A 57,671-nucleotide genomic window follows, 5' to 3' on the forward strand; every position below is an offset into this window, starting at 1 on the left:
CATCACGGTGGCGCTCCGGTCCACGCTCGTCCTGATGGCCGTGGTGGCGTGCGTCGCCTTCCAGTTCAAGCCGATGCACCTCGGCGACGAAGTGGCCGCCGGCCTCGGCGTCCGGTACACGGTGGTCCGTGCGGTCCTGCTCCTGTGTGCGGTGCTGTTGGCCGGGGTGGCGGTCGGTGCGGCGGGTCCGGTCCCGTTCGTCGCCCTCGTGGCGCCGCAGGTGGCCATGCGGCTGACCAGGTCCCCCACGCCGCCGATGATCGCCTCCGGCGTCGTCGGAGCCCTCCTGCTGATCGGTGCGGACCTCGTCGCGCGCACGGCCCTGCCGATCACGTTGCCGGTCGGTGTGGTGACCGCGGCGGTCGGTGGCCCCTTCCTCGTCTATCTGCTGGTGCGGGCCAACGTCCGCTGACCGGTGCACACGTTCGAGAAAGTCCGGATCAGGGGGGGGATCGTGTCCGTTCAACACATCGCCGGGGCCGGCCCGGGAGGTGACGGCGCCGCCACCGGGGTGAACGGCGCCTCCCGACTGGCGGCCCGGGGCGTCACGGTCGGGTACGGCACCCGCACCGTCATCGACGGCCTCGACGTGGCGGTACCACCACGGGTGATCACCACGATCATCGGCGCCAACGGATGTGGGAAGTCGACCCTGTTGCGGACCCTGTCACGGTTGCTCAAACCGACGAGCGGGACGGTCGTGCTGGACGGCGAGGACATCGCCACCCTCCGGACCAGGGACGTGGCGAAGAAGCTCGGGCTGTTGCCGCAGGCTCCGGTGGCGCCCGAGGGCCTCACGGTGGCCGACCTGGTCGCCAGGGGCCGCCATCCGCACCAGAGTTGGCTTCGGCAGTGGTCGTCCGACGACGCGGCCGTCGTCGAGCGGGCGTTGGCGATGACCGGCGTGGCCGACCTGGCGGACCGTCCGGTCGACGCGCTGTCCGGAGGCCAGCGCCAACGCGTGTGGATCTCGATGACGCTGGCCCAGGGCACCGACCTGCTGCTGCTGGACGAGCCGACCACCTACCTGGACCTCGCCCACGCGATCGACGTGCTCGACCTCGTGGACGACCTCCACGAGTCGGGGTGCACCGTGGTCATGGTGCTCCACGACCTCAACCTGGCCACCCGCTACAGCGACAACCTCATCGTCATGAAGGAGGGTTCGATCCTGGCGCAGGGCCATCCCGGCGAGGTCATCGACGCCGATCTGTTGTACGAGGCGTTCGGCCTGCGCGCCAAGGTGATCAACGATCCGGTCGGCGACCGGCCGCTCATCGTGCCGATCGGCCGCGCCCACGTACGGGTCGACGGGTCGGACAAAGATACGGAGCAAGTAAGGCTAGGCTAGCCTCACTTGCGCACGGTAGGGTTTGCCTGCCCTCGGGCGGGACGAACGGGAAACGGGAACGGCGACGCGGACGGCGACACGGGCCGCAACGGGACCCGCGGGACGAACCGCGACACGGACTGCAACGGACAGTACGACAGCAAGGGACTGCGGATGCTTCTCCAGCGAACGACGCGTACGAACTCCTGGCGAAGGGCGGCGGCGTTACTGTCCGCGGCCACCCTCGGGCTCGGCCTCCTCGCCGGGTGCGGTTCGGACTCCAAGGACGAGAGGGACGGGAAGAGCGACGGCGCACCGGCCGCCGCGACCGGTGCCTTCCCGCTCAGCGTGGAGCACGCGTTCGGATCGACGAAGGTGGCCAAGGCACCCCAGCGGGTGGTCTCCGTCGGCTACACCGACGACCAGGCGATCCTCGCCCTCGGCATCAAGCCCGTCGGGATGGTCGACCAGTACCCGAACCCGCCGGGCACGGCCCCCGACATCAACACCCAATGGCCTTGGGTGAAGGAGAAGTGGGGCACCACCCGCCCCGAGGTCGTCATGAACAACGGTGACACCGGCCCGAACTACGAGAAGATCGCCGCACTGCGCCCCGACCTGATCATCGCGGTGTACTCCGAGATCGACCAGGCCGCCTACGACAAGCTCTCCAGGATCGCACCGACGGTGGGCCGTACCAAGGCCGAGAAGGAGCCGTTCAGCGCTCCCTGGCAGGACAACGCCCTCCACATCTCCAAGGCCCTGGGCAAGGCCGATGAGGGCGCCGCGCTGGTCAAGGGCATCCAGGACAAGCTGGACGCGGCCCGCGCCGCCCACCCCGAGTTCGCCTCCCAGACCGCCGTCGCACTGTCCTGGTACAAGGACTCGGCAGCCCCGTTCACCACCACCGACGTACGCGGCCGACTCGTCACGGGCATCGGCTTCAAGGGCCGGACCGAGATCGACGAGATCGCGGACGGCAAGTTCTTCACCACGTTGTCCCCGGAACGCATGGACCTGATCGACGTCGACCGGCTCTTCGTCATCAACGACAAGGCGGACACGGAAGCCCTCAAGAAGTTCGAGCTCTTCGCCAACCTGTCCGCCGTCAAGAACGGCAAGGTGTCCTACCTGCTCGACAGCGAGGGCCCGGCGGTCGGTGCGGCCATGTCCCAGGGCACCCTGCTGTCCCTGCCCTACGCCATCGACGAACTCGTCAAGTCGGTCGGCAAGGTGTGAGCACCACCGACACGCGCCCGACGGCCCCGTCCACCCTGCACACGACGACCGGACGCGAGGCCGCCCGCTGGGTGGCCGCGCACTGCCGCGAAAGGCCCTGGCTGACCTCGGCCACCGTGCTCACCACGGTGGCCGGGGCGGCCCTCCAGGTACTCCCGCTCCTACTGCTCGGCCGGGTCGTCGACGCCGTCGTCGCGGGCGGGCCGCGGTCGATCCTGGTCACGACCGGGGCGGTGATGGTGACCGCCGCGTTGCTCGGCGCGGCGGCCACCGCCGTGTCGACGTACCTCGTGGGGCGCCTCGGCGCCGACCTGCTCGCCCGCCTGCGCGAGGGCGCCGTCCGGGCCGTGCTGGGGATGCCGAGCGCCCGGATCGAGCAGGTCGGCCGTGGTGACGTCCTGTCCCGGGTCGGCGACGACGTGGCCGTGCTGTCCAAGGGCATCCGCACGGCCGTCCCCACGGTGTTCTCGGCGGGCGTGCTGGTCGTCATCGCCACGGTCGGCATGTTCGGCCTGGACTGGCGGCTCGGCCTCGCCGGCGCCGGCGCGCTGCCCGCGTACGCGCTGGCCCTGCGCTGGTACCTGCCGGTGTCCGCCCCGCTCTACCAACAGCAGCGCGCCGCCCAGGCCGACCGGGCCCAGGCCCTGATCAGCGGACTGAACGGGATCGACACCGTACGGGCGTACCGCCTGGAAGGGGCCGTCCGCGACAAGGTCACCAGCGAGTCGTGGCGGGTGCGCAACCTCGGTGTCGAGGTGTTCCGGCTCTTCGGGCGCTTCGTCGGCAGGGAGAACCGCGCCGAGTTCATCGGGCTGGTCCTGATCATCGTGGTCGGGTACGCCCTGCTGGAGGCCGACGCCGCCACCCTGGGCGAGGTGTCGGCCGCCCCACTGCTGTTCCACCGACTGTTCACACCGCTGGGCTCCATCATGTTCACCTTCGACGAGGCACAGAAGTCGGGCGCGAGCCTGACCCGGCTGGTCGGAGTGCTGGGGGAGGACGCGGAGGACCGCCTCGTCGGCGCCCTGACCTCCGCGTCGGCCCCGGACGTGCGCCTCCCGGTGACGGTACGGGGCCTGACGTTCGGCTACCCCGACTCCGAGGAACCGGTCCTGCGGGACGTCGACCTGACGATCCCGGCCGGCGGCTCGCTCGCCCTGGTGGGGGCGACCGGCGCGGGCAAGTCGACGCTGGCCGCCCTGATCGCGGGCATCGGGACCCCGCAGGCCGGGTCGGTGCGCATCGGCCCGACGGACCTCGCCGGAGTGGACGAGGCCGGGGCCCGGGCACTGGTGAGCATCCTGACGCAGGAGACCCACGTGTTCTCCGGACCCCTCGCCGAGGACCTCCGGCTGGCAGCTCCGGACGCGACCGACGACGAGGTGATGGCGGCCCTGACCACGGTCGGCGCCGACAGCTGGGTCCGGGCCCTGCCCGCCGGACCGGACACGCCGGTCGGTGAGGGCGGCGAGCGGCTCGACGTCACCAAGGTCGCACAGATCGCCCTGGCCCGACTCGTCCTGGGCCGGACGCCGGTGGTCGTGCTCGACGAGTCGACCGCGGAGGCGGGCAGCGAGGGCGCGGCCGAGCTGGAACGCGCCGTGCTCGCCGCCTGTAGGGGACGCACCACCCTGTTCGTGGCGCACCGGCTGACCCAGGCCATGGCGGCGGACCGGATCGCCGTGCTGGACGCGGGTCGCGTCGTGGAACAGGGGAGCCACGAGGAACTGGTGGCCCTGGACGGCCGCTACGCCAGGCTGTGGCAGGCGTGGCGGGAAGGCAGCTGAGTGACCCCTGCCCCGTACGGGGCAGGACGGTGAAACAGAAAGGACGCGTCTTCGATGACGGAACCGACAGCTCGTCACGTACTGCTTTCTGCGACACGCCTGGCCGACGTGCGCCGGAGAACCGGTGACCACTCCGACCGGACCATCGCCGAAGCGTGCGCGATCGGGCTGTCGTACTGGGCCACGGGCCGCGACCCCGAAGGCCTGGAGCTGACTCCCGGAACCCTGTTCGTCGACGTCCTCGCCTGGGTGGACAACGGGGGGGCCGGACCGGCCGGCTGGGAGGTCGCCGCGGACGGCCGCAGCATCACCGTCCCGGACGGCGTCGAGTGCGCCGACGCGCAACTCGCCCTCGACGACCTCGCCGACTTCCCGGACCGGCCCGTCGCCACCATCGGCCCCTCCGGTGTGGCGGAACGGATCGAGGCCCTGGCCGGGTGGAACGACACCGGCGCGGAGCGGCTCCGGCCGACCATCGTCGAGATGTTCCTGGAACAGGCCCGGACCAGGCCGGACGCCGTCGCGATCGTCGACGAACACCGTTCCCTGACGTATCGGCAAGCTGCCGAGTTATCGGGCGGGTTGGCGGACCACCTGGTCGAGCGGGGCGTCGTGGCCGAACAGGTCGTCGGCATCTCGCTGGGGCGATCCGCCGACATGGTCGTCGCCCTGCTCGGTGTGCTCCGGGCCGGCGCGGCGTTCGTGCCCCTCGATCCGCAGTGGCCGGCCGCGCGCCGGGCCGTCGTCATCGCCGATGCCCGCATCGGCCTGCAGATCAACACCTCCGGCGAGCACGCCCCCGACGAACCGGAAGCCGTCCCCGTCGACCTCGGTCACTGGCGGTTCGGTTCCCGTCCCGATCCGGCGGCCGTGACCGCCGTCCCCGGCGACTCCCTCGCCTACGTGATCTTCACATCCGGGTCGACCGGCCGCCCCAAGGGCGCGATGATCCGCCACGAGGCGATCAGCGAGCGCCTGCTGTGGCAGGTCGACGAGATCCTCCGCTTCGGACCCGACGACGCCTCGCTGTTCAAGGCACCCCTGTCCTTCGACATCTCCATCAACGAGATCTTCCTGCCCCTGGTGTCCGGCGGCAGGCTCGTGGTGCTGCGCCCCGGCGGCGAACGCGATCCGCACCACCTGCTGGAGGTGATCGCCGAACAGCGCGTCACCTTCACCTACCTGGTCTCGTCCATGCTCGACGTCCTGCTGGAGATCGCCGGCGATTCCGGCCGGCTGGACAGCCTGCGGCACGTGTGGTGCGGCGGCGAGGTGCTGACCCCGGAGCTGTACGAGCGCTTCCGCACCCGGCTCGACATACCCATGTACCACGGATACGGCCCGGCCGAGACGACCATCGGCGTCTCCCACGTCATCTACCGGGGCGCGGCCGAACGCCTCTCGACATCGATCGGCAAGGCCAACCCCAACACCCAGCTCTACGTCCTCGACGACGAACTCCGTCCCGTCCCCGTCGGCGTCGGCGGCGAACTCTACGCCGGCGGCCTCCTCCTGGGCCGCGGCTACGTCAACTCGCCCGGCCTGACCGCGTCGCGGTTCGTCGCGAACCCCTTCGCCACCGACGGATCCCGGCTGTACCGCACCGGCGACCTCGCGCGCTTCGCCCCCGACGGGTCCCTCGACTTCCTCGGCCGATCCGACAACCAGATCAAGATCCGCGGCATGCGCCTGGAGATCGAGGACGTCGAGGTCGGCCTCGCGGAACACCCCGCGGTACGGCACACCTGCGTCGTCGCGAAGAAGAACACGGCGGGCGGAACCTACTTGGTGGGCTACGTCATCCCGACCGCCGGGAACGGGGCGCTACGGGCGGACGAGGTCAAGGCGTGGGCCGCCGGGCACATGGTCGAGTACATGGTCCCCGCCCACCTCGTCGTGCTGGAGGAGTTCCCACTCACGGCGAACGGCAAGATCGACCGGGCCGCGCTGCCCGAGCCCGCGTCCCCCACCGGCGCGGCCACCCCTCCCACCACGGAGAACGAACGCCTCGTGTGCGCGGCGGTCGCCACCGTACTGCGCCTCGACGAGGTCGGCGTGGACCAGGACTTCTTCCAGCTCGGCGGGGACAGCATCCTGGCGATCTCCCTGCTGAGCGCGCTGCGCGCAGCCGGCCTCCACGTCACCGCACGTCAGATCTTCACGCACAGCGCCGTGGGGGCGCTCGCGGCCGTCGCGGACCGCGGCGCCGCCGCCGGCGTGGACCACGCCGACGTGGCGACGGGCGCCGTCGTCGGATCCCCCGTCGTCCAGTGGCTCGGCGAGACGACGGACGCGATCGACGGCTTCGTGCAATCGGTCGTGCTCAACACCCCGCAGGACCTGACCGCCGACGGACTCGACGCGGTCCTCGCCGCCCTGCTCGACCGCCACGACATGCTCCGGGCCAGGCTGGTGCGCGCGGACCGCTGGAGCTTCGAGATCCCGGAGCCGGACCGCTCCACCACCCGGATCTGGCAGGAGAGCGACCGACCGGTCGACGCCTGCGTCGCGCTCGCCACCGACGCACTGGACCCCGACGACGGCGTCATGCTGCGGGCCGTCTGGCGCCCCACGGCACGCCAACTCGTACTGGTCGCCCACCACGTCGTGATCGACGGAGTGTCCTGGCGGATCCTGATGGAGGACCTCGCCACGACGTGGCGCCGGTTCACCGCGGGCGAGCCCCTCGCACTGCCCCGCACGGGCACCTCGTTCCGACGCTGGACCCAACTGCTGGAGCGCACCGCGTTCGACCCTGACCGGGCCCACTACCAACGCCCCCTCCCGGGACCGGACGCCCCGCTGGGCAGGCGCGCCCTGTCCGATGCCGACACCGTCGCCCGGGAACGGACGACGACCGTGCGCGTCGACCCCGACACCACGGCCGCACTGCTGGGCGAAGTGCCCGCGAAGTTCCACGCCGGCGCCAACGACGTGCTCCTGACCGCGCTGGCCGTCACCCTCGCCCGGTGGCGCCGCGACCTCGGCCAGGACCAGACGTTCGCGCACATCGAACTGGAGGGCCACGGACGCGAGGCCCGGTTCGTCGCCGGCGACGCCGGCTTCGAGCCGGAACTGTCCCGCACCGTGGGGTGGTTCACCACCCTCTTCCCCGTGACCGTCGACCCCGGCCCCGCCGCCGACCGCACCGACCCCGGCCACCTGGCCACCGCCCTCAAGGCCGTCAAGGACGATCTCGCCCGAACCCCGCGGGGCGGCCTGTCCTACGGAGTGCTGCGCCACCTGACCCGGGCCGAGTTCGACACCCCCGCCCCGCAGGTCCTGTTCAACTACCTAGGCCGCTTCGACGCGGGATCCGCCGAGGACTGGGAACTCGCTAACGCCACCGGTCAGTTGGGGGAGCGGCGTGACCCTCGGATGCGCCTCCCGCGCGCCCTGGAGTTCAACGCCATCGCCGAGCCCGACGCGACCGGCGGCTACGAACTGGTCACCACCCTCTCCTGGCCCGACGGGCTGCTCACCGACGAGGACGCGTCCGTCATCGGCGGGTACTTCCGCGAGGCCCTCACCGGGCTGGCCGCCCTGGCCGCCCTGCCCGTGGGCGGCCACTCTCCAAGCGACTTCGCCCCGGTGGCGCTCACCCAGAGCGACGTCGACGACCTGGACGGCCCGACGCTGCGGGACGTCCTGCCGCTGACCCCGCTGCAGGAAGGCCTGTACTTCCACTCGGTCTTCGACGACGACACCGGCGGCAGCTACGTCGAGCAGCAACTGCTCACGTTGGAGGGCGAGGTGGACGAGGTCCGGCTCGCCGCGGCGGCCACCCGACTGCTCACCCTCCACCCCAACCTCGCCGCCCGGTTCGTCGCCCTCGCCGACGGCCGGGTGGTCTCCGTCCTGGAGAGCGGAACACGGGCCCCGTTCACCACCCTGGACCGACCCGGCATCACCGACGAGGAGATCCGCGACCACGCCGAACGGGACCGCCGCCTCGGCTTCGACCTGGCCGCCGGCCCGCTGATGCGCTACACCCTCATCCGCGCCGGCTCGGGCCGGCAGGTCCTCGTGCAGACCGTGCACCACATCATCGCCGACGGCTGGTCCGTACCGCCGATGCTCCGCGCCCTGCTCTCCGAGTACCACGCCCCGGGCACCGGCCACCCGCGCGTCGGGTTCGGCGACCACGTACGGCGGCTCGTCTCGCTCGACGAGGACGAGAGCGACCGGGTGTGGCACGAACAGCTCGCCGACCTGCCCGGCCCGTGCCTGGTCGCCGGGGGGACCCCGCCCTCCGACCGGTTCGCCGACGCGGTTCAGGAACCGGACGACGACATCGACGAGGCCGCCCGCTCGGCGGCTGTCCCGCTCAGCGTGGCCGTGCACAGTGCCTGGGCCCTCGCACTGGGCGGCGTCCTGCACACCCGGGACGTCGTGTTCGGCTCCACCGTCTCCGGGCGCGACGCGGACGTCCCCGGCATCGAGGACATGGTGGGACTCCTCATCAACACCATCCCCGTGCGCGCCCGGTGGACCCCGACCACCACGGCACGCGAATTCCTCACCTCGGTGCGCGAGCACCAGGACGCGGTACGACCCCACCAACACGTCTCCCTGGCACGGATCAGCCGCCGGAGCGGCACGGGCCCCCTCTTCGACACCCTGGTGGTGTTCGACGTGGCGACCGACCTCGCGGGGCTGCGCAGCCCCGACGACACCCTCGTCATCACCGACGTCGTCAACGAGGGCGCCCCCCACTACCCCCTCACGCTCGTGGTGGAGCGCACCCCCGACGGCCGCCCGCGCTTCAACCTCATCCACGATGCCGCGCTGGTGAGGGAGGCCACAGCCCGCGCCCTGCTCGGCACGTTCACCCGCACCCTCACGGACCTGCTCGGCCACCCGGACACCCCGCTGGGCGACGTGGTCACCGAGGACGCCCGGCGCCCCGCACGCGTCACACCGACCACGCTGGGCGCCCTGTTCGAGGCCGCCGTCCACCGGGACCCGGACGCACCCGCGGTCACCCAGTGCTCGATCGACGGTGCCACCCGGACCCTGAGCTACGGTGAACTCGCACACGCGCGCGACGCGTTGGTGTCCACCCTGCGCGCGGCCGGAGTGGGGCCCGGCCGGCGGGTCGCCGTCGCCGTACCGCGTTCCGTGGAGCAGATCACGGCGCTGATCGCCGTCGTCACCGCGGGCGGCGCGTACGTACCGTTGGAGCCCGCCTATCCGGACGAGCGGCTGGAGTACATCCTGGCCGACTCCGCCCCGCAGGTCGTCCTCGTGGACCGTGACCAGCGGGACCGGTTCACGCGGCTGCTGGCCCGGGCCGAGGTGCCGGCCCGCGTGCTCGTCCAGGGGGACGCCTCCACGCCGGACCACCCCGTGCCCGCCACCGCCGGCGTGCCGGCGGCCGGGGCCGGCGGGCAGGATCCGGCGTACGTGATCTACACGTCGGGGTCCACCGGCCGGCCCAAGGGCGTCGTCGTCCCGCACTCCGCCGTGGTCGCGCTGCTCGCGAACACCTGGCACGACATGGACTTCGGCCCCGAGGACGTCTGGGTCCAGTTCCACTCCTACTCCTTCGACTTCGCGGTGTGGGAGCTGTGGGGCGCGCTGGCGCACGGAAGTGAACTCCTCGTACCGGAGCACGCGTTGACCCGATCGCCGGTCGATTTCCATCGCCTGGTGCGCGAACGCGGGGTGACGGTGCTCAACCAGACGCCGTCGGCCTTCCACCAGTTCATCGAGGCCGACCGGCACGCCGGATCCCCGCCCACCAGCCTCCGACGGATCGTCTTCGGAGGGGAGGCGCTGGACCTCGGGCGGCTGCGCGGCTGGGTCGATCGGCACGGCACCACCACCCCCCGGCTGGTCAACATGTACGGCATCACCGAGACCACCGTGCACGTCACCCACCGCGTCCTGACCGACGAGGACTTCGACCGCGGCGACGACATCAGCCCGATCGGGGCGCCCATCCCCGGGCTCGTCACGCACCTCCTCGACGACCGGCTCCGGCCGGTGCCCCCGGGCCGGGAGGGCGCCGTCTACGTCGCGGGTGACCAGGTGTCGCTCGGCTACCTCGGCCGGCCGGCGCTCACCGCCGGCCGGTTCGTGGCCGACCCGTTCGCCGGTGACGGCTCCCGCATGTACCACACGGGCGACCTCGCCCGCCGGACCCTCGACGGGGAACTGGAGTTCGCCGGCCGCGCGGACGACCAGGTACAGCTCAAGGGATTCCGCATCGAACTCGGCGAGGTGGAGTCCAGGATCAGGGAGCTCGACGACGTCGTCGACGTCGCCGTCACCGTGGCCGACAGCGGCGACCACCTGATCGCACACGTCGTCGGCCGCATCCCCGACGACCTCACCGCCCTGCTGTCCGCGAAGCTGCCCGCGCACATGGTGCCCGGCCGGGCCCTGACCGTCGACGCCCTACCACTGACCGTCAACGGAAAACTGGACCGGAAGGCCCTCACCGAGCGGGCCGCCCGGCAGGACGCCCCCGTACCGGAGAACGGCCCCGCACCCGGTGCGCCCGCCGTCCTCACCGCGCTCGTCGACATCTTCACCGAGACGCTGCCCGGCACCGCCGTCGACGGCGACTGCGACTTCTTCCGGGCCGGCGGCGACAGCATCCTCGCCATCACCGTCGTCAACCGGGCCCGGGCACTGGGCCTCGGCATCACGCCGCGCGACGTGTTCCTGCTCAGGACCCCGCGAGCCCTGGCCGCACACCTCGCGACGAGCACCCCGCGGGCGGTGCCGACCGCACCCGCACCACACCGGGACGGCCCCCTGACGCCGACACCGATCATCCTGCGCCAACGGGAGCTGGGCGCCGGGTCCCTCGACCGGTTCGCCCAGGCCAGGACACTTCAGGTGGCCGAGGGCATCGGATTCCCGGACGTGCGGCGCGCCGCGAACGCCGTCGTGGCCGCGCACCCCGCGCTCCGGATGCGACTGCGCGTCGCACACGGGGTCTGGGCCCTGAGCACCGAACCCGTCCGCGAGGTCACCGTCACCCGGCCCGCCCCGACGGACACCTCCGGCCTCACGGACACGTCGGCGGCGCCCGACACCGCCCACGCGACCGGCACCCCGCTCCCGCCCGGCGCCCCCCGGGCGACCGCCGTGGCCGACGAGGCCGCCGGACGGCTCGACCCCGAGGCCGGCGAGGTCATCGCGTTCGCCTGGCTGGAGGAGAGCCGGACCCTGGTCGTCACCGTCCACCACCTGGCCGTCGACGCCGTCTCCTGGCTGGTCCTGCTGGACGACCTGACCACCGCCCTCCGCGGCACGGCCCTACCGGCACCCACCACCTCCTACGCCGCGTACGCGTCGGCACTCGCCCACGGCTCCGCCCACGACATCGACGACCTCGGACACTGGATCACCACGCTCCAGGCACCACCGCTGCTCCCCGTCGTCGGCTCCGGCACCCCCCGCGGGACCACGGTCGTCCTCCCGCCCGCAGTCAGCGACGTCGTCACCCGCACGGCTCCCGCCGCCCTCGGCGTCGGCCTCACCGAACTGCTCTGCGGCGCCCTGCGCACCGCCCTGACCCACATCCAGCCCACACCCACCGACCTCGCGATCGAACTGGAACTGCACGGCCGGGTCCCCGCCCTGCCCGACCACGACTACAGCCGCACCGTCGGCTGGTTCACCGCCATCGCCCCCGTACGGCTCACACCGCACACCGACCCCGTCGCGGCGGCCCGCGAACTCGCGGCGCGCCGACCCGACGAGCGTGCGCACGTCGCCTACGGCCGGCTCCGGTACCTCGACCCGCAGACGGCCCCGCTGCTCACCGCCCGCCCGCAAGTGCTGTTCAACTACCTCGGCCGGAGCGGCGATTCACAAGCCCCGCAACTCACCCCGGGCGAACACGGCAGCCCGTACGCCGTCGAGGTCAACGCCTGGACCGACGCGGACACCGGAAGCCTGCACGCGGCCTTCACCCTGGCCGAAGGCGTACCCGACACGATCGCCGAGCACTGGTCCGCCGCCCTGACGACCCTCGCGGACGCGGCGACGACGACCGGGCGCACCGCGCCCGTCACCCCGCTCCAGCGGGGACTCTTCTTCCAGGCGCAACTTGCCGGGCCCGCCGGACACTACGTCGCACAGAGCCACTTCACCTTCGACCGGCGCCTGGACACCGACGCACTGGCCGAAGCGATGGCATGGGTGATCGCGCGGCACCCGGTCGTCGGCGCCGGGTTCACCACCGACGACGACGGGAACCCGGTCCAGGTCCTCGGCAGGGGACGGCGCGTCGACGTCCGAACCGTCACCCTCTCGACGGACGCGGAGATCGACACCCTGCTGTCCCAGGACCGGGACACGGGATTCGACCCGGACCGACCGCCACTGATCCGGCTGACCGTGATCCGCCTGCCCGAAGACCGGGACGCCCTCCTGCTCAGTTACCACCTGCTGCTGTGGGACGGCTGGTCCCGGGAGATCGTGCTGCGGGACCTGTTCGACGCCTACCGCGCCGCCCTCGCAGGTCACCTGACGGATCCGACCCCGGCCGCGCCGGGGTTCGAGGACCATGCCCGCGCGCTCGCCGCGAAGGACCCCGCCCCGTCCGAACGCTTCTGGGCGGACCACCTGACCGGCCTGCCCGGACCGACCCTGCTCGCGGGACCGGCGCCCACCCTCCCGGACGGCCTGCCGGGCACCCTCGTGCACACCCTCTCCGCCGAACGGTCGCAGCTGCTGCGGGCAGCGGCCCGGGCCCACGGCGTCACCCTGAACTCCCTGCTGACCGGGGCCTTCGGGCTCCTGCTGGGCGCCCGCACGGGCCGCGCCGACGCCGTGTTCGGCGTGACCGTGTCCGGCCGCGAGGGCGAGGGCCTGTCCGACATCGTCGGTGTGCTCCTCAACACCGTGCCCATGTGGACCAGGGCACGGCCCGGCGACACGGTCCGGGCCTACCTGTCGGCCGTACAGGACGCCAGGGTCGCCGCGATGGAGCACGAACACCTCGGACTCGGCGAGATCCAACGTGCCGCCGGACACGACGCCCTGTTCGACAACCTGTTCGTCCTGCAGAACTTCCTGGACATGGACGCGTTCGCCGCGATGAACGCCCGGCACGGCATCACCGCCGTACGGGCCGACGACTCCACGCACTACCCCTTCACCTGGGTCGTCACCCCCGGCGAACGACTCACGGTCAAACTGGAACACCGTGACGACGACACCCCCGGTGCCTGCCGCCTCCTCGACGACTACCTGCGCGTACTGGACGACCTGGCCCGGTGGACCGGCCCGCTGGGCACCCTGCGGGGCCTCGGCCCCGAGCCACGGCCCGCCGCCCGCACGGACGTGGGCACGGACACCGTCGTCGACCGTTTCGACCGGGCCGCGGACCGCGAACCGCAACGGGTGGCCCTCGTCGCCGACGGCCGGACCATGACCTTCGGCCGGCTCCGGGACCGCAGCCGTGCGGTGGCCGGTGTGCTCGCCCGGCACGGTATCGGCCCCGAGGACACGGTGGCCCTCGCCCTCCCGCGCTCCCTCGACTCGATCGTCGCCCTGTTCGCCGTGCTCCGCACGGGCGCCGCCTACGTACCGCTGGAGCTGGACCACCCGGACGAGCGGATCGCGGCGATCGTCGCGGACGCGCGCCCGGACGCCGTCCTGACGGTGAGCTCCGTGACACCCCGCCTCACCGGAGCCGTCACCGGGGCCCCGACGCCCGCCCTGATCGAGCTGGACCTGCCCCTGCCCGAGGCCGAACCCCTCGTGACGTTCGCACCGCGGGACCCCCACCGGCTCCGCCATCCCGCCTACACGATCTACACCTCCGGTTCCACCGGAAGGCCCAAGGGCGTGGTGACCGAATACGCCGGGCTCACCAACATGCTGATCAACCACCAGCGCCGGATCTTCGAGCCCGTCCTCGCGGAACACGGCCACCGCACCTTCCGGATCGCGCACACCGTCTCCTTCGCCTTCGACATGTCCTGGGAGGAACTGCTCTGGCTCGCCGACGGCCACGAGGTGCACGTCTGTGACGAGGAGCTGCGCCGCGACGCCCCGCGGCTCGTCGCGTACTGCCTCCGGCACCGGATCGACGTCATCAACGTGACCCCGACCTACGCCCAGCAACTCGTCGCCGAGGGACTCCTCGACGACCCGGCGCGCCGGCCGGCCCTGGTGCTCCTGGGCGGCGAGGCCGTCACCCCGACGCTGTGGCAGCGGCTCGCCGCGACCGACGGCACGGCCGGCTACAACCTGTACGGACCCACCGAATACACCATCAACACCCTCGGCGTCGGCACCTTCGAGTGCCAGGACCCGGTCGTGGGCGTGGCGATCGACAACACCGACGTCCACGTCCTGGACCCTTGGCTGCGCCCGCTGCCCGAAGGGGTCCCAGGCGAGCTGTACGTGGCGGGCATCGGCATCGCCCGCGGCTACCTCGGACAACCGGCCCAGAGCGCCCACCGGTTCGTCGCGTGCCCCTTCGGCCCACCCGGCGAACGCATGTACCGCACGGGCGACCTGGTCCTCAGGCGGCCCGACGGCAACCTGATGTACCTCGGCAGGACCGACCAGCAGGTCAAGATCAGGGGACACCGCGTCGAACTCGGCGAGGTCGAGGCCGCGTTCGCCGCGCACCCCGCCGTACGGTTCGTCGCGGCGGTCGCCCAGCCCGACCCCCAGGTCGACGGCACGCACCGGCTGGCCGCGTACCTGGTACTCGACGACGGTGACGGCGGCGGCAGTGACGGGGGCGCCGATCGGGTCGACGAACGCGACGGCACCCTCCTCGCGACCGTCGCCGCCGAAGTGGGCGCCGGACTACCGGACTTCCTGCGGCCCACCCACTACGCCCGGGTGGCCGGCATCCCGCTCACCGTCAACGGGAAGGCCGACACCAAGGCCCTGCCCGAGGCCAGGCCGCTCGGCGCGCTGACCGGGGCGGGGGAGCGGGGTCCGCGAACGGCGACGGAGACCGTCGTGTGCGAGTTCTTCGCCGAGGCGCTGGACCTGGACGACGACGAGGTGAGCGCGGTGGGCGACTTCATTTCCCTCGGCGGACACTCCATGCTGGCGGTGCGGCTGATCGGCCTGCTCCGCCGCGAGTACGGTCCCGTGGTCACGGTCCGAGACCTGTTCACCCTACGAACCCCGGAAGCGATTGCACGCCACCTCGATGACAACTCCTGACACGCAGAGGCCCCGCACGGGGTCCGACATCCTTCGGACGGCACTGCGCCGCAACCTCGGAGCCATGTTCTGGGGAACCGTCCTCATGGGCCTCTACCAGGCCGGCGAGACCGCGTTCCCCATCGCGCTCGGCATGATCGTCGAGCACACGATGCAGGACCGCAGCCCGGGCGCCCTCGCCCTGTCGATCGGCGCGCTGGCCGTGATCATCACGACCGTGTCGCTGTCGTGGCGGTTCGGCATGCGCATCCTGCAGAAGGCCAACACGACCGAGGCGCACCGCTGGCGCGTACAGGTCGCCGACTGCGGACTCCAGCCGGTGCCCGGGGACACCGGTCTCAAGTCCGGCGAGGTGCTGACCATCGCCACGGAGGACGCGGACCAGACGGCCGACATCATCGAGGTGGTGCCGCTCCTGATCAGTTCACTGGTCGCCGTACTGATCGCGGCGGTCGCCCTGGGACTGGCCGACGGCCGGCTCGGCCTGCTGGTGATCGTGGGAACCGTCGCGATCCTGCTCGTCCTCAGCGTGATGTCGAAGCGCATCGGCTCCAGCACCCGGGAACAACAGGCCCGGGTGGCACGGGCCGGTGCGAAGGTCGCCGACCTGATCACCGGTCTGCGCCCGCTGCACGGATTCGGCGGCAACCACGCCGCGTTCGGGTCCTACCGGAAGGTCAGCACGGAGGCGAGGCACCAAGCCGTCACCGTGGCCATGGCGAACGGCGCCTACGCGGGCACCGCCATGGCCCTGAACGCGGTCCTCGCGGCCACCGTGACCCTGACGGCCGGATGGCTCGCGTTCGACCGGCAGATCACCATCGGTGAACTCGTCATGGCCGTGGGGCTGGCCCAATTCATCATGGAGCCCCTCAAGATGTTCTCGGACATGCCCAAGTACGTGATGATGGCGCGGGCTTCGGCGCAGCGGATGGCGCTCGTCCTGACCGCCCCGCCGGTCACCACCCCGGGACCGCAACGCCCGGCCGCGGGTGGGTCCCTCGAAATCGACTGTGTCCGGTACGGAGTCCTGCGCGAGCTAAAGTTCCAGGTGCTCGCGGGCGAGTTCGTCGCGATCGCCGCCTACCAGCCGCGCGCCGCGGCCGACCTCGCCGCGATCCTGTCGGTGAAGGTCCCGCCCCACGCCTACGACGGCGTGGTGCGGGTCAGCGAGCAGGAGATCGGCGACCTGTCGATCGAGGCGGTCCGGGCGCACATGCTGGTGAACCCGTACGAGGCGGAGATCTTCGCGGGAACCCTCCGGACGAACATCGACCCGACGGGCACCAGTCGCACGGTCACCGAGGCCGTCGAGGCGTCCATGCTGACCGATGTCGTAGCCCTCCACCGGGAGGGCCTCGACCACGGCGTCCGCGACCGCGGCGCCAACCTGTCCGGGGGCCAGCGCCAACGGCTGTCCCTGGCCCGCGCGCTCGCCGCCGACACCGACGTCCTCGTCCTGCACGACCCGACGACGGCCGTCGACGCGGTCACCGAACAGCTCATCGCCCGCAACCTCGCCGAGCTGCGCCGCGGGCGGACCACCGTCGTGATCACCGGCAGTCCGGCGCTGCTGGACGCCGCCGACCGGGTCCTCGTCCTCGACGACGGCGTCATCACGGCCGAGGACACCCACCGGAACCTGCTCGCCGGCGACGAGGACTACTGCGCGGCGGTGGCCCGCTGACCGACCGGGTCGGGGGCGACGGTGGCCCGATCCACCGTCGCCCGCGGTACCGCACGGACTCGTGGGCCGGCCCGGTCGACGGCGGTACTTTCACAACCCGCCCTGGCCGAGCACCCGGGCGACGTCCCTGAGCAGGGCGTGTCGCCAGCCCGCCCGGTCGTGGCCCGAGGGCGACCGGGAGACGCTCACGGTAGCCCCGGCCCGTTCGGCCAGGGCCTCCGTCAGCTCGCAGTGCGGCAGCATCCGGGTTTCGTGCTCCCCGACGTCGAAGGCGACCCGCAGGCCGGACAGGTCGGGACGCTCCCGCAGGCGCGCGGCGACGGCACCGCCGACCGGGCCGGCCAACGGGTCGGCGAGCCCGGCGGCGTCCGGGGTCCACCAGAACGACCCGGACTGACAGGCCACGCGGGAAACCAACTCGGGGAACTCCAGAGCCGCGTACATCGCGCTCAGGCCGCCCAGGCTCTGCCCGGCGACCACCAGCCGGTCCGGGTCCGCGGCCACGCCGGTGTCCGCGACCAGTGGCAGCAGTTCGTCCCGGACGGCCTCCCACAGGTGCGGGCGGCACCCGAACTCGGCTTCCCGGTCGCGGGTCGGCAGGAAGACGAGCGTGACGGGCGGCACGGCGCCGGCCGCGACGGCCGCGTCGAAGGCGGTCGCGGCCGGGTGCAGGTACAGCCAGTCGTCCCCGTCGAGCAGCAGTACCAGCGGTCCACCACCGCCGGCCGCGTGGACCCGTACGGTCCGCCGCCCGCCGAGCCGTCGACTGGTCCAGCGGACCCGGGTGCCGGGAAGCGGCAGGAGGTCGTGCGGGCCGACGACCGGCCAGTGCGGTTGCGCGGGGGCGTCGGGGGTCGCGGCGATGGACCAATTGCCGCCGGAACCGACCGGGTTGAGCGCGTCGGCGTCCGCGCCGTCGTCCGTGAGGAACCGGTAGGTCACCCGCAGCCGGGTGGGCATGGATACTTCGGCGTACCAGCAATCCGAGTCACCCCACCGGATCAGGGGAACGGGCTCGGACCAGCTCTCGAATTCGACCCGAGCGGGGGAGCGGCGCCGGAGGAACAGGGTGACCCAGCCGCCGTCGGACGGCACGGACACGGGCGCCCCCGCAGCCCCCGCCGCCGCCCAGAACCCGTCCGTACCGGGTCTGCCGGGCAGCCCGAACGCGGCGAAGGGATGTTCCGTAGCGGCTCCGGAGCCGGGGGCGGGATCGCTCACGTCCGGGTCCTCCGTTCGGTCACGAGGCGCATCGAGGTCTCCTTGTGAGGGGCAAGGGGAGAACGCTAAGCTCGCTTCAATTAGGCGAGCCTAACCTAAGCATGACGTTTCCTTCCCTTGGAGGTCCACCCCCGGACGGGGGTGGCGAGGAGGTACCGAACGTGAGCACCAATCCTTTCGACGATGCCGAAGGTCGCTTCCTGGTCCTGGTGAACGCGGAGGGCCAGCACTCGCTCTGGCCGGCCTTCGCCGAGGTGCCGGGCGGCTGGAGCACGGCCTTCGGTGAGGACACGCGGCAGGCGTGCCTGGACTTCGTCGAGACCCACTGGACGGACCTGCGCCCGCTGTCCCTCGCGCGGTCGATGGACGCCCGAACCTCGGGGTGACGGGGTGGCCGGGCGGCGCGACCGGCGGATGTCGAGGGGACGCACGTCCTCGGTGCGGCGTCGGGTGAAGGGGCGTCGAGCCCGGACGCCCTTTCCCGTCGGTGCCGCGGTCAGGTCGTCGACCGGCGCCCGGGGGCGGGACGGGGGAGTGGCGGTTCGACTCCACCCTCAGAAAAGTTAGGTAAGGCTTGCCTGTGTGGTTCTAGGATGCGGGCATGAAGAAGATCATGCGTGCGCTGACGGCCGTGGCGGCCGGCCTGGCCCTCGCCGCCCCCGTCACCCTCGCGTCCCCCGCCGCGGCCACGGCCGCCCCGCCCGGGGAATCCACGCGACTCGAACTCCCCCGCACCACCGGCCCCTTCTCCGTGGGCCGGGACACCCTCCACCTGGTCGACCGGGACCGCAAGGATCCCTGGGTCCCCACCGCCGACCGGGAATTACTGCTTTCCCTGTACTACCCGGCACTCCCGCACACCGGCACCCCCGCTCCCTACATGAGCGTTCCGGAGGCCAAGGCCCTGCTGACCGACCGGGGGCAACTGGGCGAGTACGTCACGCCCGAGCGGGTCGCCGCCACCCGTACGCAGTCCCGCACCGGTGCCCTGCCCCGCCCCTCCGCGCAGCGCTACCCCTTGGTCGTGCTGTCACCCGGTTTCACCATGCCGCGCGCCTCGCTGAGCGTCCTGGCCGAGGACCTCGCCGCCCGTGGCTACGTCGTCGCGGCGGTCGACCACGCCTACGAGTCGGACGGCACGGTCTTCCCCGGCGGGCGACTGCTCACCTGCAAGGCCTGCGAGCAGGTGTTCCCCGACGGCTCCCTCCACCGGGTCTCCGAGGGCCGGGCCCGCGACATTCCGTTCGTCCTGGACCGACTCACCGGCCCGCACCCCGCATGGCGGTACTCCCGACTCATCGACCCCCGACACATCGGCATGGCCGGCCACTCCATCGGCGGCGCGGCGGCCTCGGCGACCATGGCCCTCGACCCGCGCGTCGACGCCGGGGTCAACATGGACGGCACGTTCTTCACGCCGGTGCCGCAGAGCGGGCTCGGGGGACGCCCCTTCCTCATGCTCGCCGGTGACCCCGCCCTGCTGCCGCCCGACTTCCCGGACACCTCCTGGGAGGACACCTGGCCCCGGCTGGACGGCTGGAAGCGCTGGCTGACCGTCACCGGGGCGGGCCACCCCGCATTCACCGACTGGCCGGTCCTCGGCGACCAGGTGGGCTACGCCCATCCGGAGACACCGCTCTCCGGTACCCGTTCCCAACAGATCACCCGGGCCTACGTCGGCGACTTCTTCGACCTCCACCTGCGCGGCCTGCCCGCCCCCCGGCTGAACGGCCCGACACCGGCCGACCCGGAAGTCGTGTTCCACCGCGGCTGAGAGACGCGGCGCGGGGGCGGCCCGACCGGGGCCGCCCCCGCGCTCCCCGCCCCGACGGCGGGCCCGTCCGGTCCGCCCGCCCAGCGACACGAGGAGCAACGCCCATGCCGACCCCCTCCGACGACAGCGGTCCCGCCCACGGCCTCAGCGGAGTGGCGATGACCCTGCTGACCCCGTTGTACGGCCGCGCCCACGCCGCCGAACTGCTGCCGGGAACCGCGTTCCGTGATCCCGCCGCGGCCGCCGTGCTGGCCTCCACCGGCTACCGCGCCCCCGAAGTACTCACCGACCGCGGCAACGCCGTCGGATCGATCCACCGCGCCATCGTCTTCGGCACCCTGACGGCGAGTTACTGCCGGGCCCACCCCGACGCGGTGGTCATCTCGGCGGGCATCGGCCTCGACACCCGCGCCGAGCGGCTGGCGGGCACCCTGCCCGCGTCGGTGACCTGGCTCGGCGTCGACGTACCGGAAGTGGTGGACCTACGGGCCAGGCTGCTCCCGCGGGACCGGGCCCGCGTCGTGGCCGCCTCGATCACCGACCCGGACTGGGCCGGGCAGCTGTTGCCCCTGGTCGGCGGGCGCCGCGATGTCCTCGTCCTGACCGAGGGGGTGCTGATGTACCTGGACCCGGCCGGCCTGCGGTCGTTCCTCGTCTCCTGCCGGACCGCCTTCCCCGCCGCCGAACTCGTCGCGGACTACTTCCATCCGAGGATCGCTCTCAGCGGCCGCCACCCGATCGTCAAGGCGACGGGCGCGCAGTTCCGCTCCGGGGCCCGCGGCGGCCGCGGACTCGCCGCCGTGGCACCCGGCTGGGAGAGCGTCGGCGAACACCGGGTGATGGAGCGCATCAGCGTCGGGCACCGCGCGGTCGCCGGCCTGTTCCGCCTCCTCACGCTCGGCGCACCGCCCTACGCGGTGGCCCGACTGCGCGCCACGGGCCGTACGTAGGCGATGTCGGCCCGGTGCCGTGTCAGGCAACGTTCTCCCGTCCCTGCCCGTCCCGTCCCGTTGCCCGGAGGGCCGGCGAGGGGGCGGTATCGGTCAGGAGCGGCGGCGGCGGCGGTGGCCGGCCGGGACGCCGCGCGGGCGGGCCGGGCGGCGCCGCCGGGCCGTCGGGTCCTGGCGGGGGTCGGTGACCGGGCCGCCGAGGCCGTGCTCGATGCGGATGCCGTGGAAGACGAGCACGGTGAGGCTGAGGACGATCAGCGCCTCGGCCCAGTAGAACGCGAGGTAGTCGAGCAGACAGCCGTTGGGCGGCGAGCCGGGCGCCGCGTTGCGCAGGCCGACGAGAGCGAAGAGGCTGGCGGCCATCCAGCCGAGGGCCGGCCACAGCAGGCCGCGCCGCTGCCCGACCACCAGCCAGCAGGCGGTGACGATCGCGAGGGCGACCGCCCACATGGCGGCGATCATGAACCAGGCGAGGATGAAGGTGCTGCGCGAACGCTTGACCTCACTGGTCAGGTACGCGGCCTGCCCCTCGTAGGAGCCCTCACCGTTCTTGTAGGCGAAGTTCGGGTCCTGATCGTGGAGGCGCAGCACGACCGGTACGCGGGTGTCCAGGGGGCCGGCCGTCGCGGCGAACGCGAAGTCGGCCGTGTACTTGTCGAACGGGTAGTCCGAGGACGCGCCGTCCGAGAGCGGGACCTGGACGTCCCGCACCCACAGTTCGCTGCCCGCGGGGAACCGGATCTCCTGCTGTCCGGTGGTGTTCGCGTACAACGTGAGGCTCTGCGCCGGGTAGCCGTCGGGGCCCTGGTAGCGGCCGAAGGGGGTGAGGGTGACCCGCAGGGTGATCTGGCGCAGCACCGGGTCGGTGCGCTGGACGTCGGCATGGACGTCGATCCGGTCCGCGGCGTGCTGGGGGCCGACGACCACGGTCTGCTGACGGGTGTTGCGCTCGTCGAAGTAGAGGGCGATCCCCGCGCCGCACACCACCGCGACGACCACGAGGAAGATCACCAGGGTTCGCCACGGCAGCTCGGCGCCGCGCCGGCTCACGTCCTGGACGACGTCCACGCCCCGGCGCAGCTGCCGGGCGGCGGCCTCCCGCCCGACCTGGCCCGCCCCCTCGTCACCGTCGGCCATGGTCCGATGCTGCGGGAGGCCCGCGGCGGGCGCCATACGGAGGGGGCCGGTCGTGGCCCGACCGCGCCCCGCCCGGCCCCGTCGCGGGGCGAACCGGGCGGGGGCCGGACCGGGTCGGTGCGGACCGGGTCAGCGCGGGCCGGGGCGGTCCGGCCGCGTGCGATCGGCCTCGAAGCGGGCGAACGCCGCCTCCTGGCGCCATTGCACCTGAGCCTTCGGGCTGGACTCCAGGAGCCGCTCGCACCGCCGGCCGACGTGCTCGGCGCCGGGCGTCTCGCCGGCGCACACCGCGACGGGCCGGTAGCCGGTGCGGACGTCGCTCTGCCACAGGCTCCGCCCCGGCAGGAAGGAGTGGTCGAGCGAGGCCCGCGCGAGGTCCTTCAGCTCGCGGTAGCGCAGCCCGTACATCTCCGAGGCCCGGCGGTACTCGTCGGTGATCCCGATCCGCGACACGCCCGGATCGTCCGTGGCCAGTACCACCGGAACGCCGAAGCGGCGGTACGTGGCGAACGGGTGCGCGTCCCCCGAGACCCGCAGGATCTGCTCGTTGCTGTGGAAGGGCACCTCCACCGCGATCCGTCGCTCGGCCATGTGGCGCATCAGGGACTCCCACCGGTCCTCGTGCAGCACGGACACGCCGTGGCCGATCCGCTCGGCCCGGCCCGTCTGCGCGGCCTCACGGATGTGGAAGGTGAGGTCCTCCGGCTTGACCAGGCCCGGGACGAGCTCGCCCGCGTGCAGGGTGATGTGCGCCTTCGGGTACTGGGACTTGAGGTAGTTCAGCATCCGCATGTGCAGCCGGTAGTCGCGCAGGGCCACCGGGTCGTCCTCGGGCTGCACCAGGTTCACGGCGACGAACCGGGGATCGCGCTCCGCCAGTCGCATGCCGAGCGCCATCTGGGTGAAGACCCGCTCCGGCGTGCCCGCGCGCCCGACCTGCGAGATCCATCGGTAGGGCAGCGCACACGCCGGGTCGGGGCGCCGGGTGTCGCAGTGCGCGGCCGTGCGGAAGTCGACGTCGGTGGTGTCCGCGTTGGCGCGCGCCTGCCGTACGACCGTGTCGAGGGCGCCGTCGGCGAGCAGCTTGTCGTGCATGCGGTCGAGGTCGGCGTCGAAGCCGATCCGGTCGGCGAGCGCGCGGGCCTCGGTGGAGGCCGGGGAGATCATCGTCTCCAGGTAGAACTGCTTCTGCCGGGCGGCCGTGTTGGCGACCTCGGCGAGCATCCGGCCCGGGTGGCGCCAGGTGACCTCGCCGAACTTGCCGAAGGTGGCGAAGAAGTGGTCGTGTCCGTTCCCGTCGGCCGGGAAGTCCTGCATGGACCAGGCCCGGATGACCTGGCGGCGGAACTCCGCGTCGGTCACGGCGTCGGCCGCCGGACGGGTGCCGGCGCCGCAGGGCGGCGGGACGGCCGTGCTCGTGGCCGTGACGACGCACAGCCCGTCCTCGGCGGCCAGTTCGATCAGGAACTCGGTGGAGACGGCGCCGGCGAGGTGGTTGTGCAGGTCGCCGCCCTTCGGGAGGTCCACGAAGAAGTCCCGCAACCGCCCGGGCTGCCGGTGCAGACCGGACAGGTACAGGTCGACGGCCTTCTCGGCGGCCGTGCCGGGAGCGGACGGTTCGGGAGCGGAGGGAAGCGGAGCCGCGTGGGCGGACGAGGGCGCGAGGAGTGCCAGTGCGGAGAGCGCACCGATCACGTGCGGGGAGATCACCGGCACATCCTGGTGATGAGGTGGGCCGCCGGCCGGTGCGACGGGCCGCACGTTTGCGGCTATCACCCGGGAGGGTTCGGACGAATCGTTCCTCCCGTTCCGGTACGACAACTCGGCTGCACACCAAGCCATTTGGCATGTCCGAATATCGTCTGAACGGGCTTCAAACACCCCACGCCGCAAGATCACCGCATTGAGGTAATACCCACGGGATCTTGGGGCCGATCAGCCCCGTCCGTGGTTAGTGTGCTTCCGGATCTGGACGGATTGCCCGGATATTCGCCCCCTCGTTTCCCGTGGGTGGCATACACGTGCGCCGATCACCACCGCTACGAAGGAGAACCTGTCCGATGACCGTGGACACCAGCCCAGAGGCGCAGCTGGAGCCGCCCCCGCAGAGCAGCCTCGGTACGGCCGCTGCCCGGAACCTCGCCACCACGACGAAGTCCGCCCCGCAGATGCAGGAGATCAGCTCCCGCTGGCTGCTGAAGATGCTCCCCTGGGTGGAGACCCAGGGCGGCACCTACCGGGTGAACCGCCGCCTGAGCTACACCGTCGGTGACGGGCGCGTCGAGTTCGTCCAGGACGGCGCCCGCGTCCGGGTCATCCCCCGCGAGCTCGGTGAACTCGCCATGCTGCGCGGCTTCGACGACATCGGCGTGCTGACCGCGCTCGCCGACCGGTGCGTGCAGCGCGACTTCCGGGCCGGCGAGGTGTTGGTCGAACGGGGCGCTCCCGCCGAGCGGATCCACCTCATCGCCCACGGTCGCATCACCCAGACCTCCGTCGGCAAGTACGGCGACGAAGTGACCGTCGCCGTGCTCGCCGAGGGCGACCGCTTCGGCGAGCACGCGCTGTTGGAAACCGGCGCTACGTGGGACCACACCGCCACCGCCGCCACCTCCGGCACCCTCCTCACCCTCGACCGGGCCGAGTTCGACTCCGTACTGTCCTCGGCGCCGAACCTCCGGGCCCACGTCGAGCGGTTCGGCACGCTCCCGCTCCAGCGGCAGAACCGGCACGGCGAGGCCGAGATCGCGATGTCCGCCGGCCACACCGGCGAAGCCGAACTGCCCGGCACCTTCGTCGACTACGAGCTCAATCCGCGCGAGTACGAACTCTCCATCGCCCAGACGGTCCTGCGCGTCCACACGAGGGTCGCCGACCTCTACAACCAGCCGATGAACCAGACCGAGGAACAGCTCAGGCTCACCATCGAGGCGCTGCGCGAGCGCCAGGAGTACGAGCTGATCAACAACCGGGAGTTCGGGCTGCTCCACAACGCGGCCTTCAAGCAGCGGATCCAGACCCACTCCGGGCCGCCCACCCCGGACGACCTCGACGAACTGCTCTGCCGCCGCCGCGGCTCGCGTTTCTTCCTGGCGCACCCCAGGACCATCGCGGCGATCGGCCGCGAGTTCAACGCCCGAGGGCTCTACCCGGACCACGTCGACCTCGGCGGCCAGCAGGTGCCGGCCTGGCGGGGGGTGCCGATCCTGCCCTGCGGCAAGATCCCGATCAGCAAGGAGAACACCAGCTCGATCCTGGTGATGCGCACGGGCGAGGACAAGCAGGGCGTCATCGGACTGCACCAGACCGGGCTGCCGGAGGAGTACGAGCCCGGGTTGTCGGTGCGCTTCATGGGCATCGACGAGCGCTCGATCATCTCCTACCTCGTCACCACCTACTACTCCGCCGCCATCCTGGTGCCCGACGCGCTCGGAGTCCTGGAGAACGTCCAGATCGCCCGCAGGCCCGACTAGCCGGCCGGCCGGGCCGCGCCCCGGCACCAACAGGAAGGGTCGGCCCGCACGGGTCGACCCACCTGAAGCGCGGGCCCGGGAGACCGTCCCGGGCCGCCCACACGCCCGGGATCCGGGACAGCCCCCTCACCCAGCAAGGAGTCACGGATGCCCGCTCCCGGGCCCTCCCCCCTGCAATCGAGCCTGCCCGGCGCGGCGGCCCGCTTCGGGGCCCACGGCCACGGCCGGGGCATCGAAGCCTTCGGCGGCCCACGGCCCACTCCGCCGGACGCGGCCACCGTGCCGCTCGCCGCCCCCGCCCCTCCGGAAACCCCCGCCCCTCACGCGGTGCCCCTCGCCCCCGTGGTGCCCCTTCCGCCGGTGGCACCCACCCCACCCGTGGCACCCACCCCGCCCGTGGTGCCCCTTCCGCCGGTGGTGCCGATCCGGCCCGCCGTACCGACGCCGCCCGACGCCCCGCCTCCCGCCGCGGCGGGAGCCCCGCGCCCCGCCCTGGAGCGGATCCTGCGCGGTCCCAGCGGGCTGGGTACGGCCGGCCTCTACCCGACCCGGTCGCGCGAGGAACTCCTCGCCCCCGTGGACCCGCCCGCACCGCCCGTGGGCAATCCGGTCCCGGGCCTCTACCACCACCCGGTGGCGGAGCCCGACCCGGTACGGGTGGAGGAGGTCGGCCGCCGCATCAAGGCATGGGCGGTGGACGAGGTGGAGCTGTTCCCGCCCGACTGGGAGGACCAGTTCGACGGGTTCTCCCTCGGCCGGTACATGGTCGCCTGTCATCCGGACGCACCCACCCTCGACCACCTGATGATCGCCACCCGGCTGATGGCCGCCGAGAACGCGGTCGACGACTGCTACTGCGAGGACCACGGAGGCTCACCCATCGGCCTCGGCGGACGCCTCCTGCTGGCCCACACCGCCCTGGACCCCCTCCACACGACGGCCGAATACCAACCGGACTGGGCACGGTCCCTCCACGCGGACGCGCCCCGGCGCGCCTACCGCTCGGCCATGGAGTACTTCCTCAAGGAAGCCACCCCCTCGCAGGCCGACCGGTACCGGCACGACATGGCCCGCCTGCACCTCGGATACCTCGCCGAGGCCGCCTGGGCCGAGACCGACTACGTCCCGGAGGTGTGGGAGTACCTCTCGATGCGGCAGTTCAACAACTTCCGCCCGTGCCCCACCATCACCGACACCGTCGGCGGCTACGAACTGCCGGCGGACCTGCACGCCCAACCGGCGATGCAACGTGTCCTCGCCCTCGCCGGGAACGCCACCACCATCGTCAACGACCTGTACTCCTACACCAAGGAGTTGGCGAGTCCCGGCACGCACCTGAACCTGCCCGTGGTGATCGCCGAACGAGAGGACTGCTCCGTTCGCGATGCCTACCTCAAGGCGGTCGAGGTCCACAACGACCTCATGCACTCCTTCGAGGCCGAGGCCGCCGAACTGGCGGCCGCCTGCCCCGTCCCGAACGTGCTGCGCTTCCTGCGGGGTGTGGCCGTGTGGGTCGACGGCAACCACTACTGGCACCAGACCAACACCTTCCGCTACAGCCTGCCCGACTTCTGGTAAGGACGGATACATCTGTGACCAACACCGAGCTCACCACCGCGACCTCCTCGGCATTCATCCCGACCCCGGCGACGCCCTACCAAGGTGACATCGCCCGCTACTGGGACCACGAGGCCCGGCCGGTGAATCTTCGTCTCGGCGACGTCGACGGGCTCTACCACCACCACTACGGCATCGGCGACGTCGACCACGCGGCACTCGGCGACACCGCGGACAGCGAGTACGAGAAGAAGCTGATCGCCGAACTGCACCGACTGGAGTCGGCCCAGGCCGACGTCCTGCTGGACCACCTCGGGACCATCGGACGCGATGACACCCTCGTCGACGCCGGTTGCGGGCGTGGTGGTTCGTCCGTCATGGCCCACCAGCGCTTCGGCTGCAAGGTGGAGGGCGTCACGCTGTCGGCCAAGCAGGCCGAGTTCGCCAACCGGCGCGCCCAGGAACTGGGCATCGCCGATTCCGTCCGCGCGCGCGTCTGCAACATGCTTGACATGCCCTTCGAGACGGGGCGGGCCGCAGGCTCGTGGAACAACGAGTCGAGTATGTACGTCGACCTGCACGACCTCTTCGCCGAGCACTCCCGGGTGCTCTCCGTCGGAGGCCGGTACGTGACCATCACCGGTTGCTGGAACCCGCGCTACGGGCAGCCCTCGAAGTGGGTATCGCAGATCAACGCGCACTTCGAGTGCAACATCCACTCCCGCCGTGAGTACATGCGGGCGCTGGCCGACAACCGTCTCGTACCGCAGGCCGTCATCGACCTGACCCCGGCGACCCTGCCCTACTGGGAGTTGCGGGCCACGTCCTCCCTGGTCACCGGCATCGAGGAGGCGTTCATCAACTCGTACAAGGACGGCTCCTTCCAGTACCTGCTGATCGCGGCCGACCGCGTCTGACCCGACGCTCGCCCGACCGGACGGGCCGGACCCGTATCCCCACGGGCCCGGCCCCTCCGCACGTCCCGTCGTCCCGGCCCGAGGAGGACTCCTCGGGCCGGGACGACGGGACTTCAGAGCGGATCCGATGGCTGGCGGAGGCCGTTCTCGCGGGTCGCCGTCGCGTCGGTGATCCGACTCAGGGCAGCCCGGGCCGCCGCCGCCAGGCGCTCGTCGGCCCGCGTCTCCTCGTCGAAGTTGCCGATGTACATGCGGACCCGGTCCCGCCGCTCGGCCACCTCGCGCAGCGCGGGTACGGCCCGGGCGGCGGCGGGGCCCATGGCGCCCAGGACCGTGCAGACGTACACGCCGAACCCTTCCCCGGCCAGGTGGGGCACCAGCACGTCGAGGACGAGCTCCGCGACGGCGTCCCCCTCGTGGCGCCACAGGATGCCGGCGCACCTCGGGTGCACGGCACGCCCCGCCGGGTCCGCGCAGGCCTCCCGCAGGTACGCGACGTGGCGCGGCCCAAGACCGCCGTTCGCGGCGATCCAGTCCAGCAGGTCCGCGGCCAGGCGCAGTTCACGCCGCCTCGCCGGTAGCCCCGCGAAGACCCGCTCGGCCCGCCGCCGGTCCCCGGTGATCCGGATCAGCGCCATCTCCACCTCCCCGGTGAACCGGCCGGCGGTGCCCCCGCGGAGGCTTTCGAGCAGCGGCACCGCGGCGGCCGCCGCGGGGCCGATCCCGCCGAGTGCGAGGACGGCCTGGGTTCGTCGCCCCGTCGTACCGTCGCCGTCCGGGGCGAGTACGCGCAGCAACTGCGGTACGGCGTCCTCCGCCGCGGGCCCGCAGGAGCGCAGCACACCGAGGGCGGCCCACACCGTACCGTCGGCCACGCCCTCGCGCCGGTCGAGGAAGTCGGCAGCCGCCGCCACGAGGGGCCGCGGGTCGCAACCGGCCCGGGCCAACCCTTCGACGCCCTCCGCCACCGTTCGGGCGGAGGCGCCCCCGGCGACGAGCCGGCAGAGCTGCGGCAGAGCCCGCACCTCGCCGATCCGGGCCAGGGCGGGAGCCGCCACCGCCGGCAACTCGTCGAGAAGTGAAGCGAGTTGCTCGGCGCAGAGCCGGGTGGTCGCCAGCGGGCCCGAGACGGCTGCGGCGGCCGCCGCCCGCACACCGGGGTCCGCCGCGCCGTCCAACATCGGGCGCAGGTGCGGTACGAGCGCCCGCGGAGCCGTCCGCCATTCCCGCAGGGCGATCGCAGCCATGTCGACCGCGGCACACCGCGCCACCACGGTGTCGCGCGCGGCGAGCAGGCCGATGTCCGCGTAGCAGGTCTCCGCGTCGCCGGCCCGGGTCGCGGCCAGGCCCCACACGGTGCCCGCACCCCACCTCGCCCGGCCTCCCGGTCCGCCGAGGCGGTCGCCGGCCGCGTCGAGATCGGCCAGGACGGCGTCGGTGTCGGGCCGCAGGGTGGCGCGGAGTCGGATCGCCGGGTCCCGGTCGGCGCGCAGCGTCAGCCGGTCCGGTCCGTCGCCCCGCGTCAGCAGGGCCTCGGCCAGTGCCGTCCGGGTCACGGGATCCGGCTCGGGTTCCGGTCCGGTGAGCAGTCCGCCGGCCCGGTGGTGATCGGCGGCGGTCAGCAGCCAGGCGGCGGCGCGCCGCACCGGCGCGTTCGGATCGCGCGTCAGGAGCACGGCGACGGCCGCCACGGCGGGCCACGGGGCGGCACCGTTTCCGCACAGGCCGCTCAGCAACTCCACGAGGAGGAGACGAGGTCGCACCGGAGCATCGAGTACCTCGGCGAGCAACCGGGCGGTCACCGGCCCGTCCCGATCCTTCCCCACGGCGTCGAGGATCGCCCTGTGCGCGGCGCCGCAGCGGGCGGAGGCGCGATCGCGGACGGCCTCGTGGATCCAGGTCTCCACACAGTCGGCCGGACCGTGGAAGCCCGGCGGCAGGGGCCTCATCGGCCCGGGCGGAGCACGCCCTTTCGCATCGTCATGCCGTGATCGTCGCCGAGGTCACCCCTGCGGCACAAGCGGTAGCCGTGGGCCGCCCCGTCCGGAAGCAATGCGAGCGCATCGGAACTGTAGCCTGGTGAGCCGTGCGCGCGCCCGTCGTGCGGCGCGCGCGGGAGGACCGACACACGGGAAACAGGAGGCGGCCGGACATGCCCCGACAGGTGGATCACGCGGGCCGGCGGCGCCTCATCGCCGGGGCCGTCTGCGAGCTCGCCGACGAGCACGGCCTGGAGGGCGTGTCACTGCGTGACGTCGCCGCCCGCGCGCAGGTGTCGATGGGCGCCGTCCAGCGGTGCTTCCGCACCAAGGAGGAGATGCTCGTGTTCGCGCTCGGGCACATCGGCGAACTGATCGGCGAACGCGTCCAGGCCCGCCTGGTCAGGAGTCCGGCCCAGTCCGCGCGCACGGCCCTGGGGCACGCCGCCACCGAGGTCGCGCTGCTCCGCGAGGAACACCGGGCCGAAGCCAGGGTCTGGCTCGCGTTCGTCGCGCAGGCGGCAGTCGACACGGCGCTCGCCACACCGCTCAGGGCGAACTACGGAGAGCTCCAGGAGGCCTTCGCCCGCCTGATCGCGGAGGCGGACGCGGGTGCCGGGTCGCAGGGCGACGGGGAGGGCGACGGGGAGCGGCGAGCGGCTGCCGACGCGGGCGCCGACACCGTTCGGCCCGTACCGCTCGACCCGCAGCGCGAGGCCCGTACGCTCCTCGCCCTCGCCGACGGTCTCACCACCCACGTCCTCATCGGCCACCTCGCGGAATCGCAGGCGCGGGACGTGCTCCACGCCCACCTCCGGCGGCTTTGGGAACAGCCCGCCTGATGCGCTACAGTCGATCTTGCGTTCGCCGCCGTGATCACGGCAGCGTCCCGTGCGTTGGTGGTCCAAGGAAAGACGCCCCACTTCCCGTGGGGAAATGCAGGTGCAAGGCCTGCCCAGCGCTCCGATGCGAAGGTCCCGTCCCCTCAGGGGGTCGGGACCTTCGTGCGTGGTCCACCCCTCCGGGTCGGGTCCGGGCACCCGCGCCGACCCGCGATCGTAGGACGCGCGTACGAGGCCAGTAGGGTGTGCAGGGTGAACACTTCCGCACTCCCGCGTTCCTTCCGGTTGCTCGTGACGGGCGGAGGGACCGGCGGTCACACGTATCCCGCTCTGACGGCGATCCGGACGCTGCAAGGTCGCCTCGCGGCCCAGGGCAGCACCCTCGACGTCCTGTGGATCGGCACGGCCGACGGTCTCGAAGCGCGCGTCGCCCCGGCCGAGGGAATCGCCTTCAAGACGGTGGCGACGGGCAAGATCCGGCGTTCGGCCAACCCCCTGAAGATGCTGTCCGCCGCGAACGTGAAGGACATGGCACGCGTGCCCCTCGGCGTGGCCCAGGCCCGCTCCATCGTGTCCGAATTCGAGCCCGACGTCGTCCTGGCCACCGGCGGCTACGTCGCCGTACCGGCCGGCCTCGCCGCGCGCCTGTGCCGCCGCCCGCTCGTCCTCCACGAGCAGACCGTCCGGCTCGGACTGGCCAACCGGAAGCTGGCGAGCTCCGCGACCCGCATCGCCCTGTCCTCCGACTCCTCGCTCGACCTGCTCCCCGCCGAGCTGCGCGGCGCGGCCGTCGTCACCGGCAACCCCGTCCGGCCGGAGGTGCTGACCGGGCACCCCGACAAGGCGGTGTACGCGCTGAACCTCACCGGCTTCGACCGCCGGCTGCCGACCGTGTACGTCACCGGCGGCGCCCAGGGCGCCCAACAGATCAACGGGGTCGTCCGGGACACCCTTCCGTGGCTCCTGGGCCACGCGAACGTGATCCACCAGTGCGGCCCGGCGAACGTGGACGAACTCCGCGCGGCCGCCGCCGGCCTGGACCCGGTCCTCGCCGGCCGCTACCACCTGACCGGTTTCGTCGGACCGGAACTGCCCGACGTCCTGGCACTGGCCGACGTCGTCGTGTCGCGCAGCGGCGCCGGCACGCTGGCCGAACTGACCGCGCTCGGCAAGCCGGCCGTGTTCGTGCCGCTCGCCACCTCCGCGGGCAACGAGCAGGCCCACAACGCGCAGCACCTCGCCGACGCGGGCGCGGCCGTCGCCCTGCTCGGGGACGTCACCCCGGAGACCCTCTGGAACGCCCTCGGCCCGCTCCTGACCGACCCGGCCCGCCGCTCGGCGATGGCGGAGCGCGCACGCGCGCACGGCCGGCCCGACGCCGCGGAGCGGCTCGTCGACGTCCTGCTGGCCGCCGCCGCAGGCTGACCGAGCACACTGTTCCGCTCCACCCGGGGCCCGTGCCACCGCCCGTCCGGTGACACGGGCCCCGGCCTTTCACGGCACGGCCGAAACCCGTACGCCGCCGAGCGATGAGTTCCGGCGCTCCCGACGGTCAACCCCTCCGACAGCACACACCAGCAGGAGGACCCCATGACCGCAACCGTGACCCGCACGCTGGAATCCACGGGCGCCACCCTCACGTACGACGTCCACGGCGGGGACGACCGGCCCGAGGGCGGGACCCGGCCCGCCCTGTTCCTGATCGGCTCCCCGATGGACGCGGCCGGATTCGTGAGCCTGGCCGCGCACTTCACCGATCGCACCGTGATCACGTACGACCCGCGGGGCACCGGCCGCAGCGCCCGTACCGACGGCGCCGCCGAGACGCTGCCGCAGGAGCACGCCGAGGACCTGCGCAGGGTGATCGAGGCCGCCGGCGCGGGGACCGTCGACGTGTTCGCGAGCAGCGGCGGAGCCGTCAACGGGCTCGCCCTGGTGGCCCGGTACCCGGATCTTGTCCGTACCCTCGTCGCGCACGAGCCGCCGCTCGCGCAGGTGCTGCCCGACCGGGAGGCGGCACTGGAGGTGTGCGCGGACATCCACGCGACCTACCTGCGCGAGGGCATGGGGCGGGCCATGGCGAAGTTCCTGGTCATGGCCACCCGCACCGGACCGATCCCGGCGAACTGGCGGGAGGAGCCCGCGCCGGACCCGGCCGCCTTCGGCCTGCCCGTCGAGGACGACGGCACGCGCGGTGATCCACTGCTGGGACAGAACATGCGCGGCTGCACCGCCTACCGGCCCGACTTCGCCGCGCTCCGGGCCGCGGGGACGCGGATCGTCATCGCGGAGGGAAAGGAATCGCAGGGGCAGTTCCCCGCGCGCGCCGCGGCCGGTACCGCGGAGGCGCTGGGGCTCGGAACCGTCCTGTTCCCCAGCCACCACGGCGGCTTCCTCGGCGGCGAGTACGGCCAACAGGGAGAACCGGAGGCCTTCGCCCTGACCCTCCGCGAGGTCCTCGACCAGGACTGACCGGCCGGGGGCCGCCCGGAGATTCCCCCGCCGCGGTCTGCCAGACTGTGTGCATGACACATGAACAACCGTCCGTGGGCGGGGGGCCCGTGAACCCCGAGCCGCCGTCCGACGCGCCCGAGAACCAGGCCGCCTCCACCGCCTTGGCGGTGGGCCTCTCGTCGGGCGTCTCCCTCGGAGTGGCCCTGGGACTGCTCGTGTTCGACAACATCGGACTCGGCCTGGCCCTCGGCATGGGAATCGGCACCGCCCTCGGTGTCGGCCTCCCGGCCCTGCGTCAATCACGCCGGTCCGGTCCGGCGGACGCCCCCTAGACAGCCCTCGCCTCCCTCCGGCCCCCGGACCGCTCCGGCGGACCGGGGGCGGGCAGGGGGAGGGGCGGAGCCGGCCGGATTCGAACCGGCGTCCTCACGGTTTTGGAGACCGCGCGCGACGACCTCTGCGCTACGACTCCGCCCCCGGCGCCCATCGTACGTGCGGGGTGCCCGGGCGGCCGCCGGCGCGGTCGCGGACGGCCCCGTCGGCTACAGGGTCGGGAGGTCGATCGACCGGTACTCGTCCAGCACGGTGTAACCGGTGCTGTCGTAGAGGCCCATGGCGACCTCGTTGCCGCCGAAGACGTTGAACATCATCGCCCCGTCGCCACCGTGCCGGGCGGCCCACTCGCCGACGGCCATCGCGGCCCTGCCGTAGCCCTTGCCGCGGTGCTCCTCGTACACCTCCAGGGAGAAGCCGAAGGTCACACCCGGCAGGAACGCGTGCTTCACCCATCCGGTGCCGACCACCTGCCCGTCGGCCTCCATCGCGTAGAAGGCGTGGCCCGGGGTCCGGTACCCCTCGGGGAGGTAGCGGGCGAAATCCCGGTCGGACTTCTTCCGCGCCTGCTCCGCCGTCAGCGCGCCGGCCCGGACGATGTCCTTGACGTACCCGGCCTCCTCGGCGGCGTACCAGGCCGGGTACTCCTCCTCCGTGAGCGGACGAACCGTCAGGCCCGTTGGCAGTTGCGGGTGTTCCGCCGCGGCGCGGATCCGTATCTGTTGGCGCACGGGATAGTCGGCGAACCCTCCGGCTCCGCCCGTGAGCCTGACCTCGACCCGCCGCGCACCGTGCTCGGCGCACCACCGCTCGGCCCACGGACGCCCCTCCGGCGCGGTCAGGTCATGGATGCGTCCCACGGTCGTCCCGTGGTCCTCCGTCACCTCGACCGCGATCCAATCGGAGCCGTCCGTCGCGACCGTCCAGCCGTCGACGTTCTCCACGGTCCGCTCCAGCAGAGCCCGGGCGAGCGGCTCCGAGCACCCCGCGGCCCGGTACCTCGTGAGCACCCGCTCGTCGAACCCGCCACGCCATTCGCCCTGGTCGGGGACGATCTCCATCACGCTCATCCGGCCACCCTATGCGGAGGGTCGGCAGCGGAGCCCCTCAATTCCCGTCGTCCTGCCACAGCGGGCCCGCGCGCGGTTCGAGGTGGGGGTGGTGGCCGGGGAAGGAGGCCCGGGGACCGTCCCGTCCCCTCCCTCTCCTCCCGGGGGACCGGTCGGCGGGGGAGCGCGGTGGGTGAGTGCGCCGGGGAGGGCGGCGGTTGAGCGGCGCTCCCCGCCGGCCGGTCGGAAAACGGCGGGCCACCCCTCCACACGGCCCGCTACCATCGGGCCTCCACCCGATCCCGGCGGTCCGACGGAGGCACCGATGGCACAGGACCCCGCGCGGACACCCGGCCACCCCCAACGGGTGCGGCACGGCCGCCCGTCGCGCCGGCGGAAGACCTGGTGCACACCCGACACCGACGGCGGTGCGCATGACTGACCGCCACTGGTCGCCGTACCCGAAGATCCCCGCCCGTGCCCGGCTGGGCGAGGCGCGGGCCCGCGAATGGGTCGCGCTGGAGAAGGTCCACGGCGCGAACTTCGCCGTCGTCTGCGACGACATGGGCGTCCGCCCGGCCAAACGCCGCGAACTGCTCGGCGAGAGCGGACTCGACGACTTCTTCGGCGTGGGACGCGTCTGGCCGGCCCTGGCCGTCGCCGCGCACCGCTGCGCCACCGCCCTGCGCCGACGTCACGGCGCGGACCCCGCGGCCCCCGTCACCGTCTACGGCGAACTGGCCGGTGGCCGCTACCCGCACCCGGACGTGCGCCCCGACCCGAACACCGAGCCGGTGCAGACCGGCGTCTGGTACGCGCCCGGGCTGCTCTGGCTGCCGTTCGACGCCACGGTCGTCTCCGCGGACGGCGTCCGCTGGGTCGGGGACCGGGCCCTACGGGACGCCGCGTCCGTCGCGGGCCTGCACTGTGCCCCGCTGCTCGCGCGGGGCACCCTCGCCCAGGTCCGTGAACGGACCCCGGACTTCCCGACCCGCGTACCGGCGCTCCTGGGCCTGCCCGAACTGCCCGGAAACCGTGCGGAGGGGCTGGTCGTCAAACCCGCCGGCGAGTGGTGGGCGACCGGCGGTCCCGCAGTGGACGGCCCGGTGCCCGCGCGGCCGGTGGGCAAGTTCAAGCACCCGGCCTTCGCCGAGGACGAACGCTTCAACGGTTCGCGGCCCCACCGGGTACCCGCCGGCGGCGCCGCCGGCGTGCCCGGCTGGCTCCTCGCCCAGGTCACGGCCCTGCTCACGCCGGCCCGGGCGGCGGCCGCCGTCAGCAAGCTCGGCCCGCGCGCCCCGGTCGAGGAGGTGGCGTCCGAGATCGTCGGCGACGCGGTCGCGGAGACGGCCGAGGCCCTCGGTGGCCTGGAGGACGGGCAGGCCCCGGCCCTGGAGCGGGCCCTGCGGGCCGGAGCGCTGGAACTCGCCCTCTTCGACGCCTCCGACCGCCGGACCGGCTCGGCATGACCCCGAGAGTCCGCCGGGCCCGGGCGGCCACGGGATCCTCGCCGCACCGGATCAGCCTGCCAGTGCGTCACGCAACCGCCTTGCCTGCTTGATCAGTTGTGACGAACCCGGCCGTTCTGCGAGCGCGGTCACCTCGGGCAACCCACCGCGCGCCCCCGACAGCCCGGCGGAGTCCGCCGCGACGGCCAACAGCGCCCCGTGCGCCTGCGGTCGGGTGTGGGCGAGGAGCCCGGGGAGCGCCCCGGCCAGGACCGACCAGACCGCCGCCGCACCCTGCGCGGTGCCGGCGGCCGCCCGGAGGGATTCGGTGACCAGGGGCACCTTCAGGGTGCCGAGCCCGACGAGTTCGGTCAGCTCCCGGCCCAGTGACTCCCCGTCCAGCCGCCCGCGCGCGGCCAGCAGCACCAGCGACCGAACGGCCGCGTCCCTATCCGCCTGCGGGACGGAGGCGAGCCCGTACGCGAGCGCGAGGTGCACGGCGGGTCCGGCCGGGCCGTCGGTGGCGGCCAGGGCGTCCAGGAAGTCGGGGGTGCCGCGTCCGCCCTGCCCGCCCTGGTCGGCCGCCGAAGCGACCCCCGTGAGCAGCCGGGCGGCAGCGATCTCGGGGTGCCAGGGCAGCGCGGCGACCGTGTGCGCGTTGCGGAAGTCGGGCAGCGTCCAGTGCGGACAGGCGAGGTGCGGTTCGAACTTCCGGAAGAGCGACCAGAACCGGCGGGGGAAGTCGCCGCGACCCTCGATCGCCTCGTGCCCCACCAGGATCCGACGCCCCGCCCGTGCGCCCCGCCGCCGGCTGGGACGCTCGGGGACACCGGCCTCGCGTTCCCGCCGGGACGGCGGCCCCGGCAGACCGCCCCGGCGCAGCCAGGCCGCCACCCGCGGCCCCTCGGCCGAGTCCAACCGCTCCGCGGCGCGCACGGCTCCCGGATCGACCGGGCCCCCGCAGCGCAGCAGCGCCTGTCCCAGGTCGGCGGGGCCCGGCCGGATGCCGAGGCGCTCGTACTCGGCGAGGCGCGTGACCAACTCCTGCGGTTCGACGGCCCCGGAGCGGCGGCTGGGCACGGACAGCAGGAACGGCACGGTGTCACCCGCCCGCAGCCGGGCGGCGAGCTCGCCCACGCGCGCGCCCGCGACGTAGTCCAGGGCCGCGTGCTGACACAGTTCGAGCCAACCCGCCCCGGCACCCTTCCCGGCCTCCGCCCCCACCGGACCCACCGCGGCGCCGACGACGACGGCGAGGCCCCGCACCTGGGTGCCCGCCGCTCCGCCGACCTCGCGCGGGACGCCGGCCAGCGCGCCGGCCAAGGCCTCCCGGTCCCTGTGTCCGTGGACCATCACGGCGTTGAGGAGACGCTCGAACGTCTCCACGCCCGGATCGTGCCGGTCGGCCGACGCGGCCGCGATCTCTTCGGCGATCTCTTCGGCGAGCGCACCCGGTGAAGGTGCGGCGCATTCCCCCTGGATCATGTGCGGCAGGCTAGACCGTCGCACCGACAGTGAAGCTACTCAGACCTATTTGAGTACCTCCACCCCTGCCCGGGGCGCGTGGGGAAGCCGAGACTGGGGTCATGCGAAACGGAATGCGGAAGCCGGTACGTGAACTGCTCGTGGCCCTGCTGCTCGTCGTGGTGGCGGCCGGGCTGTGGGCCGCGTGGCTGGGCTGGGACCAGGAACGGGACGTGCACCCGGACGGTTCCACGACCGGCCCCTACCAGGCGTGGCAGGTCATCGGGCTCGTGCTGACCCTGCTGGTCCCCGTGTACTGGGCGGCGTCCCGCCGGTACGTCACGGCGGCCGTGCTCGGCACGAGCCTCGGCCTGGCCGGGGCCGCCTTCCACGACTGGTCGGACGACGGCAGCGGGCTCTTCGTGATCGGTGTCGGGATGATCCTGATCGGCAGCCTGGTCGTGACCGGTGGGCTCGCGCTCCTGATCGCCTCGCGGAACAAGGAGACCGGTCCGCGCCGCCTGCCCTGAGAACGCCCGGACCTCGGGCTCCGATCCCGTCAGCCCATCGCGGCCATCGCGGTGTGCGCGCCTCGCAACAGGAGCTCGTCGACCAGGATGCTGCCGCCGTAGCGGCGCTCGGAGGCGATGACCGCGGTGAGCGCCGGGACGGACGCCGCGGCCGGCCGACCGATCGCGCCGAGCAGGTAGACGGCCCGCAGCAGGAGCGGATCGGCCGCGTGCTCCGACAGCCGCCCCAGTTCGGGGAGCAGGGTCTCCACCGCGGTGTCCGCGTCACCCGTCAGACGCCACCACGCCCCGGCGGCGCCGACCCGGGTCCACCCGCCGAGGCTGCCGAGCAGGGGCGCGAGGGCGTCGGAGCAGTGGGCCGCCGACGGCCCCAGGTCGGCGAGGTGGGACAGCACCACCCGGCCGCGCCCGCTCCGGAGCGCCACGCCGATCACGTCGACCGCGAGCCGCGGATCACCCGTGATCCGCCAGTGGGCCCAGGCCGCGGTCTGGGCGCCGTGCCAGCGCCGGGGCTCGCGGTACCCGTGGTGGCGCGGTGGGCGCAGGTCGCCCCGAGCGAGGTCGCGCAGCAGGCCAGCCGCCCTGCCCGCCGCGGGACCGATGCCGCCGAGAACCTCGGCCGCCGACCTCGCGTGCGGAGTGTCGAGCAGCCCCATCAGCTCCTCGGTGGCCGGTGCGCCGGCGGTACCCCAACCGGCGAGGATCCGCAGGGCCTCCTCCGGGCGACCGCCCGCGAGCCGTACGCGCAGCGCGGGCAGCATCTCCGGGGCCCACCCCACGGGTAGGGAACCGACGCCCAGCCACGCATCGTGGGACCGCCCCAGGATGAGGGGCAGGGCCCGCGGATCACCCGCCCCGATGAGGGCCGTCATGACGTTCCCGGAGGTGGTCCCCTGCCGCCGGGCGAACGGGAGCAGCACATCGGTGTAGGGGGAGATCCGGGTGCCCGCGCCGGCGATGATCCCGCCTGCCGCGCCGGCCACGAGGACGTCGTCGGCGGCCAGTCCCGCGAGGACGGTCTCCCAGGTACCGGTCGGAGGCATGCGGTCGGTGCGCAGCAGCTCGCCGGCCCGTTCGACGGCTGCTCTTCGAGGAGCGGACCGCCCCGGGCCGAAGCGCCGTGCGGCGGTCTCCTGCGGGCGGGCCGCCCGGTCCACCGTCTGCTGCGCGGTGCGGGCGGCGAGCCGCACGTGCGGATCCGGATGGCTCAGCCAGGAGTCCCACCGGTCCGGGGGAGCCGTCGTGCCGACCGCGGCCAGGACCTCGCCGGCGGCGAGGAGGTGGCAGCCCAGTACGTAGGGGTCGCCCTCCACGTCGACCTGTCGCCACAGGGCGTCGAGCGTCGCCCGATCGGCCGCCCGTACGTGTTCCACGGCGCCGGCGGCGGCCGCGCGGACCTCGGGGCAGTCGTCGGAGAGGAGGGCCGCGGCGGCACGCTGTCCATCGACCAGGACGGCCTTCAGACGGCCGTCCACGCGGAGCGACCCCGAGCGGAGGGCGTCGGCGGTCCGGATGACCACGTCGAGCACGTCGATCCGACGCCGTCGATCGAGTTCGGGAAGCATGAGGAGCAACACCGAGAGCAGCGGGCGCAGGGTGCTCTGCCTCCGCCACCCGCGCAGGTGCGGCTCCAGGCCGTCCCACGAAACCCGCCGGCTCCCGGGCGTGAGCAGGCCGCGGAGCAGCCCGGGTATCTCCTCGTGCCCCTCGGGCACACCCTCCAGGACGTGCCAGGGCTCCACGTCCGCCGCCCCGCCCGCGCCCGCCGCCGTGGCGCCCCGCTCGTTCCGCCGACGCCACCACCGGCTCACCTGTTGATCACGCGGGGCAGCGTACCGGCGCCCGGGCTCATCCGTACGACGCACGCGTGGAGTTCCGGAGCGCCCGGGCACCCCGGGGCTCCGGGCCGTCGTCCAGGAGCTCCCGCACCAGCGCCGCGACCTGTTCCGTCTCGATGAGGAACCCGTCGTGGCCGAACGGTGAGGAGATCACCCGGACCCCGTCCGCCGAGGGGATCCCCGCGGCCAACTCCTCCTGCTGCGACAGCGGGTAGAGCCGGTCGGAGTCCACCCCCGCGACCAGCGTCCGTGCCCCGACCCGGCCGAGGGCGGCGCGCGTGCCGCCCCGGCCCCGGCCCACGTCGTGGGCGTTCATCGCCTCGCACAGCACGACGTAGCTGGCCGCGTCGAAGCGCCGGACCAGCTTGGCCGCCTGGTGGTCGAGGTACGACTCGACCCGGTAACGGCCGCCGAGCCGCGGCACCTCCCCGTCCTGCGGGCGGTGGCCGAACCGGGCTTCGAGCTCCGCGGCACCGCGGTAGGTGGTGTGGGCGATGCGGCGGGCGATGCCGAGACCGGTGTGCGGGCCGTGCCCCGGTCCGGCGTCGTGGTAGTCGCCGCCCCGCCAGTGGGGGTCGGCGCGGATCGCGTGGAGCTGCGCGGAGTTCCACGCGATCTGGTCGGCGCTCGCCGCCGGGGGACAGGCGAGCAGCAGCAACGCCGCCACCCGCCGCGGAAACGACACCGACCACTCCAGGGCGCGCATCCCGCCCATGGACCCGCCGATCACCAGCGCCCACCGGTCGATCCCCAGTGCGTCGGCGAGGGCGGTCTCGGCGATCACCTGGTCGCGCTGGGTCAGCCGGGGGAACGAGGCCGCCCAGCGGCGCCCGTCGGGACGGAGCGAGGCGGGCCCGGTGCTGCCCTGACAGCCCCCGAGGACGTTCGGGGCGACGACGAACCAGCGGTCGGTGTCGAGGGCCAGACCCGGCCCGACCAGCGCGTCCCACCAACCGTGCGTGGGATGACCGGGCCCGGCCGGACCGGCGACGTGACTGTCACCGGTGAGCGCGTGCAGCACGAGGACCGCGTTCGAGGCGTCGGGGTCGAGCCGCCCCCACGTCTCGAACGCCAGGGCCACGCCCGGCAGCAGACCGCCGCCCTCCAACCGCAGGTCACCTTCCCGGTGGTGCCAGCGTCGCCGACCCGCCGGGTCCCCCTCCCGCCACGCGCCGGTGGCCGGAGGGGGGCCCGGGGGAGTTCCCGCCCCTGGCGGGGGCGACCCGTCGGGGTTCAGGACGCCGCCTTCGCCGCCCGGAAGCCGGCCTCCAGGTCGGCCTTGAGGTCGGCGAGGTTCTCGATGCCGACGGAGAGGCGCACCAACCCGGGGGAGGTTCCGGTGGCCGCGAGCTGCGCCTCGTCGAGCTGGCTGTGGGTGGTGGAAGCGGGGTGGATGATGAGGCTGCGCACGTCCCCGATGTTGGCGAGGTGACTGAACAGCTCGACGGCGTCCACGAAGCGCTTGCCCGCCTCGGCTCCGCCCTCCAGCTCGAAGGCGAGCACGGCTCCGGCGCCGCGCGGCAGGTAGCGGCGTCCGGCCTCGTACCAGCGGTTGGAGGGCAGGCCGGGATAGTGCACGGCCGAGACCTCGTCACGCCCCTCCAGCCACTCCGCCAGCGCCTGCGCGTTGGACGTGTGGCGCTCCAGGCGCAGGCTCAGCGTCTCCACCCCCTGGAGGAGGAGGAAGGCGGAGTGCGGCGCGATGGCCGGACCGAGGTCGCGCAGCAGCTGCACGCGCAGTTTGATCGCGTACGCGCCCGGTCCGAGCGCCGGCCAGTACCGCAGGCCGTGATAGCTGGGGTCCGGCTCGCTGAAGTCGGGGAAACGTTCGGCGTGGGCGCCGAAGTCGAAGGTTCCGGCGTCGACGACGACACCGCCGATGGTCGTGCCGTGACCGCCGAGGAACTTCGTCGCCGAGTGGACGACGACATCGGCGCCGTGCTCGATGGGACGCAGGAGGAACGGGGTGGGCACCGTGTTGTCGACGACCAGCGGGAGCCCTGCCCCGTGCGCCACGTCGGCGACGGCGCGGACGTCCAGCACGTTGCCGCGCGGATTGCCGAGGGTCTCCGCGAACAGGGCCTTCGTCCCGGGCCGGATGGCGGCCCGCCAGGCGTCGAGGTCGTCCGGGTCGTCGACGAAGGACACCTCGATGCCGAACCTCGGCAGGGTGTGCCGGAACAGGTTGTACGTGCCTCCGTAGAGGGAGGCGCTGGAGACGATGTGGTCGCCCGCGCCGGCGACGTTCAGGACGGCCAGTGCCTCGGCCGCCTGGCCCGAGGAGAGGGCGACCGCGGCGACTCCCCCTTCGAGCGCGGCGATCCGCTGCTCGAACACGTCCTGGGTGGGGTTGTGGATGCGGGTGTAGATGTTCCCGGGTTCGGCGAGGGAGAAGAGGTCGGCCGCGTGCTGGGTGTCGCGGAAGACGAACGAGGTCGTCTGGTAGATCGGGACCGCCCGCGCGCCGGTCGTCGGGTCGGGTGCGGCCCCCGCGTGCAGTTGCTTCGTCTCGAACGACCAGGCCGAGGTGTCGGGGCCGCCCGCCTCGTCCTGGGGCGTGTGGCCTGCGGTGACGGCGTCGATCGGCTGGCTCATGCTTCTCCTTGGTACGCGTACGGTGCCCGGCGGGGCGGGGCGGGGCAGGGCAGGGCAGGGCGGGGCAGGGCGGCGCCGATGGTCGGCGGTGGCACGACAGGGGAGCCCGACGCACGGGGCTCCGGGGGAGCCCGTACCCACGGGGCTACTACGGCGGGGGAGGGGTCACCGAGCGGCAGCGCGCCGCGGGCCCGGCCCACGAAGGGGCCGCGACGGTGGCACGGTGCACGGGAATCGGGAGCAAGGGCGACCTCGGTCGCGGCGCCGCGTCAGAGGGCGGCGGGACAGGCCGTGGTCGTGACACGCACGTAGTCAACGTGGCGACGGGTCACGAGTACGGTGCTCATGCCCCCAGGTAACCACAGTCGGAGGGCACGCACCAGCGCCTCGGGAAACCCGGGACCGGACAACCGCCGACCCACCGCGCGTGGTTGGACCGGGAGGCCGGGCAGGCGCCTGCAGGACTCAGAGCTCGATCCATCCCGTGGCCAGGGCCACGATCCCCGTGATGGCGCCGACCACGGAGACCACGAGGATGACCACCTCGCGCCGGGAGAACAGCCTGCGACCCTGCTCGCGCCGGGCCATCACGAACAGGACGGTCGCGGGCGCGTACAGGATGAAGGAGATCAGCACGAACTTCGGGCCCGCCGCGTAGATCAGGAAGGCGGTGTAGAGCGTGGCCAGTACGGACACCACGAGTTCGCGCCGACGGCTCCCACCGGTCGCGTCCGCGGGGGCGAGGGCCACCTTCACGGCGAAGGCCGCGGCGAGGAGGAAGGGGATGAGCGAGAGGGAGCTCGTCAGGTCGAGGGCGAAGTTGAAGGCGTCGTCGGAGAACAGGGTGACGACCAGCACGATCTGCGACAGCAGGGTCGTCATGACGAGCGCCGGCACCGGCACGTCCTGGGCGGTGGCGCGGGCGAGGAAGCGCGGCATGTCCTTGTCCTTGGCGGCCACGAACAGCACCTCGGCCGCCATCAACGTCCAGGCCAGGTAGGCCCCCAGGACGGAGACGATGAGCCCGATGCTGATCAGCACCTTGCCCCAGGTGCCGACGGCGGCCTCCAGCACGCCGGCCATGGAGGGCTGACGGAGTTCGGCGATCTCGCTCATCGGCAGGATCCCGTAGGAGACGACCGTGACGGACGCGAACACGGCGAACACGCTGAGGAAGCCGAGGATGGTGGCCCGCCCGACGTCCTCGCGGCGCTCCGCGTGCCGCGAGTACACGCTCGCACCCTCCACCCCGAGGAAGACGAAGACGGTGGCCAGCATCGTGCCCCGTACCTGGTCGAAGAGGGACCCGGCGTAGTCGGCGCCCGCGAAGTTGTCGGCGAACACGCCGGGGTCGAGACAGAACAGCGCCAGCAGGATGAAGACGATGATGGGGACGAGTTTGGCGACGGTGACGATCCTGTTGATCGCCGCGGCCTCCTTCACGCCCCGCCGGATGAAGGAGAAGAACAGCCACAACCCGACGGACGACAGGACGGCCGCCAGAACGGTGTCGCCGTCCCCGAGGGCCGGAACGACGGCTCCGATCGTGGACATGATCAGGACCCAGTACGTCACGTTGCCGACGCAGGCGCTCGCCCAGTACCCGAAGGCCGAGAAGAACCCCAGGTACTCGCCGAACCCGGCCTTGGCGTAGGCGTAGACCCCCGCGTCGAGCTCCGGCCTGCGCACGGCGAGGGTCTGGAAGACGAAGGCGAGCATCAGCATGCCCGTGCCCGCGACCGCCCACGAGATGAGGGCGCCGGCCACGCCCGTCTCCTGGGCGAAACGGCGCGGCAGGGAGAAGACACCCGCGCCGACCATGGACCCCACCACCAGGGCCGTGAGGGTGAGGAGGGGGAGTTTGGCCGCGGGCGCGGAGCCCGGTGACGCGGTCGCTTCTGCCTGGGACATGGGGTTCCTCGACGGCGCTCGGGAATGGTCGGCTGGGTGCGGCGGTCCGGGGAGGGCGGGGCGGCCCCGGGCCGCCGAGGCGTCAGAAGGTGACGGGTTCCCTGATGAGCGGGCACGTCATGCAGTGGCCGCCGCCGCGGCCCCTGCCCAGTTCGGCGCCGACGATGGTGATGACCTCGACCCCGGCCTTGCGCAGCAACGTGTTGGTCTGGGTGTTGCGGTCGTAGGTGAAGACGACGCCCGGTTCCAGGGCCACCGCGTTGTTGCCGCTGTCCCACTGTTGCCGTTCGGAGGCGTACACGTCGCCACCGGTCTCGATGACCCGCAGGGAGGGCAGCCCCAGGCCCGCCGCCACGACCTCGACGAAGGTCCGCGAGCCCTCGTCGGTCACGTGCACCCCGGACGGTGAGTCGCCGGGGCGGAGCGTGAAGGTGTGGACCGAGTCCATGATCTTCGGGTAGAGCGTGACGATGTCCCGGTCGGCGAAGGTGAACACGGTGTCCAGGTGCATCGCCGCCCGCAGCTTGGGCATCCCGGCCACGATGACCTGCTCGGCCGCCCCGTTGCGGAACAGGGACTCGGCCACCTGGGTGACGGCCTGCCGGGACGTGCGCTCGCTCATGCCCATCAGGACCACACCGTTGCCGACGGGCATGATGTCCCCGCCTTCGAACGTGGCCTGCCCCCAACCCTGTTCGGGATCGCCCCACCACACGGTGGCGTCCTTGAAGTCGGGGTGGAACGTGTAGACGGCCTTCATGAGCAGCGTCTCGTCGTGACGTGCCGGCCAGTACAGGGGGTTGAGGGTCAGTCCGCCGTACAGCCAGCAGGTGGTGTCCCTCGTGTACAGGGTGTTGGGCAGCGGCGGCATCAGGTACTCGCGCACACCGGTGGACTCCCGGGCCAGCGCGACGTACGGCGTCCGGAAGTCGTCGGGCAGGTCCGTCGTGGCGAGCCCGCCGATGAGGAACTCGGCCAACTGCGCCGCGGTGAGCGACTCCAGGAAGCCGCGGGTGCTGTCGATGAGCCCGAGGCCGACCTCGTTGGGCACGATCTTGCGGTCCAGCAACCAGTCCCGGGCGCCCGGGACCGCCATCGTCTCGGCGAGGAGCTCGTGGAGCTCGACCACCTCCACCCCGCGCCCGCGGAGCTTGTTGACGAAGTCGGCGTGGTCCCGCTGGGCGTTCTCCACCCACATCACGTCGTCGAAGAGCAGATCGTCCGCATTGCTCGGGGTCAGCCTCCGGTGGGCCAGACCGGGCGCGCACACGAGCACCTTGTGCAACCTTCCGACCTCGGAATGCACGCCCAGGACGCCCGCCGCAGAGTTCATGACTCTTCCTTGCCCGTAGCCGAATGTACGGGCACCTTCGCACGCAGTGGCCGACCGTGGCTCTGCGGCAGGGAATGTCCCGCGACGATGAACGCTCATGGAGTAAGGCGTCCCCGTCCTGCGGCCCCGTCGCCCGTAAGGCGGAAGATCCAGTGGGGGCGTAGCGTGGAGCCGCGGGAACACGAGGGTCCGCCCGCGGACGCGAGCGGGGCCGCAGCGCTGGAACGGGGGTCGTTCCTCATGGTGGGAGCCCGATCGCCCGGGGTCGCCGAGGACGCTCCGGCCGTCCACGAGGCCGAGGACGTCCAGGTGGTCCTCGTTGACGTCGCGCTCAACGTCAACGGTGAGGATCGCCGCCCGACGGTCGACACCAGGTCCTCCCTCCTGGACGTCCTGCGGGACGACCTCGGGTTGACCGGAGCCAAGGCCGGCTGCGATCGGGGCCACTGCGGTTGCTGCACCGTTCTGGTGAACGGTCGACGCGTGTACAGCTGCCTGACCCTCGCCGTGGCGTGCGGCGACGCGCGCGTCGTGACCGTGGAGGGCCTCGGTGGGGCGGACCTCCACCCGTTGCAGGAGGCGTTCATCACCCGCGACGCCTTCCAGTGCGGCTTCTGCACCCCCGGCCAACTGTGCTCCGCGATCGGGATGCTCGACGAGGCCGCCCGCGGATGGCCCAGTTCCGTGACCGGTCGGCCCGGCTCGGAGCGGCCCCTGTCGCCGCCGGAGATCCGTGAGCGGATGAGCGGGAACCTGTGCCGCTGCGGCGCCTACCAGAACATCGTCGCGGCGATCACGGACGTGGCGCCGTGACGCGCGCGTCCATCGGCACGCCCACTCCTCGACGGGAGGCCCGGGAGAAGGTCACGGGCCGGGCCCGCTACACCGGCGACGTGGCGCTGCCGCACCTGGCGCACGTCGCCGTGATCCCGGCGGAGATCGTCCACGGGCGGGTCACCGCCGTCCACCCGGAGGGCGCCCTCGCCCTACCCGGCGTGCTGGCCGTGCTGCACGCGGCCAACTGCCCCCGCCTGAACTGCGGTACGGGCTGCGCCGACCTCGCCGTCCTCCAGTCCCGATCGGTCGTCCACCGGGGCCAGTTCGTCGCCGCGGTCGTCGCCGAATCACCCCGGATCGCCCACGAGGCGGCGCACGCGGTGCGGGTCGACTACGCCCCCGGACCGTACCGCCTGAGCGCGGACGCCCCGGGCGACGGATTCCACCGGCCGCCGGACCACGGCCCCTTCTTCCCCACCGACTGCTCGCACGGCGACGTGGAGTCGGCCCTGTCGCACGCACCGGTACGCATCGACGCCACCTACACCACTCCCCCCTACCACCACCACGCCCTCGAACCGCACGGGAGCGTCGCGTACTGGCACGACGACGCGCTGACCGTCTTCGACACCACACAGGGGCCCTCGGGCACGCGCGACATCCTCGCGCGTCTCTTCGGGATCAGCCCCGACCAGGTGCGTGTCATCGCCCGTCACGTGGGGGGAGGCTTCGGTTCGAAGGCCGCGCCCAGAGCCCATCTCGTCCTCGCCGCCGTGGCGGCACTCGCCGTCGGCAGGCCGGTCAGGACCGCCCTCACCCGGGAGCAGCTCAGCGTCGTCGCCGGGTACCGGCCGTCGACCGTACAGCGCGTCCGCCTCGGGGCGGAGGCGGACGGGCGACTCCTGGCCGTGTCACACGTGTCGTTCGAGCAGACGTCCCTGACGAGCGACCACTGCGAGTACCCGGCCGCACCCACCCGCACCATGTACGCGGCGCCGAACCGCGAGACCAGGCACTGGCGGACGAGGCTGAACGTTCCGTCGCCGACCTGGATGAGGGCGCCGGGAGAATGCCCGGGGATGTTCGCGCTGGAGTCCGCCATGGACGAACTCGCCGTCGCGTGCTCCGTCGACCCGGTCGAGCTGCGCCTGCGCAACGACACCGCGCGGGATCCGCACAGCGGCCGGCCCTTCAGTACCCGCAACCTCGCCGCCTGCCTGCGTCTGGGTGCGGAGCGGTTCGGCTGGGCCGACCGGGAACGCCTGCGCGCGGAACGCGCCGACGGGCGCCGCCTCGTGGGCATGGGGGTCGCCGCGTCGACCATTCCGCAGTACCGGTTCCCCTCCCGGGCGAGCGCGCGCACGGACGGATCCGGCCACTACACCGTGCGCATCGCGGCCGTGGACATCGGTACCGGGGCGCGGACCGTCCTGGCCCAGATCGCCGCCGACACCCTGCGCGTCGACGTCGAACGGGTCACGGTGCAGGTCGGCGACAGCGCCTACCCGGCGGCCAGCTGGGCCGGGCGGTCGAGCGGGACGACGTCGTGGGGGACAGCGGTGGTGCGGGCCTGCGAGGAGCTGCGCACCGCCGTCGGACGGTGCGGGGGCCTCGTGCCCGACGGCGGCCTCGAAGCCGTCGCCGACACGCTCGACGAACTCGCCACCCCGCGCACCCACTCCCAGCACGCGTTCGGGGCACAGTTCGCCGAGGTGACCGTGGACACGTCGACCAGGGAGATCCGGGTGCCGCGCATGCTCGGCGTCTTCGCCGTCGGGCGCGTCATCAATCCCGTCACGGTGCGTTCGCAGTTGGTCGGTGGCATGGTCATGGGCCTCTCCATGGCGCTGTGCGAGGTGGGCGTCATCGACAGGACGCACGGGCACTTCCACAGCCGCGACCTGGCCTCCTACCACGTGGCGACCTTCGCCGACGCTCCCGCGATCGAGGCGATCTGCATCGACGAGGAGGACCTCCACACCAGTCCGATGGGCTCCAAGGGCGTCGGCGAGATCGGCATCGTCGGGACGGCGGCGGCCATCGCCAACGCCGTCCACCACGCCACCGGTCACCGGATCCGTGGCCTGCCGCTCGACGTGGGCGCCCTGATGGCGGCGGGAGCACCGGGAAACAGGACATGAGACCGTTCCGCTACGAGCGCCCCTCCACCGTGCGGGAGGCCGTCGCGCTGGTCGAGGGTGATCCCGGGGCCGTGTACGTCGCCGGCGGCACGAACCTCTTCGACCACCTCAAGCTGGGCATCGCCCGACCACACCTGCTGGTGGACGTCACCGGCCTCGCCCTGGACGGCGTCGAAGCGCTCTCCGGAGGCGGTTTGCGCATCGGGGCCACCGTCCGCAACGCCGACCTCGCCGCCCATCCCGGGATACGCGAACGCTACCCGGTCGTCTCACAGGCGCTCCTGGCCGGCGCCTCACCGCAGTTGCGCAACATGGCCACTCTGGCGGGGAACCTGATGCAGCGCACGCGGTGCCCGTACTTCCTGAACGTGGAGACCGCGTGCAACAAGAGGGAACCCGGAACCGGCTGCGCGGCCGCGCAGGGCCACGCCGAGCACAACGCGGTGCTGGGCGCCTCGCGCAGCTGTGCGGCCGTGCACCCCTCCGACCTTGCCGTGGCGCTGTGCGCCGTGGACGCCACGGTGTGCGTACTGGGTCGATCGGGCATCCGCCGCCTTCCGGTGACCGGCCTGTACCGGTTGCCCGGCAACCACCCGGAGCGGGACACCGTGCTCGGGCACGGAGAGCTGATCACGGCGGTCGAGCTGCCGGCGCTGCCGATGGCGGCCCGCTCCCGCTACCGCAAGGTCGGTGACCGGGCCTCCTTCACCTTCGCTCTGGCCTCGGTCGCCGTGGCGGTGGATCTCGACGGGCACACGATCAAGGACGCGCGCGTCGTCCTCGGCGGACTGGCGCCCCGACCGTGGCGCGCGACGCGCGCGGAAGCCGTCCTGCGGGGCGCCCCGGCCGACGCGGACCGGTTCGCGGCGGCCGCGGCCGAGGAACTCTCCGCCGCCCGCACGGTCCCCGCCAACGCGTACCGGGTTCCGCTGGCGCACGACACGCTGGTGGCCACCCTCCGCGACCTGTGCGCGCAGGAGTGAACGGGCCCGACCGGGCACCGCCGTCGACGTGTGCGTCCCCTCACCCGGGAGCGTCGGGGGCCCGGCGCGGCTCGGCGAACCTGCGGGGCAGGAAGGTCACCGCGACAGCCGCGGCGAACAGCACCGCCGCACCCACGAGGAACGCGGTCGACACGGCGGCGGTGACCGCGCCCCTGAGCATCGGCAGCACGTCGGCGGGAATCCCGGTGGGCAGGGGGGAACCGTGCCGTGCCGCCGCGACCGCCTTCCCGATGGACCGTTCGATCCGGTCGAAGCGGTCGGAGGGCAGCCCGCCGTCCCGCTGCAGGATCCGGTGGAGTCGCGAACTCTGCAGGTGCGCCACGACGGCGCCCATGACCGCGAGGCCCAGCGCCGCGCTGATCTCCCGGCCGGTCTGGATGACCCCCGCCGCGTAGCCGCGCATGCGTGGGGTGGTGCCGCCCAGCGCGGTGGTCCAGGCCGGGCTGACACAGAGCCCCATGCCGATGCCCATCGCGCAGAACGAGGCCATCAGCCAGCCGTACTCCTGCCGGTGCAGGGCGACCGCCGCGGACAACAGGGCCGCCACGCACAGACCCATGCCGATGCCGAGGGGAACGCGCGGTCCCCGACGATCGCAGAGCCGTCCGCCGAGGGGCGCGAACACGACCGTGGGGAGGGTGAGCGGCAACACGGCGACACCGGCCTCGAAGGCGGACAGGCCCGCGACGTCCTGGAGCCAGATGACCCCGAACACCGCGAATCCCACGAAGGCGAAGCGCACCGTGGAGATGACGGCGGTTCCCACCGCGAATTCCCTGTGGGCGAACAATTCGAAAGGGATGAGCGGATCGGCGATCCGGCGTTCGCGTACGACCAGGAGCGTCATCAGAACGGCCGAGGTGGCGAGCAGCGAGACGACGGCGACCGAGGACCATCCCCAGTACCGCGCCTGCATGAGGGCCAGGACCAGGCACACCAGACCGCCGATCAGCAGGGGTGCGCCCGCCCAGTCGACCCGCTCGCGCCGTGGCGGCTCGTCCGTGAGCAGGAGGCGGGTGAGGGCCACCGCGGCGATGCCGATGGGCGGGTTGACGAAGAAGATCGCACGCCAGGAGAACGCCGACGTCAGCACGCCCCCGATCAGCGGAGCCGCCCCGTAGCAAAGGGTGGAGACGCTGGACGAGATGCCCATGGCCTGGCCCCGGTCCCGGGGCCCGAACTCCTTGAAGATCAGCACCTGGGAGGCGGGCCGCAGGAGCGCGGCGCCGACGCCCTGGACCGCGCGCGCGGCGATGAGCCAGGCCTCCGACTGGGCCGTCCCCGCGGCGATCGAGGCGACGACGAACAGCAGCGTGCCGAAGCGGAAGGCGCGCTCGTGCCCCAGGACGTCGCCGACGCGTCCACCGATCACGCTCATGGCGGCGAAACCGAGCAGGTACGCACTGATGATCCACTGGAGTCCGGTGGAGGAGGCGTCCAGGCTCCGTTGGATGGACGGGAGGGCGACCAGCACCACCAGGGCATCGATGGCGATCATCGACGACGCGCAGGCCATCACGCCCAGGACCCACCACGGGTGACGCCCGCTCATGAACCGCTGCCGCCGTTTCACATGGTCCCTTTCGGTGGATCCCGAGCGGCGGATCCCGCGAACCGGGCGGGAATGCGGCTCGCGTCGACGGGCAGCAAAAAATATCAGGACGGGGACGGTTCCCGTCCCGCGGACACGAGCCCCCGGGACCTGCTGTCGACGCACCGTTCCGGTGATCGGGTCGGGCGCGAACCCGGTACCCCGTTCGGAGCAGGGTGAGAGGTGGTCGGCCCGGGCCGGGACTACGTTCGGTTGGTATGACGTCCATATCAGGCGACCGGGAAACCGGTCCCACCCGCCGTGCCCTGTTCCTTGCCGGCGCGGGAGCGGCGCTCGCCGCGGGCTGCGCCCCCGCGGGCACGTCCGGCGCGTCCGCGCCCGTCCTGCGCGCCACCCCGTCGCCGAGTGCGAGTGCGAGTGCGAGCGCGTCCGCTTCCGCCGCCGGGGCCGACATCACCCCCGGGGTCATGACGCTGTTCAAGGACCCCGGGTACAACTTCAACGGCCTCCTCGCGCTCGGTGGCTCCGGCGCCGGTTCCGCCGAGGTCGGCGAGGTCCTCACCGCGGTGAACAAGATCAACGGGGCCGGCCTTTCCGCGCAGACGTACGTCGAGACCTTCCGTACGCTCGGCGACCAGCTCCTGCAGGCGCCACCGGGCGCGCCGGCCGACGACCAGACCAAGCGGTTCCGTGCCCTGCGCGCCGCCCAGTACTACGGCCAGGCATTGTTCTTCGTCCTCGGTTCCGACGACCCGGGCAGCGAGCAGCAGCTGTACCAATCGGGGCGCGACGCCTGGGACACCTTCTGCGACCTGTGCGAACCCGCCCCGGTGAAGGCCGCCGTCCCGTACGGCACGACGCCCATGCCGGTGTGGTTCTTCCGCCCCGACACCTCGAACACCCCCCGTCCGACCGTGATCCTCACCAACGGCAGCGACGGCCAGAACGTCGACATGTGGACCTACGGCGTCCCCGCCGCACTCGAACGCGGTTGGAACGCGCTCGTCTACGACGGTCCGGGGCAGGGACAACTGCTCTTCGTCGACCAGGTGGTGTTCACCCCCACCTGGGAGAAGGTGGTCAGCCCCCTCATCGACTGGTTGTCCGCGCGCCCCGACGTGGACACCGACAGGATCGCCCTGACCGGTCTGAGCATGGCCGGGGACCTCGCCCCGCGGGCCGCCGCCTTCGAGAACCGGATCGCCGCACTGGTGGCGATGCCGGGCTGCGTCGAGCCGTGGCTGGGCTTCCCGCCCGAGATCCGGCAGATCCTCACACCCGACAAGGAGGAGACGAACAACATCTGGAACAAGGAGGTCGTCCCCGAACTCCCTCCGGACGCGGCCGCCATCATGAAGAAGCGGTTCGAACCGTTCTCCATCCCGGCGATGCTCGACGCCCGCAAGGGCAAACTGTTCACCGACTTCTACACGCCCGCCACCCGCATCCAGGCGCTGACGATCACCTCCGTCGTCAGCCGGATCAAGGCACCCACCCTGGTGCTGGACTACGACGGCGAGCAGTTCTACCCGGGCCAGCCGCGGCAGTTGTACGACAAGCTCACCTCACCGAAGGACTACGTGAAGCTGACCGCGGCCCAGGGCGCCCAGCTCCACTGCTCTCCCATGGCCCCGCAACTCCACTGCGAGGTCGTCTTCGACTGGCTCCAGGAGACGATGTCGGGCAGTTGACCGCCCACGGACCGGCCGCGTGCCCTCAGGCAGGTCCGCCCCCACGGCTCCCACGCGCGTCCCCGGCGGACGCGCGGCGCGCGCCGCGTCGGCGCAGCGCGGTGACGGCCACGACGAGCACGACCGCCGCGCCGTACGCGGTGTTGCTCACCGTCGCCCCGTGGCCGAACTCCGGCGCGAGGACGTAGACGGCGGCGCCCGCGAACGCGATGCCCAGCCACTCCCAGCGCCCGTCCAACGCCACCAGGGCGACCAACAGCAGGGCGTACCAGCAGTAGCCGGGGGTCAACAGCGCGAACGCCCAGCCGGTGACGAGCAGGGCCCCGCTCCACGGCCGGCGCGGGTCCCCGCGCCGCATCACGTACAGGCAGACGCCGGCCAGGGTCGCCACGAGCACGGGCAACGCCCAGGCGTCGGGCAGGACCAGGCGCAGCAGCGAGTAGCGGGAACCGGACCCGGGGTCCTCGTAGCCCTCCTCCGCCACGTAGCCGCCCAGGTAGCCGAACACCGAACCGTGCGAGAGGAGGACGTACGGCAGGTAGGCCGCCGCCGTGAACACGGCGGCGGGGAGCAGCACCGCAGCGGCGTCCCGGACGCGACGCACCCCCGACAGGGCGCCCGGCAGGACGACGGCGGGCATCAACTTGGTGGCCACGGCCGCACCGAGGACCAGGCTCCCGCCGGCCCGCCGGCCGAGTCCCCGGCCGGCGACGAGACCGAGACCGACCACCGCGAGCAGCGTTCCCAGGACGTCCACGTGCGCGTTGTTGACGGCCTCGACGGGCACCGCCGGACACCAGGCCCAGTACGCGGCGTCGCGAAGGTCACGACCGCGCCGGCGCAGGATCAGCAGGACGGCCCCCGTCACCCCGACGGAGATCAGGGCGCCGCCGATCTGGAGCGGCTTGTACCGGGAGCCCTCGGGCGCGAACCGGTCGACCGCCAGGAAGTAGACCTCGGCGACGGGCGGGTAGATGGTGTGGACGGCGGGCCTGTTGATCCGGGTGCAGTGCGGCTCCCCACCGGTGTGGGGGACGGGTGCCAGGTCGGGGTCCGAACAGACCGGCCCGGTGGGGAACAACCAGGGGTCCCGCAGCCGGGCGAGCGCCGGATCCTGCGGGGCGTGGTCGTACGGGGAGATCCCGGCGGACTGGACGCGACCGTCCCACGCGTAGCGGTACGAATCGGTGCTGGTGCGGGGCGCAGCCACCGGACCGGTCAGGGTGACGGCGAGCGCCCCGACGACGAGCAGGGGCGCGACGTGCCCGGCCGGTACCCGGCGCAGCGCGAGGAGCGCGAGCACGAACAGGCCCCAACAGACCGCGTACCACCACAACAGACCGACCGGATCCGTGAAGTGCCCGTCGTACCGCAGGGTGAGGACGAGGGCCGTGACGAGGGCCGCGAGGACGGCGGAGGCGAGGACGGTGCGCGGGTTCACCTGCCCAAGCGTTCCAGCAAGCCTCCCTCCCCGGGCCCGCGACGCCCGCGACGTCCGCGTTCCGTAAGGTGTCGCGGCACCCCGCGGACCGCCCCGCGGGGGTGTGATGGTCACATGCGCTTCACGTTGCCCCCCGGACCACCGATCACCTTCAAGGCACGGCTGCACGACGCCCGTACCGCGACGGCCATCGGCCGGTGGCTCGCCCTGACCTTCGCCGTCTGCTTCGCGACGGGCCTGCTGAGCCACTTCCTCCAGCACCCGCCGGGATGGGCGGTCGACCTGCTGCCGAGCCGCCCGTCCTGGGGATACCGGCTGACGCAGGGGCTCCACGTGGCCTCGGGCATCGCGGCGATCCCCTTGCTCCTGGCGAAACTGTGGGCGGTCTATCCGCGCCTGTTCGTCCGGCCGCCGGTGCGCTCCGTCCTGCACGGGCTGGAGCGACTGTCGGTCGCGGTGCTCGTCGGGGCCGCCCTGTTCGAGCTCTTCACCGGGCTGCTGAACACCTTCCAGTGGTACCCGTGGCCGTTCGACTTCGTACCGACCCACTTCGCGGTCGCCTGGATCGTCATGGGTTCCCTGCTGCTGCACATCGCGGTGCAGTGGCCCGCGATCCGGGACCACTTCACCCTCCGCTCGCCCGGCACCCTGGCCCTGCCCGAGACCGACGGACCCGACCGGCGCCGACTCCTCACCGGGATCGCCGCCGCGGTGGGCGCGGTCACCCTCACGACCGTCGGGCAGTCCGTCACACCGCTCGGCCGCCTCGACCTGTTCGCCCCGCGCAGCCCCGCCCACGGCGTCCAGGGACTGCCGGTGAACCGGACGGCCGCCGCCGCACGCGTCACCCGGGCCTCCCTTGCCGGTTGGCGGCTCACCGTCGACGGCCCCCGCCCGTTCACCCTGACCCCGGAGGAACTGCGCGCCCTGCCCCAGCACGAGGTGACCCTGCCCATCGCCTGCGTCGAAGGGTGGAGCAAGTCCGCCCTGTGGACCGGCGTACGGGTCCGCGACCTGCTGGAACTCGCCGGTGGCAGCCCGTCCTCGCGGGTTCGGGTGGTGTCCCTGGAGGAGGCCGGGGCCTACCGGGTGATGGACATGGGCCGGCTCTACGCACAGGACCCGCTCACCCTGCTCGCACTGCGCCTGAACGGGGAGGTGCTGTCGCTCGACCACGGCTATCCGGCGCGCATCATCGCCCCGAACCGCCCCGGCGTGCTCCAGACCAAATGGGTCGGCCGACTGGAGGTGCGGTGATGCGGATCCGGTACCTGCTGGGAGCCGTCGGACTGGCGCTGATCGGCTGGGGCTGCCTGCTGCTGGGCCGGCAACCACAGCCGTGGCGGGTCCTGGTGTGGCTCGGGGGAGCCGTCGTCGTGCACGACGGCCTGGTGGCCCCCTTCGTGATCGTGGTCGCCGCCCTGATCGCCGCGGTCGGACTGCGGATGCGCCCGGTCCCGCGCGCCGCCCTGATCGTGGCCGGCTCGCTCACCGCCGTCGCCCTGCCCCCGCTGCTGCGTCCCGGCGCCGCGGCGAACCCGACGGTGCTGCCCCTGGACTACCTGCGCAACTGGTTGCTCACCATGGCGGCGATCGCCGTGCTCACCCTCGGGTACGAGGGCACCCGAGCGGTCCTGCGCCGGGCCCGCCGCCGCCGCACAGGTTGAGGACGGAGCCGGCGCGGGGCACACGCACCGGACGGGGCCGGCCCGCCCGGCACCCACGGCGCGCGGATCCACCGCCCGCCGTGGGTGCCCGCCCGGCCGCTCAGCGACGCAGGTGCACGAAGTGCCGGCCTGCCGCCTGCCAGCTCACCGACGGAGTCCAGCCCGCGGCCTCGGCCTCCGCGCACAGGGCGCGGGCGCCGAGCAGAGCCCACCGGAACGGCGTTCCGTGCCCGCCGGCCCCGTCCTCCAGGTGCACCTCGACGCGTTCGTCCACGTCGGTGGACGCCACCTCGACCAGCAGGGACCCCTCGGGCGCCGCCAGCGCGACGGCACGGCGGAGCAGCCGCCCGGGGTCACCACCGATGCCGATGTTGCCGTCGATGAGCAGCACCGTGCCCCAGCGCCCCTCGCTCGGCAGCGGGTCGAAGACCGAACGGCACAGGGCGCTGCCACCCGCGCGCACCGTCCGCGAAACCGCCTCCGGCGTCACGTCCACACCCAGCGCCGGGCGCCCCCGCCGGGCGAGCGCGGCGACGAGCCGGCCCGGACCGCAGCCGACGTCCAGTACGGACCCGGTGCAGCGGGCCAACACCGTGTCGTCGGCCTCGTCCGCGTCCGCGCACCAGCGCTCGACCTCCAACGGGAGGAGCCGGCCGTCCCGACGCCGCAGGTAGAGCGGCCCGCGGCCCGCCCGCAGCGCGTCGCCGTACGGGTCGGCGCGCCGGCTGCGGCCGGCGGGTTCCGTCAGCCGGGCGGTCATCGGGTCACCCCCGACAGCTCGCCGTACAGGCGCGCGAAGCGGGACCCCGGGGCCGTCGCCGCGACCCGCGCCGCATCGGCGGGCGTGTCCACGTCGCACAGCTCGGGCAGGTCCCGTACGGCGAGCCCGGCCCCGGTCAGGCGCCCGCGCTGCACCCGCCCGGTGTCCGGTACCGACATCGGGACCCCGCGCAGCAGCGCCGGATCCGGGGCTGCCAGCCCGAGGGCCCAGAACCCGCCGTCATCCGCCGGCCCGAACCAGGCGTCCGCCGCGGCGAAGTCCAGTCCCTGCCGGAGCTGGTCGGGAGTGACCTGCGGGGTGTCCATGCCGACGAGCAGGGCGGGCCCGTCCGCCGACGCGAAGGCGGCGGCGAGCCGGGCGTCCAACCCGCCCGCGCACTGCGGCACGACCTCGATGCCGGGCGGGAGCCACGCCCCCGGTCGCCCGTCGAGGACCAGGACCCGACGCCGGGCGGGCGTCGCCAGGACCGCCGCCAGGGTGTCCTGCAAGGCGGCACGCGCCAGATCGGCAGCCTCCTCGGGTGTGAAAGTCGTGGTCAGACGGGTCTTGACGCGTCCCGGAACGGGAGCCTTCGCGATGACGAGGAGGGTGCTCACGCGGACACCCCCCGCA

The 57,671-nt window shown here is 73.0% G+C and carries 40 protein-coding genes and 1 tRNA gene (2 of these 41 only partly in view); 24 read left to right on the forward strand and 17 right to left on the reverse strand.

Annotation, left to right across the window (positions count from 1 at the left end; translation table 11 throughout):
• From ACZ58N_RS25565 to ACZ58N_RS25590, 6 genes are all read left to right on the forward strand, one after another.
• A protein-coding gene (locus ACZ58N_RS25565; RefSeq protein ID WP_471164145.1) for a FecCD family ABC transporter permease crosses the window boundary here: on the forward strand, positions 1-412 show its final stretch. Its footprint begins 740 nt before the window's first position; only the last 412 of its 1,152 coding nucleotides appear in the window; its start codon lies off the left edge, out of view; it ends in the stop codon at positions 410-412.
• Positions 413-454: 42 nt separating this feature from the next.
• Complete coding sequence (locus tag ACZ58N_RS25570; RefSeq protein ID WP_471164147.1) at positions 455-1,351, forward strand: ABC transporter ATP-binding protein; 897 nt, start codon at positions 455-457, stop codon at positions 1,349-1,351.
• Positions 1,352-1,504: 153 nt separating this feature from the next.
• Positions 1,505-2,569 carry an iron-siderophore ABC transporter substrate-binding protein gene (locus ACZ58N_RS25575; RefSeq protein WP_471164148.1) on the forward strand — a complete coding sequence of 355 codons (1,065 nt, stop codon included), beginning with the start codon at positions 1,505-1,507 and terminating at the stop codon, positions 2,567-2,569.
• Complete coding sequence (locus tag ACZ58N_RS25580; RefSeq protein WP_471164151.1) at positions 2,566-4,356, forward strand: ABC transporter ATP-binding protein; 1,791 nt, start codon at positions 2,566-2,568, stop codon at positions 4,354-4,356. Before ACZ58N_RS25575 ends, ACZ58N_RS25580 begins: the two co-directional genes overlap by 4 nt.
• A 54-nt stretch (positions 4,357-4,410) precedes the next feature.
• Positions 4,411-15,513 carry a non-ribosomal peptide synthetase gene (locus tag ACZ58N_RS25585; protein WP_471164153.1) on the forward strand — a complete coding sequence of 3,701 codons (11,103 nt, stop codon included), beginning with the start codon at positions 4,411-4,413 and terminating at the stop codon, positions 15,511-15,513.
• Positions 15,500-17,200, forward strand: coding sequence for an ABC transporter ATP-binding protein (locus ACZ58N_RS25590; RefSeq protein ID WP_471164155.1), 1,701 nt, complete (start codon positions 15,500-15,502; stop codon positions 17,198-17,200). The genes ACZ58N_RS25585 and ACZ58N_RS25590 overlap by 14 nt, the downstream gene beginning before the upstream one ends.
• A 90-nt stretch (positions 17,201-17,290) precedes the next feature.
• Here ACZ58N_RS25590 and ACZ58N_RS25595 read toward each other — a convergent pair whose 3' ends face one another.
• Positions 17,291-18,421, reverse strand: a complete 1,131-nt coding sequence (locus tag ACZ58N_RS25595) for an alpha/beta hydrolase-fold protein (protein WP_471164158.1) — start codon at positions 18,419-18,421, stop codon at positions 17,291-17,293.
• Between the two features lie 161 nt (positions 18,422-18,582).
• Here ACZ58N_RS25595 and ACZ58N_RS25600 point away from each other — a divergent pair, with 161 nt between their 5' ends.
• The 3 genes from ACZ58N_RS25600 to ACZ58N_RS25610 all read left to right on the forward strand — a co-directional run bounded on the left by ACZ58N_RS25600 (position 18,583) and on the right by ACZ58N_RS25610 (position 21,145).
• Positions 18,583-18,807 carry an MbtH family protein gene (locus tag ACZ58N_RS25600; protein WP_471164160.1) on the forward strand — a complete coding sequence of 75 codons (225 nt, stop codon included), beginning with the start codon at positions 18,583-18,585 and terminating at the stop codon, positions 18,805-18,807.
• 215 nt (positions 18,808-19,022) lie between these two features.
• Positions 19,023-20,195 carry an alpha/beta hydrolase family protein gene (locus tag ACZ58N_RS25605; RefSeq protein WP_471164163.1) on the forward strand — a complete coding sequence of 391 codons (1,173 nt, stop codon included), beginning with the start codon at positions 19,023-19,025 and terminating at the stop codon, positions 20,193-20,195.
• 104 nt (positions 20,196-20,299) lie between these two features.
• Positions 20,300-21,145 (forward strand): class I SAM-dependent methyltransferase, encoded by an 846-nt coding sequence (locus tag ACZ58N_RS25610; protein WP_471164166.1) that lies wholly within the window; start codon positions 20,300-20,302, stop codon positions 21,143-21,145.
• 93 nt (positions 21,146-21,238) lie between these two features.
• On the opposite strand, the gene ACZ58N_RS25615 is transcribed toward ACZ58N_RS25610, so the two are convergent.
• Positions 21,239-22,282, reverse strand: a complete 1,044-nt coding sequence (locus tag ACZ58N_RS25615) for a DUF4436 family protein (protein WP_471164168.1) — start codon at positions 22,280-22,282, stop codon at positions 21,239-21,241.
• Positions 22,283-22,411: 129 nt separating this feature from the next.
• Positions 22,412-23,992 (reverse strand): adenosine deaminase family protein, encoded by a 1,581-nt coding sequence (locus ACZ58N_RS25620; protein WP_471164171.1) that lies wholly within the window; start codon positions 23,990-23,992, stop codon positions 22,412-22,414.
• A gap of 350 nt (positions 23,993-24,342) precedes the next feature.
• Between ACZ58N_RS25620 and ACZ58N_RS25625 the strand changes: the two genes are divergently transcribed.
• The 3 genes from ACZ58N_RS25625 (at position 24,343) to ACZ58N_RS25635 (ending at position 28,229) form a co-directional block, all read left to right on the forward strand.
• Positions 24,343-25,755, forward strand: a complete 1,413-nt coding sequence (locus ACZ58N_RS25625; RefSeq protein ID WP_471164174.1) for a family 2B encapsulin nanocompartment shell protein — start codon at positions 24,343-24,345, stop codon at positions 25,753-25,755.
• Between the two features lie 279 nt (positions 25,756-26,034).
• Complete coding sequence (locus ACZ58N_RS25630) at positions 26,035-27,333, forward strand: family 2 encapsulin nanocompartment cargo protein terpene cyclase (RefSeq protein ID WP_471164395.1); 1,299 nt, start codon at positions 26,035-26,037, stop codon at positions 27,331-27,333.
• 14 nt (positions 27,334-27,347) lie between these two features.
• Positions 27,348-28,229 carry a geranyl diphosphate 2-C-methyltransferase gene (locus ACZ58N_RS25635; protein ID WP_471164177.1) on the forward strand — a complete coding sequence of 294 codons (882 nt, stop codon included), beginning with the start codon at positions 27,348-27,350 and terminating at the stop codon, positions 28,227-28,229.
• Between the two features lie 113 nt (positions 28,230-28,342).
• On the opposite strand, the gene ACZ58N_RS25640 is transcribed toward ACZ58N_RS25635, so the two are convergent.
• On the reverse strand, positions 28,343-30,178 hold the full coding sequence (locus ACZ58N_RS25640) for a hypothetical protein (RefSeq protein ID WP_471164180.1): 1,836 nt from the start codon (positions 30,176-30,178) through the stop codon (positions 28,343-28,345).
• Positions 30,179-30,381: 203 nt separating this feature from the next.
• Between ACZ58N_RS25640 and ACZ58N_RS25645 the strand changes: the two genes are divergently transcribed.
• The 4 genes from ACZ58N_RS25645 (at position 30,382) to ACZ58N_RS25660 (ending at position 33,836) form a co-directional block, all read left to right on the forward strand.
• A complete protein-coding gene (locus ACZ58N_RS25645) occupies positions 30,382-31,050 on the forward strand; it encodes a TetR/AcrR family transcriptional regulator (RefSeq protein ID WP_471164182.1) in 669 nt (222 codons plus the stop codon).
• Between the two features lie 252 nt (positions 31,051-31,302).
• On the forward strand, positions 31,303-32,475 hold the full coding sequence (locus ACZ58N_RS25650) for a UDP-N-acetylglucosamine--N-acetylmuramyl-(pentapeptide) pyrophosphoryl-undecaprenol N-acetylglucosamine transferase (protein ID WP_471164185.1): 1,173 nt from the start codon (positions 31,303-31,305) through the stop codon (positions 32,473-32,475).
• Positions 32,476-32,640: 165 nt separating this feature from the next.
• Entirely contained in the window at positions 32,641-33,522 is an 882-nt protein-coding gene (locus tag ACZ58N_RS25655; protein WP_471164187.1) for an alpha/beta fold hydrolase, read from the forward strand.
• Between the two features lie 53 nt (positions 33,523-33,575).
• Complete coding sequence (locus tag ACZ58N_RS25660; protein WP_471164190.1) at positions 33,576-33,836, forward strand: glycine zipper domain-containing protein; 261 nt, start codon at positions 33,576-33,578, stop codon at positions 33,834-33,836.
• Positions 33,837-33,901: 65 nt separating this feature from the next.
• On the opposite strand, the gene ACZ58N_RS25665 is transcribed toward ACZ58N_RS25660, so the two are convergent.
• Positions 33,902-33,976: transfer RNA gene (locus ACZ58N_RS25665), tRNA-Trp, on the reverse strand.
• A 70-nt stretch (positions 33,977-34,046) separates the two neighbouring features.
• On the reverse strand, positions 34,047-34,907 hold the full coding sequence (locus ACZ58N_RS25670) for a GNAT family N-acetyltransferase (protein ID WP_471164193.1): 861 nt from the start codon (positions 34,905-34,907) through the stop codon (positions 34,047-34,049).
• 413 nt (positions 34,908-35,320) lie between these two features.
• On the opposite strand from ACZ58N_RS25670, the gene ACZ58N_RS25675 reads away from it, so the two are divergent.
• Positions 35,321-36,355, forward strand: coding sequence for an RNA ligase family protein (locus tag ACZ58N_RS25675; RefSeq protein WP_471164195.1), 1,035 nt, complete (start codon positions 35,321-35,323; stop codon positions 36,353-36,355).
• Between the two features lie 51 nt (positions 36,356-36,406).
• Here ACZ58N_RS25675 and ACZ58N_RS25680 read toward each other — a convergent pair whose 3' ends face one another.
• Complete coding sequence (locus ACZ58N_RS25680; RefSeq protein ID WP_471164198.1) at positions 36,407-37,819, reverse strand: DUF7824 domain-containing protein; 1,413 nt, start codon at positions 37,817-37,819, stop codon at positions 36,407-36,409.
• 101 nt (positions 37,820-37,920) lie between these two features.
• On the opposite strand from ACZ58N_RS25680, the gene ACZ58N_RS25685 reads away from it, so the two are divergent.
• On the forward strand, positions 37,921-38,328 hold the full coding sequence (locus ACZ58N_RS25685; protein WP_471164201.1) for a hypothetical protein: 408 nt from the start codon (positions 37,921-37,923) through the stop codon (positions 38,326-38,328).
• 29 nt (positions 38,329-38,357) lie between these two features.
• Here ACZ58N_RS25685 and ACZ58N_RS25690 read toward each other — a convergent pair whose 3' ends face one another.
• The 5 genes from ACZ58N_RS25690 to ACZ58N_RS25710 form a co-directional block, all read right to left on the reverse strand.
• Positions 38,358-40,139: a hypothetical protein gene (locus tag ACZ58N_RS25690; protein WP_471164204.1), complete on the reverse strand. Its 1,782-nt coding sequence runs from the start codon at positions 40,137-40,139 to the stop codon at positions 38,358-38,360.
• Positions 40,140-40,176: 37 nt separating this feature from the next.
• The gene (gene metX, locus ACZ58N_RS25695; protein WP_471164398.1) at positions 40,177-41,403 is read right to left on the reverse strand and encodes a homoserine O-acetyltransferase MetX; all 1,227 of its coding nucleotides are present in this window, start codon (positions 41,401-41,403) and stop codon (positions 40,177-40,179) included.
• Positions 41,400-42,761 (reverse strand): bifunctional o-acetylhomoserine/o-acetylserine sulfhydrylase, encoded by a 1,362-nt coding sequence (locus ACZ58N_RS25700; protein WP_471164207.1) that lies wholly within the window; start codon positions 42,759-42,761, stop codon positions 41,400-41,402. The genes metX and ACZ58N_RS25700 overlap by 4 nt, the downstream gene beginning before the upstream one ends.
• A gap of 465 nt (positions 42,762-43,226) precedes the next feature.
• Positions 43,227-44,672: a basic amino acid/polyamine antiporter gene (locus ACZ58N_RS25705; RefSeq protein ID WP_471164210.1), complete on the reverse strand. Its 1,446-nt coding sequence runs from the start codon at positions 44,670-44,672 to the stop codon at positions 43,227-43,229.
• An 82-nt stretch (positions 44,673-44,754) separates the two neighbouring features.
• The gene (locus ACZ58N_RS25710; protein ID WP_471164212.1) at positions 44,755-46,005 is read right to left on the reverse strand and encodes an arginine deiminase; all 1,251 of its coding nucleotides are present in this window, start codon (positions 46,003-46,005) and stop codon (positions 44,755-44,757) included.
• 240 nt (positions 46,006-46,245) lie between these two features.
• Between ACZ58N_RS25710 and ACZ58N_RS25715 the strand changes: the two genes are divergently transcribed.
• Genes ACZ58N_RS25715 through ACZ58N_RS25725 form a run of 3 tightly spaced genes read left to right on the forward strand, consistent with a single transcriptional unit; the run spans position 46,246 to position 49,906 of the window.
• Positions 46,246-46,818 carry a 2Fe-2S iron-sulfur cluster-binding protein gene (locus ACZ58N_RS25715; protein WP_471164215.1) on the forward strand — a complete coding sequence of 191 codons (573 nt, stop codon included), beginning with the start codon at positions 46,246-46,248 and terminating at the stop codon, positions 46,816-46,818.
• Positions 46,815-48,923, forward strand: coding sequence for a xanthine dehydrogenase family protein molybdopterin-binding subunit (locus ACZ58N_RS25720; RefSeq protein WP_471164217.1), 2,109 nt, complete (start codon positions 46,815-46,817; stop codon positions 48,921-48,923). The genes ACZ58N_RS25715 and ACZ58N_RS25720 overlap by 4 nt, the downstream gene beginning before the upstream one ends.
• Positions 48,920-49,906 (forward strand): FAD binding domain-containing protein, encoded by a 987-nt coding sequence (locus ACZ58N_RS25725; RefSeq protein WP_471164219.1) that lies wholly within the window; start codon positions 48,920-48,922, stop codon positions 49,904-49,906. The genes ACZ58N_RS25720 and ACZ58N_RS25725 overlap by 4 nt, the downstream gene beginning before the upstream one ends.
• Before the next feature lie 40 nt (positions 49,907-49,946).
• Here the strand turns inward: ACZ58N_RS25725 and ACZ58N_RS25730 are convergent, their stop codons facing one another.
• Positions 49,947-51,479 carry an MFS transporter gene (locus ACZ58N_RS25730; RefSeq protein WP_471164222.1) on the reverse strand — a complete coding sequence of 511 codons (1,533 nt, stop codon included), beginning with the start codon at positions 51,477-51,479 and terminating at the stop codon, positions 49,947-49,949.
• 257 nt (positions 51,480-51,736) lie between these two features.
• On the opposite strand from ACZ58N_RS25730, the gene ACZ58N_RS25735 reads away from it, so the two are divergent.
• The gene (locus ACZ58N_RS25735; protein ID WP_471164225.1) at positions 51,737-53,170 is read left to right on the forward strand and encodes an alpha/beta hydrolase family protein; all 1,434 of its coding nucleotides are present in this window, start codon (positions 51,737-51,739) and stop codon (positions 53,168-53,170) included.
• 25 nt (positions 53,171-53,195) lie between these two features.
• Here the strand turns inward: ACZ58N_RS25735 and ACZ58N_RS25740 are convergent, their stop codons facing one another.
• Entirely contained in the window at positions 53,196-54,611 is a 1,416-nt protein-coding gene (locus ACZ58N_RS25740) for a glycosyltransferase 87 family protein (RefSeq protein WP_471164228.1), read from the reverse strand.
• 114 nt (positions 54,612-54,725) lie between these two features.
• Between ACZ58N_RS25740 and ACZ58N_RS25745 the strand changes: the two genes are divergently transcribed.
• Both ACZ58N_RS25745 and ACZ58N_RS25750 read left to right on the forward strand, forming a co-directional pair.
• Entirely contained in the window at positions 54,726-55,868 is a 1,143-nt protein-coding gene (locus ACZ58N_RS25745) for a molybdopterin-dependent oxidoreductase (RefSeq protein ID WP_471164231.1), read from the forward strand.
• On the forward strand, positions 55,868-56,278 hold the full coding sequence (locus tag ACZ58N_RS25750) for a hypothetical protein (RefSeq protein WP_471164233.1): 411 nt from the start codon (positions 55,868-55,870) through the stop codon (positions 56,276-56,278). Before ACZ58N_RS25745 ends, ACZ58N_RS25750 begins: the two co-directional genes overlap by 1 nt.
• Positions 56,279-56,378: 100 nt before the next feature.
• On the opposite strand, the gene ACZ58N_RS25755 is transcribed toward ACZ58N_RS25750, so the two are convergent.
• The 3 genes in view from ACZ58N_RS25755 to ACZ58N_RS25765 are tightly spaced (each overlapping or abutting the next) and all read right to left on the reverse strand, a layout consistent with a single transcriptional unit that may run on beyond the window.
• Positions 56,379-57,038: a class I SAM-dependent methyltransferase gene (locus ACZ58N_RS25755; RefSeq protein ID WP_471164235.1), complete on the reverse strand. Its 660-nt coding sequence runs from the start codon at positions 57,036-57,038 to the stop codon at positions 56,379-56,381.
• Entirely contained in the window at positions 57,035-57,655 is a 621-nt protein-coding gene (locus ACZ58N_RS25760; RefSeq protein ID WP_471164238.1) for a TIGR04282 family arsenosugar biosynthesis glycosyltransferase, read from the reverse strand. Before ACZ58N_RS25760 ends, ACZ58N_RS25755 begins: the two co-directional genes overlap by 4 nt.
• A protein-coding gene (locus tag ACZ58N_RS25765) for a glycosyltransferase family 2 protein (protein WP_471164240.1) crosses the window boundary here: on the reverse strand, positions 57,652-57,671 show its 3' end. 697 nt of this gene lie beyond the right edge of the window; 20 of the gene's 717 nt are visible here — the last part of the coding sequence; the start codon falls outside the window, past its right edge; it ends in the stop codon at positions 57,652-57,654. Before ACZ58N_RS25765 ends, ACZ58N_RS25760 begins: the two co-directional genes overlap by 4 nt.

Source organism: Streptomyces sp. NPDC040432 (assembly GCF_055595445.1).

What these genes read in the sequence shown, in the direction of transcription:
- ACZ58N_RS25700 (WP_471164207.1), bottom strand. Translation starts at nt 42,761, where the DNA reads ATGAGCCAGCCGATCGACGCCGTCACCGCAGGCCACACGCCCCAGGAC.
- ACZ58N_RS25670 (WP_471164193.1), bottom strand. Translation starts at nt 34,907, where the DNA reads ATGAGCGTGATGGAGATCGTCCCCGACCAGGGCGAATGGCGTGGCGGG.
- ACZ58N_RS25585 (WP_471164153.1), top strand. Translation starts at nt 4,411, where the DNA reads ATGACGGAACCGACAGCTCGTCACGTACTGCTTTCTGCGACACGCCTG.
- ACZ58N_RS25680 (WP_471164198.1), bottom strand. Translation starts at nt 37,819, where the DNA reads ATGATCCAGGGGGAATGCGCCGCACCTTCACCGGGTGCGCTCGCCGAA.
- ACZ58N_RS25655 (WP_471164187.1), top strand. Translation starts at nt 32,641, where the DNA reads ATGACCGCAACCGTGACCCGCACGCTGGAATCCACGGGCGCCACCCTC.
- ACZ58N_RS25605 (WP_471164163.1), top strand. Translation starts at nt 19,023, where the DNA reads ATGAAGAAGATCATGCGTGCGCTGACGGCCGTGGCGGCCGGCCTGGCC.
- ACZ58N_RS25685 (WP_471164201.1), top strand. Translation starts at nt 37,921, where the DNA reads ATGCGAAACGGAATGCGGAAGCCGGTACGTGAACTGCTCGTGGCCCTG.
- ACZ58N_RS25640 (WP_471164180.1), bottom strand. Translation starts at nt 30,178, where the DNA reads ATGAGGCCCCTGCCGCCGGGCTTCCACGGTCCGGCCGACTGTGTGGAG.
- ACZ58N_RS25660 (WP_471164190.1), top strand. Translation starts at nt 33,576, where the DNA reads ATGACACATGAACAACCGTCCGTGGGCGGGGGGCCCGTGAACCCCGAG.
- ACZ58N_RS25755 (WP_471164235.1), bottom strand. Translation starts at nt 57,038, where the DNA reads ATGACCGCCCGGCTGACGGAACCCGCCGGCCGCAGCCGGCGCGCCGAC.
- ACZ58N_RS25675 (WP_471164195.1), top strand. Translation starts at nt 35,321, where the DNA reads ATGACTGACCGCCACTGGTCGCCGTACCCGAAGATCCCCGCCCGTGCC.
- ACZ58N_RS25745 (WP_471164231.1), top strand. Translation starts at nt 54,726, where the DNA reads ATGCGCTTCACGTTGCCCCCCGGACCACCGATCACCTTCAAGGCACGG.
- ACZ58N_RS25625 (WP_471164174.1), top strand. Translation starts at nt 24,343, where the DNA reads ATGACCGTGGACACCAGCCCAGAGGCGCAGCTGGAGCCGCCCCCGCAG.
- ACZ58N_RS25615 (WP_471164168.1), bottom strand. Translation starts at nt 22,282, where the DNA reads ATGGCCGACGGTGACGAGGGGGCGGGCCAGGTCGGGCGGGAGGCCGCC.
- ACZ58N_RS25710 (WP_471164212.1), bottom strand. Translation starts at nt 46,005, where the DNA reads ATGAACTCTGCGGCGGGCGTCCTGGGCGTGCATTCCGAGGTCGGAAGG.
- ACZ58N_RS25645 (WP_471164182.1), top strand. Translation starts at nt 30,382, where the DNA reads ATGCCCCGACAGGTGGATCACGCGGGCCGGCGGCGCCTCATCGCCGGG.
- ACZ58N_RS25575 (WP_471164148.1), top strand. Translation starts at nt 1,505, where the DNA reads ATGCTTCTCCAGCGAACGACGCGTACGAACTCCTGGCGAAGGGCGGCG.
- ACZ58N_RS25725 (WP_471164219.1), top strand. Translation starts at nt 48,920, where the DNA reads ATGAGACCGTTCCGCTACGAGCGCCCCTCCACCGTGCGGGAGGCCGTC.
- ACZ58N_RS25730 (WP_471164222.1), bottom strand. Translation starts at nt 51,479, where the DNA reads ATGAGCGGGCGTCACCCGTGGTGGGTCCTGGGCGTGATGGCCTGCGCG.
- ACZ58N_RS25750 (WP_471164233.1), top strand. Translation starts at nt 55,868, where the DNA reads ATGCGGATCCGGTACCTGCTGGGAGCCGTCGGACTGGCGCTGATCGGC.
- ACZ58N_RS25610 (WP_471164166.1), top strand. Translation starts at nt 20,300, where the DNA reads ATGCCGACCCCCTCCGACGACAGCGGTCCCGCCCACGGCCTCAGCGGA.
- ACZ58N_RS25590 (WP_471164155.1), top strand. Translation starts at nt 15,500, where the DNA reads ATGACAACTCCTGACACGCAGAGGCCCCGCACGGGGTCCGACATCCTT.
- ACZ58N_RS25735 (WP_471164225.1), top strand. Translation starts at nt 51,737, where the DNA reads ATGACGTCCATATCAGGCGACCGGGAAACCGGTCCCACCCGCCGTGCC.
- ACZ58N_RS25715 (WP_471164215.1), top strand. Translation starts at nt 46,246, where the DNA reads ATGGTGGGAGCCCGATCGCCCGGGGTCGCCGAGGACGCTCCGGCCGTC.
- ACZ58N_RS25705 (WP_471164210.1), bottom strand. Translation starts at nt 44,672, where the DNA reads ATGTCCCAGGCAGAAGCGACCGCGTCACCGGGCTCCGCGCCCGCGGCC.